Below are 45721 nucleotides of genomic sequence, written 5' to 3' on the forward strand. Positions count from 1 at the left end.
GCCCATCCTGTCGGCCATCGTGGTCGGCGACGCCGCCGGCCAGTCCCCGCCCCGGCCACCCTGTCCCCACCGGGAAGTCCCGCGCAGCGGGACCGGCTTCGCTGCGCTCGGCCCCCCCTGCCTGCCCCCTCCGCGCCAGACAAGACCGGATCAAGAACTCGATCCCATGCAATGTCCTACACATGGAGCTCTTCCAACTTGGCGCGCGTCGCATCATCCGGCTCGCCGGTCGCCTCCAATCCATACTGGCTCTGGAAGCGCTTGAGCGCATCACGCGTGGCGTCGCCGATGCTCCCGCTCTCGCCGCCGCAATCAAACCCCAGGTTCTCCAGCCTGCGCTGCACGCCGGCGTTGTCGCTGACCGGCCGCAGCGCGCCGATGGCGATGTCGTAGACCTCGGCGCCCTCGGACAGCGTCAACGTGGCGCTGCGCGTCTCGCCCGGGATGGGATGCTCCAGCTTGCCGTCGCCGTCGGTCACGCCGTGGATCACCTTGTCGCCGAAGACCAGGGTATAGGCTTCCTTGGCGCGCGGCTCGTCCAGCACCGTCAGCCGCAGCTTGAGCTTGGTGGGCTCGCCCTTGCGCGTGAACGTGTGGCGGGCGTCCACCGGCTTGCTGACCGACTTCGTCCCCTTGTCGGGAATGAAGATCTCGTCGCCCGGCACGAGCTGGTTGGGATCCTTGCGCTTGGCGCGCAGGCCGGCGTTGTTGCCGTGTTCCCAGATCGTCTTCCACAGGAATCCGTGGTCCTTGGCGATGCTGGCGATGCTGTCGTTCTCTCTCACCGTGTAGTTGGGCATGGCTTACTCCCAGGCCGAATCGTCCAGGCCGGGGAAGCTGATCTCGCAGTTCCCCGGGTCGAGGCGCGCCACCCGGGCCACGCCTTCCTGGTCGGTGGAGCGGGTGGCGGTCTTGCCGTTGGGCAGCTTGAACTTCACGCGTTCGCCCGTCACGGGCTGGCCTTCCTCGTCCAGCAGCTGGACCTCGATGTAGTGCGTCTTGTCCTGGTTCTCTTCCGACGTCGGGTCGTGCGTCGGCTCGTCGCCGTCCCCGCCGCCCTTGAAGACCTGGCCAGGGTCGGCGCGCGTGGCCAGCGCGGCCTGCATCACCTGCATGGGGGACACCAGAGAAGCCGCGCTGCCCGAGGCCGGGCCGCCGCCGCTGTTGATCATCACCATGGGCGCCTGGATGTGGATGCCGCCGGCCGAGATGTCGATGAAGCTGCCGCCGACCTTGAGCGACAGCTTGGCGCCGGCCTCCAGCACCACGTTCATGCCGGCCTTCAGGTAGTAGCTTTGCGAAACCGATTCGCTATGGCTCTTGAAGGACTCGCCCACGCCGCCGTCCACCTTCACCGACTGCGAGCCGGCGATGGCGACGGCCTGCATGCCGGTGATCTTCAGGTGATCGTCGCCGCCTATCTCGGCCACGCGGTCCTGCTTGATCTTTTCGTGGCGGTGGCGCTTGATCTCGTCCAGCCGGTCGCGTTCGACCACCAGGTGGTCGTCGTTGCCGATGGCGGTGCGGCGGTCGTTCCCCACGCGCAGGTCCATGTCTTTCTGGGCGTTCACGAACAGTTGCTCCTCGCCCTTCTTGTCCTCGAAGCGGATCTCGTTGAAACCCTCGCCGCCCTTGCTGGACATGGTCTTGATGGTGGACTTGGTCTGTTCCGCGGGCAGCGCGTAGGGCGGCATGTTGTCGGCGTTGTAGACGCTGCCCACCACGATGGGCCGGTCCGGGTCGCCGTCCAGGAAATCGACGATGACCTCCTGGCCGATGCGCGGGATGAACATCGCGCCCCACTGCCTGCCGGCCCAGACCTGGGCCACGCGCAGCCAGCACGAACTCTTCTCGTTGCGGTGGCTGCGGCGGTCCCAGAAGAAGTGGACCTTGATGCGGCCGTACTCGTCGGTGTAGATCTCTTCGCTCTTGGGGCCGGCGACCACGGCCGTCTGCGGTCCGTTCACGCGGGCGCGGGGCGTGCGCAGCGGCGCGCGGTACGTCACCCGGTGCGGAATCACCGATATCCGGTTGCCATAGGTGCTGGCCCGCTCGCCGCCCAGGTCGCCCAGGTTGTTGGTGCCGCTGTGCTCCACCGACACGATCAGGTATTCCTCGTTCATGGCGTCGATGGGATGGTCTTCCAGCTCGAACACATAGCCCGGCGTCAGCGTGCGGACGTTGCTGGCGCCTTCCAGGGTCTCGTACTCGACTTCCTCGGCCTCGATCTCCACCCGGGTCAACTGGTCGCCGTCGGCCAGTTCGGCATAGCCGCCGGGATGGCGGTAGCGTTCGAACTCGGCGTTGTTGCCCACGCGTATCAGGGAATTGATCGAGACCCGCATATCGGTGCCGGGCTTGGTGAAGTCGTAGTCGTTGGACACGTAGCGGCCGGTGCGCGAGGCGAAGCGGCGCGACAGCCACGAGATGCCGTCGCGCTCTTCCAGCAGGATCTGCTGGTGGAAGGGCAGCGTGGCCGTCTCCAGCCTGGGGTTGTTGTCCCGGTTGTCGGTTAGCACCATGATCTCGGCGTCTTCCTCGTGGCGGAAGAAGTAATGGATGCCCGCCCTCTCCAGCAGCCGCGAGATGAAGTTGAAGGTGGTTTCCCGGTACTGGGTGCAATAGACCAGGTCCGGATAGTCCTCGGTCAGGTGCAGTTCGTAGTCCGAGAAGCTGAATTCCTTGAACAGGGCCTCGACGATCCGGGGGATGCTCTGGTTCTGGAAGATGCGCGAGTCCTCGTGCAACTGCAGAAACCAGAACCACGGCACCACGTCGCAGACGTAGCGGGTGCTGTGATTGTCGTCGTCGTTCTGGCGCGGTTCGCCGGCGCGTTCGAAGCTCGACACCCAGCCGGTCCAGTGGCGTTCGCCGTCCTCGGTGTAGACGCGCAGGGTCACGCGCTGGCCCAGCAGGGCGGACGGCTTGATGTCCTCCTGTTCCGAGGCCAGCGTCAGGTGGAAGCGGAAGGGTTCGGACAGCCTTTCGTGCCCCTCGAAGGATTCGACCAGCAACGCGTCCTCGCCCAGCGGCGTGGCCAGGTCGAACAGCCGTTCGATGGTGGAGATGGCCATGGCCGTCAGCCGATGGTGTAGGCGAAGCCGCCGTCGGTCCCGATGCCGGCGCCGATGCGGGAGATCGGCTCGGCCGCGCCCATGCGGGCCAGCACGAGATCGGCCACCTCGGGCAACAGGGTGCCGGTCAGGATGTTGTCGATGTTGCGGGCGCCGGAGTCGACCTCGGTGCAGCGCTGCGCGATCGCGTCCACCAGCGCCTCGTCGTACTCGAACGCCGCCGCGTGATTGGCGCGTATGCGGCGGGCGATCTTGTCCAGCTTCAGCCGCACGATGCGCTTCATGTTCTCGTCGCGCAGCGGATAGTAGGGAACGAGCGCGCAGCGGCCCAGGAACGCGGGCTTGAAGGTTTCCTGCAGGTCGGGCCGCAGCAGCTCCAGCAGCTCGTCCACGGGCGGCCGGATGCGGCCGTTGTCGCTGGCCTGCATGATGAGGTCGGTGCCGGCGTTCGAGGTCAGGATGATCAGCGTGTTGCGGAAGTCGATCTCGCGCCCTTCGCCGTCTTCCATGTTGCCTTTGTCGAACACCTGGAAGAACAGCTCCAGCACGTCGGGGTGGGCTTTCTCGATCTCGTCCAGCAGCACGACGCTGTAGGGCCGCCGGCGGACCGCCTCGGTCAGGACGCCGCCCTCGCCGTAGCCCACGTAGCCCGGCGGCGAGCCTTTCAGGCTGGAGACGGTGTGCGCCTCCTGGTATTCGGACATGTTGATGGTGATCATGTTGCGCTCGCCGCCGTACAGGATGTCGGCCAGCGCGATGGCGGTCTCGGTCTTGCCCACGCCGCTGGTGCCCACCAGCAGGAACACGCCCTTGGGCTTGTTCGGGTCCTCCAGGTTCGCGCGCGAAGTGCGCACGCGCTGCGCGATGGCGCGCAGGGCATGGTCCTGGCCGATCACGCGTTCGGCCAGCAGCGTGTCCAGCCGGCGCACCGCGTCGATCTCGTCGGCCACCATGCGGCCCACCGGGATCCCTGTCCAGCCGGCGATCACTTCGGCCACCGCGTTGCCGTCCACCAGCGCGTGGACCATGGGCGCATCGCCTTGCGCGGCGCGCAGTTCGGCGCGCAGCCGGTCCAGTTCCTGCGCGGCGCCGGCGCGCTCGGGGGCGTCGGCCGGCAGGCCGGCCAGCGCATCCAGCCGGGTGCCGATCTCGGCCACCAGCTTGCGCTCTGCCGCCCATTTTTCCTTCAGGCGCTCCAGGGCGGACTGGACCTGTGCCGTGTCGGCCGCGATCTCCGCCAGGCGGCAGGCATGGTCCAGGCCCGTGGCGGCCTCCGACTCCAGTTGCGTGCGCTCGGTAGCCAGCGCCTCCAGCCTGCGCTGGGCGTCTTCCACCGCGGCCGGCGTGGCATGCTGGCCGACCGCGATCTTGGCGCAGGCCGTGTCCAGCACGCTGACGGCCTTGTCCGGCAACTGCCGCCCCGCCACGTAGCGCGACGACAGCTTCACGGCATCGGCCACGGCCTCGTCCAGGATGCGCACGCCGTGGTGCTTCGCCATGGCCGCCGCCACGCCGCGCAGCATGCCGACGGCCTTGGCGTCGGCGGGCTCCTCCACCTTGATCACCTGGAAGCGGCGGGTCAGCGCGGCGTCCTTCTCGAAGTATTTCTTGTATTCGCTCCACGTGGTGGCGGCGATGGTGCGCATCTCGCCCCGGGCCAGGGCCGGCTTGAGCAGGTTGGCCGCGTCGTTCTGGCCGGCCGCGCCGCCCGCGCCGATCAGCGTATGCGCCTCGTCGATGAACATGACGATGGGCTTGGGGCTGCGCTTGACCTCGTCGATCACGCCCTTGAGCCGGTTCTCGAATTCGCCCTTGACGCTGGCCCCCGCCTGCAGCAGGCCCAGGTCCAGCGACAGCAGCGTCACCCCGCGCAGCACGGGCGGCACGTCGTCGGCCACGATGCGGGCCGCCAGGCCCTCGACCACGGCGGTCTTGCCCACCCCCGGCTCGCCGGTCAGGATGGGGTTGTTCTGGCGCCGCCGCGACAGCACGTCCACCATCAGCCGTATTTCCTCGTCGCGGCCCAGCACCGGGTCCAGGTGGCCCTCGCGCGCCCGTTGCGTCAGGTCTATGCAGAAGCGGTCCAGGTTGGGCGTCGCGCTGGGCTTGCCGCCTGCGCCATCGGCCGCCGGCGCCTGGTCGGCCGGTGCGCCGGTGTCGCCCAGCGCCAGGGCGTCGCGCGCTTCCACCGACGCCGCGGCGATGGCGTGGAAGTTCTGCTGCAGCGATTCCAGGTTGATGCCCTGCAGCGACTTGATGGCGGGCGCCAGCAGGCGCCTGAGGTCGGCATCCGCCAGCAGCGCGATCAGCAGATGGCCGCTGCGTATCCTGGCCTCGCCGTATTCCACCGACGCGAACACCCAGGCGCGTTCCAGCAGCAGCGGCAGATGGGGCGACAGCGCCGGCGTGCGCGAGTTGCCGGTCTTGAAGGTATCCAGCGCGCGGTCCAGTTCCTTGCGCGCCTGGTCGGGGGGGACGTCGAACTGGCGCAGGATGCGCGTGACGTCCGTGTTCTCGGTCTCGAGCAGCTTGGACAGCAGGTGCTCGATCTCGACGTCGTAGTGGGTACGCGACAGGCACAGGCCGGCCGCTCCCTCCATGGCGCCCTTGCATACGCCGTTCAGGCGTCCCACCAAAGCCCGCAGGTTCACCGCCATGACTGGCCTCCCGTTGCGCTGAATTGAAATTCGCAGTCGTCCGCCGGCCGCGCGCTGCGCCGCCCGCCCAGCCAGGTGTTCCAGCCCAGGCGGGCGGCATCCGTGGTGGCGCCGCCCAGCCGCAGCGGCCTGACTTCGTCGGCGCGGACCGCCAGCCGGATGCGCAGGTCCAGCGCCAGCCCGGTCATGAACCGCGCCAGCTCCACCGTGCCGTCCAGCCAGCCCGCGCGCTTGTCCGGCGGTGGCAGCAACTGCTCGAAATGGCGGCGCCGCAGCGGTCCCACCCGCAGCCGCAGCGTGCTCTGCCGGTCCCAGAAGCGGCTGCCCAGCACGCATTGCCGCCCCAGCGTCGCGGCCTGCCGGCCCAGGCGCGTGCGGTCGCCGGCCGGCACCTCCTGCCAGGTGCCGACGCAGCTTTCCACCGCGACCGGCGCGCGCAGGTAGTCGCTCATGACCTGGGCCAGCGACCCGGCGCCGTGCGGCCGCTGCGACAGCAGGCCGGCGTAGTAGCCCAGCGCCGCGCCGGGCAGCGGGCGCCGCCGCGCCCGGGACCCTGCCGCGCGGCGCGGAAACAGGCTGCCGTAAAGATGGGGCGTGCCCATGCCGATCAGGTCGTAGACGTGCCGGTGCACGCCCGACTCGGCATCCGATTCCAGCGCGACCTCGGGGCGATGGCGGGCCCAGGCGCGCCAGAACAGTTCGATCAGCCGGTGGTTGAACAGGTCCAGGAAATCCTGCGCGGCCGGATCCCGCGCCTGGCGCAGGGCCATCAGCCACTCGGTGTAGTGGCGGGGCAGGACGCCCGATGGGCCGGCCAGGCCCATGAAGTTCACCCGCATCAGCTGCGGTCCGTCGGCGCCGGCCCACGCCGGCCGGTCGATGGAGGCGATCTCGTTCGGCGGGAAAAACAGGCCCAGCGTGGCGCCGAAGCGCAGGGCGTCCGGAGGGATCGCGCGCGTCCCCGCCGGCATGCCGGCGCCGCGCAGCAGCAGCCGCACGGCCTGGAAGAAGCCATATCGCTCCGGATGCGCTTGCAGCAGGGCCAGGTGGCTGTGGACGGGAGCGGCCATGGCGCTACACCAGGTGCTGGTTGCCCGAGCGCGGGGCGAAGGTGGCCATGGCGGCTTCGCGCTGCAAGGTGCGCACGGTCAGCCGGGTCCAGGAATTCGCCGTGCAGTACAGCCCGAAGAAACGGTCGAGCACGCAGGCCAGCAGGTAGACGCCCGAGCCCACGTACTGGCTTTCGTCGAAGGTCAGGGTGATGTCCGTGCCGCGCACGAAGGCCTGGCGCGGCGCCGCGCCCACGCGTGCGACCGAGGGCGCGCCGGCCACGTCCACGATGCCGGCGATCTGCTTGCGCAGGCTGGCCGAGTCGGTGAAGTTGTACAGGCTCAGTATCTCCAGCAGCGCTTCGCGTCCGCCCTCGACGATGGACAGATGGTTCAGCGCCAGGTGGGAGATCAGCCGCCACTGGTTGGCCAGGCGCATGGGCGCGCGCCAGGTGGCGGTGGGCTTCTTCAGCAGCCGCGCGCCGGAAACGGCGCCGGCGTCCTCGAGTTGCAGATTGCTGTCCTCGCCGCCGAAGGGCAGGAGCGCCGGCAGGTCGCGGTTGGTGCAGGTCAGCATGATGGACAGCGTGTCCACCGACGGCACGCTGGGATCCATGTCCTTGTCGACCAGCGCGATGCGCATGTCCGTGCCCTCGTCCGACGGCTGCGACGAAGGGACCCGGCGGGCGATCCAGTAGGTGCCGGGCTCCTGCTCCAGGCCGTGCGCCACCGAGAAGAAGGGCAGGAACTCCCGCACGTGCTCCTGCGACACGCCGCGGGTGTGCCGGCGCACGCCGTCCACCGAATAGACCTCGAGTCCCAGCGGACGCCGCACGTCGGGGATCACGGGATATTCGTGCAGCTCGTGCGTCAGCCGCACCGGTTCGGCCGGTTGCGAGAAAAGATTGACGATGGGCGTGCAATGCAGCCTGAAGGTATCGCGGCCCACCGTCTGCTCCAGCCGGCCCAGGCGCTCCTGGCGGCCGAAGGGCGCGAGCAGGAAGCGTATCTCGATGCCGCGGGCGAAGCGGCGCAGGTCCAGGCCGGCCAGGTCCACGAACAGGAATTTCTCCGGCAGGACGAAGTATTCCTGGATCAGCCGGTAGCCCAGGAACGAGCGGGGATCGTAGTCCAGCAGCCCTTCGCCCTCGCCGAAGCCCACCGGACGCAGGCAGGAGGCGGGCAGCTCCAGCGGCTCGGCCGCGGGCTGTCCCTCGGCCGCCGCGATCTGCACCCGGCTGGTACTGTTGAGCAGCAGTTCGTGCAGCGCATGCACCAGCGGGCTTTCGCCATCCAGGTAGAAGCGCAGCGTGTCGACGCCCAGCTGGGCGAAGCTGGCCTGGCCGCGGGTCTCCACGCGCACGCTGATGGTGGCGGCCGTCTCCGCGCCGCGCAGCGCGAAGGCCGAGCGTTCGATGGATTCACAGCGGGCGGCCGTGACCTCCAGCGGCCAGACCTCCACCGGCCAGGCATTGCGGTAGCGCACGGGCTCGCCCTGCACGGGGCGCGTCAACAGCGTGGTGCCGCGCTCGACGCGCTGCGCGCCGCTCAGCTCCGCGCCCGGCGCCAGCAGCAACTGGGCGATGGACATCGAAGGCACGGGCCGCAGGAAGTGCGGATACAGCACCGACAGGAAAGCCTCGGTGATCTGCGGGAAATCGTCGTCCAGCTTCTTGTGGATACGCGAGGCGATGAAGGCGAAGGACTCGATCAGGCGTTCGACGTGAGGGTCTTCGTAGACATCGCCGTCCAGCAGCAGCCGCGCCGCGATCTTGGGATAGCGCGCGGCGAACTCCTTCGAGAGCTTGCGCAGATGCGTGAGCTCGTCTTCGTAGTAGGGAAGGAGTTCCTCGAGCATGGGCGGACGATCCGGCGCGTTGGAGCATGCAGTCTAGGAGGGGACGGCGGCCCCGGCCATTCGTCGAATGGCCTATTACTCGTGGCATCCGGCGGGTGCCGAGATGTCCTACTGCTCCACGCAGTTGTCCGGATCGGGAACCACGCATTCGGCCAGCACCGCCGGGCCGCCCAGCGAGCGCGTGCGCACCGCGGCCGTCATGGCCGCGGTCTGGAGATCTCGCGGCAATAGCAGCCACATCCGGCCGGTTTCCTTCATGCGCGCGGCCCGGTCGCCGGCCGTGGGGCCGAAGCCCCAGAAGTAGTCGGCGCGCACCGTGCCGCGTATGGCGCCGCCGGTGTCCTGCGCGAACATCAGCCGGTTGACGGTGCCGGCCGCGGGAGAAGGGTCGCCGGTGGATACGAAGACCGGGTAGCCCAGGGGCGTGGTGCGCGGATCCACCGCGATGGAGCGGCCCGCCGTCAGCGGCACGCCCAGCGCGCCCAGCGGACCTTGCGGGCCATCGGGGATCAGCCGAAAGAAAACGTAGCTGGGGTCGGGGATGCCGGTTGCCTGCCCGGCCCCGCCCATGGCGGCGGGCGCGGCGGGGGACGCATCCGCGGGCGTGGCGGGCGCGGGGTTCGCGGCGGGCCGCGCCGGCGCCTTTCCGCCCAGCGCCGCGATGATGGCCGCGACGTCCGGATCGGGGGCCGCGGGCCGGCTGGCCGGCGAGGCGGCGGCAGAAGGCGTGGCCACGGGCATCGCGGCGGCAGGCGAGGGCGCGGCCGGGCGCGCCGGCGTCCCGTTGCCGCGCCCCTGCAAGGCGGCGATGATGCGCGCCACGTCGGGATCGCGCTGGATGGCCGGGGCGGCACGCGGGCTTGCCACCGGCTGCAAGGCCGACGAGGTGGCGGCGGCGCTGCCGCCTCCCAGCGCCAGGCCGCGAGTCTTGATCGCCGCGCCGACGGTGGCGGTGTCGGCGCTCGATGCCTGCGGCAGGAAAGGATGGCCGTTCTGCTCGCCATAGGCCACGCGCAGGGTTTCGCCGCTTGCCAGCCGGATCTTGCCGGAGCCCTGGATCTGCAGCGAATACAGCGCATAGGCATCGTTCACCCAGGCCAGCACCTGCGCGTCCAGCGCGCGCCGCTCGATGTCCTGGCGCGACCAGTACGGCACGATGCGGCTGCCCTCGACCCGCACGCGATAGCGTTTGTCGCGGATACCCGGCGTCAGTCCGCCCATGTCCACGTCGTACTGGCGCGCCCCGGGCGAGCCGGGGGCGGCGGGCGTCAGCCGGCGGTCGTCCAGCCGCAGCCACTGCCGCTTGCCCGCGGCCGCCACCTGCGCGTCCAGGAACAGCAGGTCGGCCGGCACGCCGTGGACGGGGTAGGGGTAGCGGGAACTGCGCGTGCGGCTGCCTTCCAGCAGCGGTTCGTAGTAGCCGGTGATGACGCCTTCGTCGCTCTGGTCCGGGTTCTGCATGGAATAGGCGTGGAAGCGCTGTTCGAAGAAGGCGCGGATGCCGCCATCGTCCGTGGCCGCGATGCGGCCGGCCGCCGCGCACAGCTCATCCCAGACCGGTTTCTTGCCCAGCGCCAGGCAGCTCTGGCGGAAGGCGCTCAGGCTCTCGCGCGCCGAGTCGGCCGACCAGCCGGGCAGGGCCGAGAACGGCACCGGCTCGAAGCGCGCGTACCGGGTGGAGAAAGGCGTGCCCAGGCCCTCTGGCTGCGGCTGCGCGGGCGCACCGCCGTCCGTGGCGGGAGGCGCGGCGGCTGCCGCGGGACGGGCGGCGGCCGCGGGCGACGGCGCCGGTGGCATCGGTGGCGTGGGCGCGGTCGCCGCGGCCGTGGGCACGGCGGGCGGCGGCTGCCGCGTGGCCGGCGCGGTGCAGGCGGCCAAGGCCAGCAGGCCGGCACCGGCGGCGGCCGTCATGGTCAGCCCCCGGGGCGGGGCCACACGAACGTGGCTGGTCTCGGGCGTCATGGCGCTTCTCCCGACAGGATCCTGGCCATGCAGTGTGACGCCGCGCCGGCGTCCGTTCCATACCACTTAGGGCGTAGGACCCATCCCCGGCCTGTGCGAGCCTCCCTTCAGCGGGAGGCGGCCCTAGGGAGAAGAGGCCGCGAGCCGCTGCTGTTGTTCCCCATATTCGGCGGCCAGCCGCGCCAGCCGGGATTGCCGCGCCTGTTCCGAGACCCACTGGCCCTGGAGGGCCTGGCGCTGCGCGAGCTGGTATTCCAATCGCAATACCTGCACCAGCACCCGGTTGTCGGCGGGCGGGAAGCCGGCCAGTCCGTGCAGCCGGCCCAGCACCACGCGCTCGGCGTCGGCGCGCGCGCCGGCGCCATGGCCGTAGCCGCTCAGGAAGGTGCGGACCCTGTCGCGCATCGCGTCGGGGAAGCCTCGTTGCATGACGATGGCGCCATGGGGAATCAGGTCCGATTCCCAGATGATCTTCAGTTTCGCCGCTTCCTGGGGGAAGTGGGAGCGGAAGCGATCCAGGTCGGCGGTGTTGTTGGTGGCCACGTCCACATCGCCGTTGGCCACCGCCAGCGCCGTGCCCTGGTGGCCGTCCACGAGTTCGCTGGGGAAATGGCGTTCGATCGCGATGCCGCGGGGCGCGAACAACTGCAGCTGGGGAATGACGTAGCCCGACATCGATTGCGTCTCGCCCATGCCCAGGCGCCACTTGCCGGGCTGGTTCAGCACGTCGTCCAGGCTCTGGATGGGGCCGTCCTTGCGCACGATCAGGACCGAGCGGTAGCCGGGCAGTCCGTCCGGCCGCACCACCTGGTTCAGCACCGTCATCCCGTATTGCAGCACGGCTTCGAGTGCGAGCTTGCCCGACACGAAGGCCAGGTCCACGCGGTTTTCCTGCATGGCCAGGCGCAGGCCTTCGTAGGAAGTAAAGGACAGGGCGACGACGGGCCGGCCCACCGAGGCGCCCATGTCGTCCAGCAGCGGCTTCCAGTCCTGGCGCGATTCCAGCGCGCCGCCCAGCGGCAGCACGCCGAAACGCAGCGCGGCCTCCTGTGCCCACGACATGCCCGGCAGGACGGCCAGCGTGATGCTGGCGAGCAGCAGCGCGAACGACATCCGGCGGACGAGGAACTGGGCGAGCGTGGACACGGTAACGGGAGCGTGAATCGGGGCATCGGATCATCGCACCAACCCGCGCGGACAGAAAGAGACGACATATTTGGCAACAGAATCTGCAAGAATCGAATTCGCTTGTCTTGGCGAACGGGGCTATCCACAATCACGAGACCTTCACTATCCGTCTCCGCATGGCCGCGCCGTCGCGTCTCGCCGATCTTTCCCGCCGCTCCGTCGGCAGCGTGCCGCTTGCCGTGCGGCTGATGCTGCTCAGCCTGGTGCCGGCCGCGGTGGCCATCCTGTTGGCCATGTCGGTGCTGGCCCGCCATCACCTGACCGAGCTGACCGAGCTGACCGAGAACAACGCGCGGGCGGTGGCCCGGCAGGTTGCCACGCTGTCGCGCACGCCGCTGATGCGCATGGACCGCCGCGCGCTGCTCAACGCCGCGCGCGTGGGCAGCCAGCAGCCGGGCGTCAGGCAGGTGCAGATACGCACCCTGGATGGCGAGATCGTGGCCCAGTCGGGGTTCTGGACCAAGCCCACCGATCCGCCGGGACTGGAGGTGCTCGAACCCATAGATAGCGAAGAATCGGCGCGCGCCGGCGAAGTCATGGTCGAATTCGACCTGGAATCCATCGCCGCGGCGCGCCGCAACCTGTGGTCCACCCTGGCAGCGTTGCTGGGCGCCTGCCTGCTGGGCGTGGGCATCGCCGGATGGTGGGCGGCGCGGCGCATCAGCGCTCCCATACGCAAGCTGGCCGAGGTCGTCGACCGGCTGGGCGAGGGCGAGGAGGTCGAGGTCGAGACCGGCGCCACCGCCGAGGTCGGCCGCCTGCAGCACGGGTTCAAGGTGGCGGCCCAGGCGCTGGCGGACAGCCGCAAGACCATGGAGAGCCAGATCGCCCAGGCCACCCAGGAACTGGCCCTGAAGAACGCCCAGCTGGAAGCCGCCAACCAGGGCAAGACGCGTCTGCTGGCCGCGGCCAGCCACGACCTGCGCCAGCCCCTGCATGCGCTCACGCTGTTCGCCGATGCCCTGCGCTCGGACGAGACCGACCCGCCGCGCCTGGCCTGCATCGCCTCCATCCAGGAGTGCGTGCATTCGCTGGACCGCCTGTTCTCCGAACTGCTCAACCTGTCCCAGATCGACGCGGGCGCGGTGCGCGTGCAGCGTGCCGTGTTCCCGCTCGATCGCCTGTTCGACGACATCAGCCGCAACTTCCGCCCCCAGGCCGAGGAACAGGGGCTGCGGCTGGTCGTGCGCAAGACCGACGCCTGGGTCGATTGCGACTACGTCATGCTGTCGCGCATCCTGAACAACCTGGTCAGCAACGCGCTGCGCCACACCACGCAGGGCGGCGTGCTGGTCGGCGCCCGCCGGGACGGCGCGGGAGGCCTGCGCATAGGCGTGTGGGACACGGGCGTGGGCATCGCGCCCGAGCACCAGCAAAAGGTATTCGAGGAGTTCTACCAGGTGGACGCGTCCAGTTCGCGCGGATCGCGCGGGCTGGGCCTGGGCCTGGCCACGGTGCGCCGCCTGTGCGACCTGCTGCACATGCCGCTGCGGCTGCAATCCCGCGTGGGCCGGGGCACGGTGGTGTCGGTGGTCGCGCCGCAGGCGGCTCCCGCCGAGGCACCGCTCCCCTGCCCGGCGCAGGGCGCCAAGGTGGATTTCACGGGCATGTTCATGCTCGTGATCGACGACGAGCCCAATATCCTCGAAGGGCTGTCGCTGGTGCTGCGCAACTGGGGCGCCGAGGTGGCCGTGGCCGAAAGCCGGTCGCAGGTGCTGGCGCTGGCGCAGCAGTGGACGCGGCCGCCCGACGTGATCATTACCGACCTGTTGCTGCGCGATGGCGAGAACGGGCTCGAGGTGCTGCGCGCGCTCGACGCGCATCCCGGCATGCGCGGCCGCCGCGCGGCGCGCCTGCTGGTCACCGGCGAGACCAAGCCGGACCGGCTGCGCGAGATCGCCGACGCCGGTGTCGCGGTGCTGCACAAACCGGTGACCAGCGAAGTGCTCAGGCAGGCGCTGGCGACCGTGCTGCGCGATGCGCGTGGCGACCGCTACTTGACGGCATAGGCCTGGGTATTGAGCTGCAGCACCGCGTCGAACTGCACTTTCTCGCGGTCGGGACCCAGCGACAGCAGGGCATCCACCTTGAAGCGCAGCACGCGCTCGTACTGGCGGGGAGCCTCCAGCCCCACCCTGACGCGGGAGAGGCGGCTCTCGTGCTGCGTAATGGCCGCCTCCAGCGCGCGCCGTATCCGGTCGCGATCGTGCGGGCTGAGCAGGCTGTAGGACGAGAAATCGGGAATGCCGTAGGTCAGCGACGACTTGCGGCATTCGGCATAGGCTTGCGGAATCAGGCGCGCGCCTTCCGAGCGCGTGTTCAGCAGCGCTTCCAGGTCGCGCGAGACGGCCTCGCGCAGCGCGTAGATATCGGCGCGGCCGCTGTCGGCCGACGCCGATTCCAGACGTTCGATCAGGCTCTTCATAAGGGGAGCCCACCCCCTACCCGCTGACGCGGGCCCCCTCAAGGGGGCGGCGCTGGCGGACCGGCAAAGCCGGATCCGCGGCGCCCTGGGTCTAGTACCGGTTTCTTGGTACGCCACACCGTTGCTGCCGCTGGCAGCCAACGAAGGACGGTGCCACAAACCAAGAAACCCGCACTAGACCCAGGATGCGGTGGATCCGGCTTTGCCGGTCCACCCGCATCGCCCCCTGGGGGGCGCGCGTAAGCGCGTAGGGGGGGACCTCTACACCTTCACGTTCTTCTTCAAGTCCCAGCCCGCGGACGCGTTGCCCGACGACTTCCCGTCGATGCCTATCTTGCTGTAGGTCATCTCGATCTTGCCGAAGCCCAGCGCGACGGCTTCCAGCGGTACGTCCTGCGTATTATCGGAGGCGCCGTCGCGGTTGACCGAGGTCACGATCACGTCGGTCAGCTTGTACTCCATGTACTTCTCTTTCTGGCCGCCGGCGCGGTTCAGCGTGATGGTCGCCTTGGGAATGGTGGCCCCGGTGCAGCAGTATTCGAACAGCTTGGGGCTGGCGATGTCCAGGTTGTGCAGGAAGGTGAAGTTCTTCACCTCGACCCGCGCCGATCCGAGGTTGCCCGACGACGATGCGGTGTTCGACTGGGGCTGGGACGCGCCGAAGCCGTAGTTCTGGATCTCGATCCAGTCCTTGTGCTTCTCGTCCGTGCTTTCCCCCTTGATCCCTTCAAGCTGGATGAATGCGTCGAATGCCATGATTCAGACTCCTCGTGGTGAATTAGCGGGCCGACTGCGGTAGTTCGGCCACCAGGCGCAGCGAGACGCTCAGTTCGTCCAGCTGGTAGTGCGGGCGCAGGAAGGCGGCGGCCTTGTAGGCGCCCGGCTTGCCGGGTATCTCGGCCACTTCGATACGGGCTTCGCGCAGCGGGAACTGGGCCTTGCGTTCCTGCGAGGCCATGTCGTCCAGCAGGACGTACTGCGCGACCCAGTTGTTCAGGTAGGTCTCGACGCTGGCCTTCGAGGCGAAGCTGCCGATCTTGTCGCGCATCATCGTCTTCAGGTAGTGCGCGATGCGGCTGACCGCGTAGATGTATTGCAGCTGCGACGACAGCCGGGCATTGGCATTGGCGGCGTCGGTGTTGTATTCCTTGGCCTTCTGCGCCGACTGGGTCGAGAAGAACGCCGCGTAGTCCGTGCCCTTGCAATGCACCAGCGGGATGAAGCCCAGGTCCGCCAGTTCCTTCTCGCGCCGGTCGGTGATGGCGATCTCGGTCGGGCATTTCAGCGCGACCTCGCCGTCGTCGGTGGCGAAGGTGTGCGTGGGCAGCCCCTCGACCAGTCCGCCGCCTTCCACCCCGCGGATCGCCGCGCACCAGCCGTAGCGGGCGAAGGCATCGGTGATGCGCGCACCCAGCGAGTACGCGGCGTTGCTCCACAGGTACTTGGAGTGATCCTTGCCGGTCACGTCTTCCTGGAAGTTGAAGGCCTCCACCGGCGCCGTGTCCGGGCCGTAGGGCAGGCGCCCCAGTACGTGCGGCATGGCCAGCCCGACATAGCGCGCGTCCTCCGACGCGCGGAAGGATTTCCACTTGGCGTACTCGACCGTGTCGAAGATCTTGGCCAGGTCCCGCGGCCCCGCCAGGTCGGTGAAGCTCTCGAACCCGAACAGCTCGGGCGAGGCGGCCGACAGGAAGGGCGCATGCGCCGAGGCGGCGATGTGCGACATCTCCTCCAGCAGGTACATGTCCTCGGGATGGCGCGTGAACTCGTAGTCGCCGATCAGCGTCGCGAAGGGCGCCCCGCCGAAGGTGCCGTACTCTTCCTCGTACACCTTCTTGAACAGCGCCGACTGGTCGAAGTCCGAGGCGCTCTTCAGGTCCTTCACCAGTTCCTTCTTGCTGGCGTTGAACAGCTTGACCTTCAGCGTGGTGCTGGTCTCCGAGCTGTCGATCAGGTACTTCAGTCCGCGCCAGCTGCCTTCCAGCTGCTGGAACTCGGGCGCGTGCATGACGGCCGACAATTGGTCGGACAGCACCGCGTCCAGCTGCGCGATGCGCGCGTCGATGGAGGCGATGGCGTCGCGCGAGATCGTCACCTCGCCGTCGGCGATCTGGCCGACCAGCTCGGCGATCAGGTCCCGCGCCCGTTCCTTTTCGGTATCGGAGCGGGCGATGCGGCTTTGCGACAGGATGGAATCGAGCAGCGAAGCGGACTCGGCTTCGGCGGATGCGGCGGGCGCCGCGCCTTGTTGCTGGGTGTCGGCCATGGGCGTTCTCCGGTGGCTACGGTGCGTCAGGCTTCGGGGGTGTCGTCTTTCGCGACTTCCCGGGACAGCTGGGCGATCTTGTCGGTGTTCTGCAGCACCTCGCTCAGCAATTCCTCGAACTTGTCGTTGCCGGCCATCTTGTTGCGCAGGTCGGCCAGCTTCTGGCGGGCTTCCAGCAACTTGCGTAGCGGCTCGATCTGCTGCACGAGCTTCTCCGGCTCGAAATCGGCCAGGCTCTTGAAATTCAGCGTCACGCCTATGCGCGATCCGTCGTTGGTCAGCTTGTTGTCCACCTGGTATTGCAGGCGCGGCTTCATGCCCTTGAGCACGTCGTCGAAGTTGTCCTTGTCGATGTTGACGAACTTGCGGTCCTTCAACCGGGGCAGGGGCTCCTCGGGCTTGCCGCTGAAATCGCCCAGCACGCCGGCGACGAAAGGCAGTTCCTTCTTCTCGATGGCGTCGCCGATCTCCACGTCGTAGGTCAGCTGGACCCGGGGCGCGCGGACACGGTCGAGCTTGTGCTGGGTGCTTTCCTTCTTGGCCATGATCGCTCTCCTTGGCGTAGCCGGCGGTCGAACGGGAATGCGGTGCAGTCTAGAAAGGCGGGGCCGGCGGTGGTAGTAGCCAGACGGCCAGACGTGGAGATAGGCCGGAAGGGGTAGGGGGTGAATGCTGCCTGCGAGGCAGGACGGAATTGTCCAGCGTGGTGTGGGCGGCGACGTTATGGATTCATATGATCGAACGGATAGCGAGATCTCGTCGAATATCTATAAATAGGTATAATTAATGAGGGTGATCGAGTTGAAGCCGCTGCGATGGATCGCGTCCGCGAGAAAAGACCTTCGCGCGATGCCGGAAGCCGTGCAGAATATGTTTGGCTATGCCCTCTACCTGGCCCAGGGCGGCCAGAAGCACCCGCAGGCGAAGCCGCTCAAGGGGTTTGGCAGCTCCGGTGTGCTCGAGGTAGTCGAAGATTTCCTGGGCGACACTTACCGTGCTGTCTATACGATCCGTTATCCGTCGGCCGTCTATGTACTACATTGTTTTCAGAAGAAGTCCGTGCGTGGTATTGCCACGCCCAGGCCGGACATCGAACTGATCAGGGCTCGGTTGAAGAGTGTGGACGAGTACGAGGCCAGAGCATGAATGACACCAAGGATTTCCCTATTGAGCAAGGCACGGAAAATGTCTACTCGGATCTGGGGTACCCGGACGCCGCCGACATGCTCGTCAAGGCCGAATTGGTCAGAGAGATCTCGCAGATCCTAATGGATCGCAAGTTGACGCAGCAGCAGGCCTCCAACATCCTGGGCATGCCGCAACCGAAGCTGTCCGAGATGCTGCGAGGGAAGTTCCGAGGCATCAGTCAGGCGAAGATGATCGAATGTCTGAACAGGCTGGGCCGCGACGTGGATATCGTCGTCCGGAAAACCAGGCGTCAGGCGGCGGGGCACACGCAAGTCGTCGTGGCCTGAAGAAGGCCCGTCACCCCCGCGGCACCCCTATCCGATCCCGTATCACCCCCAGCACCGAATCGTCGCTCACCACCTCCGCCAGCCATTGATCCAGCGGCATGTCGGCCCAGCTGACCGCGCGTTCCAGCAAGAAGGACACGGGGCTGTGCGGCTCCACGCGCTTGAAGTGGGCGGCGATCTCGCCCACGGTGCGCAGCAGCTCGGCGCGGGCCTGGAAATCCACCACCACGCGCGGCACGGCCATCGTGGCCGCGGCCGCCGGCACGGCCTGCAACGCGGGCGCCGGCGTCGCGGCAGGCACCGTGGGAACGACGACCGCGGTTTCGCCGGCCTCCTGTCCCTGTCGGGGCGCGATCCCCAGGTTCTGCGCCGCCCGCCCCAGCACCTGGCGCGCGCGCTTGAGCCCGTCGCCCAGGTCGGCCAGGCTGGGCGCCTGGCGGCCGAAACGCTGGTCGACCAGCGCCTGCAAACGGTCGAAGGCGGCCTGCGCCGCGTCCACGGCGGCCAGGGTGTCCGACACGAAGCCCGGGCCGCTGCCTTCGATGGCCTTGTCCACCGACTCCCCCGTGGGCTTGCCCGCGTCCAGGGCCTCCTGGTAGGCGGCGGCGTTCTGGCGCGCCAGGTTGTCCACCTCGCGCGAGTCCTGCCAGTCGATCAGCGTGACATAGGGCGCGGAAGCGGTCAGCGGCGCCTTTTTCAGGGCCAATCCGCCGTAGACGTTGAACCAGGCCAGCTTGCTGGCGCGTTCCTCCAGGTCGTCGCCATCGGGCCGTGGATGCAGGCCGTCCCAGTAAGCCTCGAGCAGGCCGTGCAGCACGCCCATCGCGTCGGCGGCGCCGGCCAGTCCATGGCGGGCGATCAGGGCCTCGCCCAGCCAGACGGCGGCCTGCAGGTCCTTGCTCTGGCTTTGCAGCACCTCGGCGGCCAGTTCGGCGGCGGCCCGCCAGTCGGCGGTTTTGAGCTCGGTCTGCCAGTCGCCCTGCGACAGCGACGCATCGTCCGCGCGGCGCGCTTCCCGGATGCGGTCGTAGGCGTCCGAGAACGAGGCGTCCTCGCCGCAGGGATCGTTCCCGGCGATGGGTTGCATCAGTTCGGCGATATCGATGGCCATGGGAATCTCCAGGTCGTCATTCCAGGATGGAGGTCGGCAGCGCGGCGGCCGGTTCGGTGCGGGCGTTCAGGAAGCGCAGCATGTCGTCGGACGGGCGCACGTCCATGAAGACCCGGGCCTCGGTGAAGCCTTGCTGGGCCAGCCGGGCGGACAGCTCCTTCCATTGGATGGGCCCGTACGAAGTGCGGAAATCGGGCAGCCGGAAGGCGTGCGAGCCCGAACGGAAATCGGCGATCAGGGTGGCGAAGCCCTCGGCGCCGGGATAGATCAGCGTCAGGCGGGGCCCCAGGGCAGGCGCGGGAGCGGGAACGGCCGCGGGCACCGCGCCGGGCGCGGCGGCAACGGGCGCCTCCGGCGGCGCGGGCAGCGAGATGTGCAGGCGCGCCTCGATGCAGCTGTCGGGCGACCAGAACACCTGGGCCGTGGCGTCGGCCAGCGACTCCGCGCGGGTGGACGCGAGGTAGGTGCGCTCGCGGCAGACCACTTCCAGCACGGTGCCCTGCGGCCCCTCGCTGGCGGCGCCTAGGCGCGTGGGCTGCGAGAACTGGAAGCTGCCGGCCAGAAAGGGCTTGTTGACCTGGGCCGACAGGATGCGCCGTTCGGCCGCGACCATGCCCTGGTAGGCGGGCGACAGCGGCAGGCCGATGCCGGCGATGCGCGTGGGCGTGCGTTCGCGTTCGGTGATGAAAGGCTGCAGCCAGTCCTTCACGAAGGCCGTCAGCCGGCCCTGTTCGCCGTACAGCGCATCCGCCTGTTCCTTGGGGGGCATGCCGCGCAGCGCGGCGACCACGCTTTCGTTCCACCGGGCCTGGACGAACTGGCCGGCGCGCTGCACGGTCAGGTACAGCAGCAGCCGCGACGGCCCCTGCACCACGGACCAGGCGGCCAGGTCGTCGCCCTTGAAAACGGCGGCGAACTGCTCTCCCGGCTTGTCCACGGAAGACAGCAGGGCGGCGTAGTCGGCGGCGGGCGGCTGGGGCGGCGCGCCCTTGGCGCGGAACAGCTCGGCCGCGATGTCGTAGGCTTCCTGGCCGCTGGCGTCGGCGCGCAGGCGCAGGTAGGCGCGCGCGTAGTCCGGCCGCTGGGGGCGCAGCACGCGTTCGGTGGTATCGATCTCGGCCAGCAGCCAGGCGGGGGGCTGGATGGGCTCGGCGCCCCACCACCGGCCGAACATCCCGGCCACGGCATCGGCCAGGAAGCCTCCCAGGGGGCGCCAGGCGCCCAGCCAATCATCCTTGGCGCGGGCCCACGCCCGGGTCCAGCGCGTGCCCAGGGGCAGCGCGAGGTCCAGCCCTTGCAGCTCGCGGTCGGTGGCGGCGGCCAGCAGCGCGTACGGATCCTCGGCCGTTCCCGCGCGCTCGCCCATGGCGTCGAGCTGGGGGCGCCACAGCGCGGTGCCTTCGAAGAACCTGGCCTGGAAACGCCCCCATGCGCGAAAGTACTCGCTGAAGTACTGGGCTCGGAACGTTTCCAGGACAGGCTTGCGCTCGGGAACGGCGTCGGCGGCGGTGCGCAGCAGCGGGGCCAGCACGTCCCGCCAGGTCTGGCGCGTGAACGCGGCCGACACCTGGGGCATGGCGGCCGCCTCCACGCCCACCACGCGGTCGGACGGCAGCCAGAAGGCGGTCAGGACGATCGGGTCACGCCGCTGGTCGGCCCAGGCGCGCACGTCGTCCGGACGAAGCGTATGGGCCGCCAGCAGGCGGGCCAGGAGCGCGCGCAGGCGCTGGGCTTCCGCGTCCAGCGTGGCCGATTGCTGCCAGCGCAGGTAGCCCATGTAGGTGGTGAGCAGGGCGGCGGCGTGTTCGCGATCGGCCCGCGCGTCCTGCTCACCCGAGACAAAAGGGCTGAACAGCCTCGCATTCTGGTCGAAGGCCAGGTTGTTCGCCGCCTCCTGCTGGCATGCGTCACTCTGCCGGCGGCAATGGTCCAGCATGCGCAGCCGCTGGGACACCGCCAGCAGGTGCTCCAGGCCGGCCTGGTTGCGCGCAAGGTCGGTCTCGATGATCTGGTCGTACGGCGCCAGGATCAGGTTGGAGAAATCGCGCAGCACCTGTTCCTTCATCCGCTCGATGTCGGAGTCGGCCCGCCGCAGGCCGAATCCCAGGCCGGTTTCGGCGCGCGCCACCTCCAGCTGCTCGATGGTCCGGCCGCAGCGGGCCAGCCAGCCTATGCGCGCGGCCGCCACCGCGTCGCTGGGTTCGCGGCAGGCCGTCTGCGTCTGCGCCAGCAGCTTGCCGTCGTCCTGCCGGGCGTTGGCGAAGCCGTAGCTCAGCATGGCCGACAAGCCCAGCATCGCGCCCACGCCCACCGCCGCGATCGCCATCTTGCCGGCGTTGCCGCGCAAGCTGGGCGAGGCCAGCGGCTGGTCGGCGGGCAGGAAGCGGGTGAAGAGATCGTCCAGAAACCCGCCCGCCACCCCGCTCTTGCCCGCGGCGGTATCCGGCGGCGACCCGGTCAGGAACAGGCCGCGCCAGCGGGGCGTGCGCTGGAAGGGATTGTCTTCCAGCATCAGGCCGACCAGGGTCGCCAGGCCGGGCTCCAGCGCGCGCACGTGCTCGACGAATTCATAGATGGCCCGGCGTCCGGCCGGCGTGGCCTGGCCGCGCAGCGCGGTGATCCGCAGCGCGTGCAGGCGCTGCACGATGGGCGTGTAGAGCTCTTCCAGCTTGCCGCCGGTGGCCGCGCTGATTTCCTCGGTATCCGACAGCCGGTGCCCCACCGCCTGCGCCAGCGCCTGTTCCGGCACGGCGGCGGCGAAGGCGCCGTAGCCGGGCAGCCGGTCCAGCCCGGTCACCACCAGATAGACGGGCAGCTGCACCTGCAGATGTTCCAGCGCCTCGTCCACCAGCCGCCGCAGCCGCATCGCCACCGGCCGCACGGCATCCGGCCCGCCCAGCAGCGTGCGCGCCCCCATGCACACGACGATGCCGTTCAGCGGCAGCTTGTCCCGCTCGGTGGACAGCAGCATCAGCGCCTGGTACCACAGCCCCCGCTCCACGCGGGCCGAGGCGTCGCAGACCGCCGAGGGCGGCGTCTCGATCGCGATCATGGACTTGAAGAACCACCATCGCCAATAACCGTCGGGCTGGGGATCGGGAGGCGGGAAGGGCGAGACCCGGTTGGCGGCGCGCAGCAGGCCGTCCACGCCCGCCTGCTCGTCGCCCACGAACAGCATCCAGGGGATGCGGTAGAGCGGATCGCGGCCCTTGCCGATCTCGGGCGAACGCTGGATGGCCTGGCGCGCCTGGGCGATGGCGGCGCGCATGCGCTCCAGCGCCACCTTCTCGTCCTCCGGGTTGCCCGGGCCCAGGTCGCCGATGCGCTTGCGCGCGAAGCCCCGGCGCGAGAACCGCTTGGCGCCCGAGGCGAACCACCACAGCACGGCGAAGGCGACCAGGCACAGGGCCAGTACCTGCCAGAACCGGGCGGGCAGCAGCGGCAGCACCAGCGTGGCCACGAGCACGACCAGCGCGGCGATCGCCAGCAGCAGGACGACGGCGGTGGCCACGCGGACGGGCCGCTTCTTCATGCCGGGCAGGCGTTCCAGCGGCTGGGCGATACGGTCGAGGAAGCTCATGGCGTCACCGCTTCGGTTCGGTTTGCAGGAACAGGAAATTCGCGGCCAGTTTGTCGTTGCCCCGGTGCGCGTCCAGGAACTCGCGCAGCTTGGGCAGGTAGGCCGAGGCCGGCTCGTACTCGGGCCGCTCCGCCGCGTACAGCGGCGTGGGCGAACTGACCACCGTGATCAGCTCCTGGCCGAAGGGCGGCCCCACGATCCAGCCCTCGGGGATCTTCTCGCCCACGTTGAACTGCTCGCCCGCGCGTATCAGCCGGCCGTTCTCCGGCTCGCGCTTGTTGGGGTACAGGTGGATGACCGAGCCGTCCACCGTGTAGTAGTCCACGTACAGGTAGCCGTCGTAGTCGGCCTGGCCCAGCTTGACCGTGACGCGTTCGCCTTCGGTGAAGCGGTCCGAGTGGCCGGTGGTGGGGGTGACCTGCAGGCCGTGCCGGCGATCGAGGTTGCGGGCACGGTAGGGCTTGAGCAGCGACACCACTTCGCAGTGCGGCCAGATGCGCACCTTGACGTCGAAAGTGGGCGACTTCACGCCTTTGATGGCGGCGATGTCGGCCTGCACCCGCGCGATGTCCTCGGGTCGCGAGACGAAACCGCTTACCGCGGTCGCGCCGTTGTCGGCCACCCGCGCGTCCAGCTCCGAGCAGGCGTAGGTCTGCAATTGCCCCTGCACCAGATCCGCCACCGAAGGCCCGGTCTCGCGCGGGCCCGCCACCAGCAGCCACAGCAGATAACCGACCGGGATCAGCAGCGCCACCGCCGCGCCGGCCTTCAGCAGCAGCTTGTCCCACTGCTTGGGATAGCGCGGTCCCGACGGATCCTTCATCAGGTAGGGCTGCGGCGTGATGGGTTCCTCGCGCAGCGTGTGCAGGGCCGCCGGCGGCACGGGCAACTGGCGTCCGTGCAATTCCTTGAGCTTGCCCAGCTCGCCGGTGTCGCCGGTCTCGAAGTAGTACTGGCCGACGAACCCCAGCAGCAGCGCGTGGTAGTAGACCTCGCGCACCTCGTCCTCGTCCGACTTCAGGATGGACAGATGGTGGAAGAACTCGTTGCCGGCGTTGTTGGTGTTGAACAGCGCGACCTGCAGCGGCGTCACGCTGTTCCAGTACGCGGGGTTGCGCGTGACGATCTCGTCGAACCAGGACACCACCGCGAAGCAGGCCGACTCCACGTGCTCGGGCCGCTTGCCGGCCGCCAGCGCCGCCGCCTTCGCGGCCGCGATCAGCTTGCGCGCGTGTTCCTGCACCTCGGCGGCCCCGTTGCCGGCCGTGCCGGCGGCGATCCGCTCGTCCAGCTCCAGCCCGAACGAGAAGACCGGTGAAAAGAAATCCAGCAGGCGTGCCATGGATGACTCCTGGTTGGGCGCTTGTTGCTATTCTTCTGCGCCGACGGGGAACAGCTTGATGACCGTCTCGTCCGCGGGGAGGTCGGAAAAGATCGAGATGTTCCGCCGGTCCTTGATGAACTGCCAGAACTGGTGCCGGGTATCGATCAGGAAATACGTCGTGTTCGGCGTCTTCTGCGGCAGTTCCTCGGGCGGCACCGGCAGCAGGTCGATCTTCAGGCCGAACAGGGCCGCCTGCAGCAGGCGCGGCATTTCCTCGCTCGAGGCGATCTTGCCGGTGCGCTGCAGGCGCTGGGCCAGCTCCATGCCCTGCACCGGCGATTCGAAGGCCAGGTAGAAACGGGTCTTGTCCGACGCGAACAGGCTGGCCGGCAGGTCGGCCTTGTGGAAGCGGCCGTCGTAGGCCAGCGTGATGCCCACTTCCGCGCCCACCGTCAGCGCCTTGATCAGCGTTTCCGCGCGCGCGAAGGCCAGCTTGAAGCAGCGCCGCAGGTCGTCGTGGTCGTACACCGGCAGCTCGGTTTCGGTGGGATTCGATTGCATGCCGCCGGCATAGCCGATCTCCTCCGAGAACACCGAGAACTCGGCCACCAGCCGCCGCAGGTCCTGGTACAACTGCCAGGGCGGCACCATGCCCAGCCGCACGTGCTCCTGCAACAGCGGGATGTAGCGCGCGAAGGTCTGCATCATCAGCACCCGCATCACTTCCTGCGCGCTGGTCGAGGCCGCGCGTATGCCGCGCTGGCGCTTGGCCGAGGCGAAATCCTGGCCGCGCGACACCACCAGGTCGCGCAGCGCGCGCGTCCAGCGCGCCAGGTTGGACGAGGCGTCCAGCGATACCAGCGGCGGCACGTAGTCCTGCGAAAGCTTGAAGCGGCCCGGGCCGTTGGGCAGGATCTCGGCGAACTTGCACGACTCCGCGCTGCCCAGCACCGCCTCGGCATGCTCGTCCAGGCTGCACACGATGCGCGGCTGGCAGTCCACGAAATCCACGTCCACCGCGGGCGCCTGCGGATCGAAGGGATCGGCCACGTGTTCCGTGCGCAACGCATGCCGCGCCGGCAACAGCGACTTCTGCTCCGGCGCCAGCCCCTGCACCGTGGGGTCGCGGGCCAGCACCAGGTAGAGCGAGATCGGGTCGTTGCCCGCCACCGTCATCTCCAGCAGGCTGCGCTCGGGAACCTGGGCGTTGCCCGGCTGCGGCGCGCCGGCCGAGCCGCCGCCCACCCAGCGGCCCTCGGCCGTCAGCAGCGCATAGCGCGCGATCCGCACCACCCCGCCCGCCAGCGCCTGCTCGTCCAGTTCCAGCGCCTCGAAGCCGCGCGGATAAGGCGCGTGCAGGCTGTGCAAGGCCCACCCGTAGGCCCGCGCCCATTCCTCGTGACATTGCAGATGCTGCGGGGCCAGGAACGCGCCCTGGCCCCAGAAAACCTGCTGTCGGTTCAACATTCCCGTGTCCTCCCCATGGCTTGCCGCCGTCCGTTCACAGCGGCTCCGCCACGATCAGGAAGCCGCGCTGGCGCAGGCGCTCCAGCAGGCCGGCGGCCCCCGTCAGATGAATGGCGCCCACGGCCACGAACATGCCGCCCTGTCTCAGCAGCTCGTCCAGCCTGGGCAGCCAGCGTTCGTTGCGCGCCTCGATCAGGCAGCGCCGCGCCCTCTCCTCGATGGGGCGGGCACGCGCGTCCAGCCCCACCATCGCGTCGATCTCGTCCAGCCAGGCCGCCAGGTTGCGGCTGCGGTAGTACTCCAGCACCCGGGCCGATTGTTCGCCGAACAGCCAGGGGGTCTGCAAACGCTGCTTCAGCACCAGCGCCTGCTCGGCCGACGGCACGCAGTCCAGCGCCGCCAACTGCTCGTCCAGCGTTTCCAGGTGCTCGGTGCGCAACTGCATGTCGGTCGCCCAGCGCTCCAGCCGCCGGTCCAGCGTCTGCTCGCCCGCCACCTCGCCGCGCGCCTCCAGCAGCGCCAGCGCGGCCCACGGCTTCAAGCGGTGCAACAGGGCCGGCGGCACCCCCGGCAGCAGGCGCTGCAGCTCGGCATACGCCTGCGGCCCGATCAGGCCGGGCAGGCCGGCCTGGTCGGCCAGCAGCCGGTAGCGCTCCTTCGAGGCATCCCAGTGGGCGTCGTTGTCCACCTCGTTGACCAGCATCCGCGTATGGCGCATGGCCTCCCGCATCACGCCGGTATCCAACGCCAGCTCCTCGGGGTCGCCGAAATGAATGGTGCCGAAAATGAAATTGACCGGCTCCGCCGCCGCGCCATCCGGCACGGCCGAGGGAAGGGAGGGCGCCTGCACCCGGAACAGGACGCTGCGCCACTGGCGCCAGGCCTCCACCGGCGGTTCGTCCTCGCGCGGCGCCGCGCCCGGCTGCGCCGACGCGAACGCCGGCACCCCCGCCGCGCAGGCCAGCGCCAGCAACAACGATCGCAGCGCCGACCATAAACCTGGCATGGACCGGCACGGGGGGCGGGAGTGCAGTCCCATGGTCCGCGTCCTCGTAGAAAGTGAAGGCGATTCTTTCAGACGGGATATGTCCGGGCCATATTCCGAGCGGCCTATATCGTTGGTGCAAGCCGCCAGTCCTTGCCTAGCGCGGACGGGCCGACTATCTTTACGGTGTCAGGGATATGGGGGGAATATGAAGATCCTGATTGCTGATGACCACAGGCTGGTCATCGAGGCCGTCAAGGTAAAGCTGGCCGAACTGGGGCCCGACGTCGAATTCAGGATGGCGCTCAAGGTCGAGGAGCTGCGGCACGAGGCCACCGACGATCTCGACCTGGCCCTGATCGACCTCACCATGCCCGGCGCCGACGGCTACAGCCATATCGCCGAGCTGCGCGAACGCCTGCCCGCGCTGCCCATCATCGTGCTGTCCGGCGTCGAGGACCCCGACGTCATGCGCGCCGCCATCGACCTGGGCGCCCTGGGTTTCATCCCCAAGGCCTACTCGCCCGACGTCATGCTCTCGGCCGTGCGGCTGGTGCTGGCCGGCGGCGTGTTCGTGCCGCAGATGATGCTGTCCGGCATGTCCCACCAACCCGCCGGCGCGCCCCCGGCCGCGGCGGACGCCGCCGGCGGCGCCCGCTCCACCTCGCTGGACCAGTTGCGGGGCCTGCTGACCGAGCGGCAGATCGACGTGCTGCGCCTGCTATCCCAGGGCAAGCCCAACAAGCTCATCGCCCGCGACCTGGGCATCAGCGAAGGCACCGTCAAGATCCACCTGGCCGCCATCTTCCGCGCGCTGGACGTGCGCAACCGCACCGAGGCGGTGGTCGCGGCGCGCGGGCTGGCGGGGCTGTAGCGTTCAAGCCAAGCGCTCAGCCATTTCCTTGATCACGTTGTAAACGATGGCGCGCAGGCAGCGAGCCTCGCCGGCGATTGTTGTTTGAAGCGCTGGCTGAGCGCGCGTTCGATCATTCGCATCGGCCAGGAATGCCTCATACAGCAAGACGGCCGAGTTCACCACGCTGCGCTGTTGAACATCCAGCAGTCTTGTCGACGTGTTTCGGCGAATGCCCAGCGCCGTGCCTGCCTCAATCATCAACGGCCGGTCGATTTCCGCGAATCTTCGAGCATTCAGCAGCGGCCAGGCCAACGGCGTCGCATCGGGCCAGTCTCGCCGGTCAAAGGCTGGCGTATCGTAGACCGAGGTACTGACGAGGTCATAGTGCGGAGCCAACTGTACGCCGGAGGCCGACACGAAGAAGCTCAGGTTCTTCAGGTGTGCGTCGCCGTTCCCGGTCAGCATGTTGAAGACCAGCCATGAATAGAGCCGCGTACGCGTGATGGCGGAACTTCGACACGCGTCGGCCAGGCGCGCGAGATTCTCGAGACTGCCCTGCGCGTACTTGAACGTGCGGTCCAGTCCCAGAAGCTGGCAGGCATCGATGACGTGACGTCGTTCCCAGGCTCCGCTGGTCGAGACGCGGTCGAACCGGTCGATGACATAGACCGGTTCAGGAACGTAGCGTCGCCGTACGGTCGGTACGTCCAACCCCATCCTGGATGCCAACTGCATGACGAACCATTCGTTGGCGACGGAATGCGGATAGGCCGGATCCACGTGTTCGGGTTTCAGGATCTGGAGCGAAGGCAGTGAACCCGATGGCTCATAAAGTTCGTCGTTGCGCAGTACGACGGCAAGCTTGTGCTGCGCTCCGGCCAGGGACATCCGTTTGCTCGACCCATGGGTCAGTGCAACGCGAGGCAACTGACGGATCCGGCGTGACAGCTCGCTGTCGGGCAGCGGCTTCAGCCCCTCGGGAATACCGGTGTCCGGTGCGACACCTGTTTCCAGCGTGACAGAGCCCGCGGATTCCGCACCGTAATAGCCTAGCAACCCGAACGCATCCGCTGCATCGATGTGGGCGTCGGCGGCCAACAAGACGCGCTGGCCTTCTTCCGGCAATAGATTGTCGAAATACCATTGCACCGGACGCTTGCTCGCGCCGTCGATCAACGGGGCACGCTGCAATGGAAGGTGGGGGCTCAATGGATAGCCATTGCTGTCGGCGTACCAGGCCGCGTCGTACTGGAAAGCCCACAGGCCATCCTGCTCCCAAAGTTCACCGATACGGCGACTGTTGATGCTGGCAATGAGCGTGCGTCTGCTCATGGTTTTTGGGCATCACTTCCGAACGAAGCCGAAAGGCGATCTGCGGTATCTTCTGGTAGATCGAGGATGATTCGGATCCCCAGTCCGTCGAGGACCTGAAAGAGCTTTCCCCACTGCGCGGTTTCGCCGCCGCGCTCGATCTTGCTCAGAAAATTCTCGCTTACACCCACACTTCCAGCGGCATCGTCCTGGCGGATGCCCTGAGCTTTGCGGACGGCACGTACTATCGGGCCAAGGCTAGTTGCGTCGGCGAGCGTAATTTTCATGAAATCCTCACGGTCAAAAGGATTCTTGATCAGTATGCCCAATTTGACAAGAAAATCCTCATGAACTTAAGGATTTTCTATGATGAACTCGGAATTACGGAAGAATCCTTAGGACCGTGAGGATTTTCTACTCCTCCACCCACCTGACGACGTCATCCACCGCCGCCCGCGACGTGCGGAAGCCGTTGGCGGGGTGGCCCGGATCCGCGAAGCCGAACGAAATCCCGCAGACCACCTGGCGATCCTGCCCGATGCCGAAGTGCTCGCGGATGAAGCCCGAATACTCCGCCAGCGCGGCCTGCGCGATCGTCGCCACGCCCAGGCTGCGCGCCGCCAGCATGAAATTGCCCACATAGGCGCCGCAATCCACGGCCCCGTACACGCCCAGCGCCCCGGGCGTGGTGATGATGGCCACATGCGGCGCGCCGAAGAAGCGGAAATTCTCCGCCCCCTGCCGGGCCGAGGCCTCGCGGTCGCCGCGCTGCACGCCCACGCTGTCATACAGCTGGAAGCCGCACTCCCGCCGCCGTTCCCGGTAGACGCCGGGGTACTCGCGCGGGAAGGGGAAATCGGAATGCGCCTGCGGCCGCGACATCACGTGGTCGAACAAGGCCCGCCGGAACCGTTCCGTGCCCGCGCCCGCCGTCACGATCACTTCCCAGGGCTGGGTGTTGCACCAGGACGCCGTGCGCTGCGTCAGCGCCAGGATGCGCTGGATGGTGTCGCGGGGCAGTTGCTCGGGCAGGAAGCCGCGGCAGCTCCAGCGGTCGTTCAGCAGGCGGGAGAGAGAGGCGTAGTCGTCGGCGTCGTGGGTCATGAAGCGTTTTCCGAACTGGTGTTACCCGTGTCCCGCGGCATGCGGGCGAGGCTGTTCATCATACGACGGGCCCGGCGAGGGAGTTGTCATGACGTTCGAGGAGCCATCGTTCCATCAATGCCTCGATCTCCGTGTCCTGCGCGGGCCGGGGCGCGGACGACGTGCGCGAGAACCGTGGCGCGGGCGCCGGTTGCCGTATCCCGCCCACGTCGACGAAGGCCCGCCGCGCGAGGTGATGAGGGTGCGCCGCCGCTTCCGTCAGGCTGAGCACCGGCGTGACGCAGGCATCGCTGCCTGCGAAGAGCCGGGCCCACTCGTCGCGGGTCTTGCGGGCGAAGCAGGCGGCCAGTTCGGCCCGCAACGCCGGCCACCGCGAGGGATCGTCCCGGGCATCGCGCAGCGCCGGGTCGACGCCCAGCCGCTCGCACAGTTGTGCGAAGAACGGCGCCTCGAGCGGCCCCACGCCCATGTAGCCGCCGTCGGCCGTGGCATAGACGCCGTAATGGGGGGCGCTACCGTCCAGCAGGTTGACGCCGCGCCGTTCGATATATGTACCCTTGAGCGCGCCGGACAGGCACTGGCTCATCAGCGACAGTACGCCGTCGGTGATGGCGGCGTCGACCACCTGGCCGCGGCCAGAGCGGCGTACCTCGTGCAGCGCGGCCAGTATGCCCGTCACGAGGTACAGGCTTCCACCGCCATAGTCGCCCACCAGATTCAGCGGCACGACCGGCGGCCCGCCCGCCGGTCCGATGGCGTGCAGGGCGCCGCTGAGGGCGATGTAGTTAATATCGTGTCCCGCCGCCTGTGCCAGCGGACCGTGCTGGCCCCACCCGGTCATCCGTCCGTAGACCAGGCGCGGATTGCGCGCGGCGACGGCATCGGGGCCGAGTCCCAGGCGTTCCATGACACCAGGCCGGAAGCCCTCGACCAGCACGTCGGCCGTGTCGAGCAAGGCCAGGACCCGGTCGCGCGCGTCGGGCAATTTCAGGTCGGCACGTACCACGAGGCGGCCGCGGCCGGCGATCTGACGCGGGTCGGTCGCGGGCGTATCGGGCCGGGTGATGGTGGCGACCTCGGCGCCCATGTCCGCCAACAACATGCAGGCGAATGGCGCCGGGCCCAGGCCGGCAAACTCGACTACACGCAGGCCGGCCAGAGGGCCGCCGGGGGCAGCGTCGGGTGGATCAGGCAGGCGCATGGCGTTCCTCGTGTGCGGGCGAGACGGTCCGGGCGGCATGCCTGCCCACCCGGTAGGCGAAGACGATGACGGGCCCCAGCGTCGTGCCGGGACCAGGATACGCGCCGCGCATGACCGAAGCCATGTCGTTGCCGCAGGCATATAGGCCGGCGATGCCCCGTCCGGCTTCGTCCAGGACGACGCCGTCCGCGTCGGTGGCCAGTCCCGCGCTCGACGCGGCATCGGCGGGCCACACCGGCAAGGCATGGAATGGCGGCCGGGCAATGATGCCCAGGCAGGGGTTCGGCTGGTGCGACGGATCGCCGTTGAAGCGGTTCAAGATCGTGCTCCCCTTGCCGAAATCCGGGTCGACGCCTTCGCGGGCGTGGCGGTTATTGGCCGCGACAGTCTCGCTCAGCGCCTCGGCCTCGATGCCCAGGCGGCCGGCCAGCTCCGTCAGCGTGGCGGCGCGCAGGCCGTAGCCGCGCCGTTCCCAAGGCCCGGTGCGCCGGGTGCCGGGCGGGATCACGCCCAGACCGTAGCGGCGCACGAAGTCCGCATCGCAGATCAGATAGCACGGCATGGCCGTGTCCGGATGCGCCAGCATCGCCTCGGAAAAATGGTGATACGACGACGCTTCATTGACGAAGCGCCGGCCGTGCGCATCGACGGCAATTAGCCCTGGCTTGGGGCGGTCCAGGTACAAGTGGGGAAACAGCCGATAGCCGCCGGCTCCATCGGGTACGCGCGATACGGGTTGCCAGAACAGCGCGGGCAGATGGCATGTCAGTGCCGCACCGCCGGCCAGGGCTGCGTCTATGCCGTCGCCTCGCACGCCCGCAAACGCCAAGGATTCGATCCGGGGGTCGATGCCCAGTCGCCGCCGCAGCGCGCTGCCATGTCCGATACCGCCCGTTGCCAGCACGACCCCGCGCCGGGCTTGCAGGCGGTCTATCCGGCCGCCGGAGACCACCGTGGCGCCAACGACGCGGCCTTCCTGTCGCACCAGCGATGCCAGGGCGCACCCGAACCGCACGGGCACGCCCGTGCGCAGCAGGCTGTCGTACAGGCGCGCCACCAGCGCGTTGCCCAGCACCAGCCGTGTGCCGCGTGGATAGCGCAGGCGGTCGACCGCATGACGCGCCAGCAGGCGCGCCGAACGGACGAAGGCACGCGGCGACCGATACCGCCGTATCAGCGCCTGTACGTCGGCTTTGCCCAGCATCATGCCGCCCAGCACCATGAAGTCGGGCATGGGCGGCCGCACCCGGGCGAAGTGGCTGCCCAGAAGGCGCCCGTCGAACTCCACCGGTGACAACGCCCGCCCGCTTTCCGCCGCGCCGGGCAGCGGCATGTAGTCCGGATGCCTGCCGGCGCTCTGGAAGTGCACGCTGGAATGCCGCTCCAGGAAGTCGATGGCCTCGGCTGCGGTGTCCAGGAAGGCCCGTCGCAGCCCGTGCGCGTCGTCGGGGCCTTGCAGGGCCTCCAGGTAGCGCGCGGCGGCTTCGCGCGTGTCGTCATGGCCTGCTTCGATGCCGTGGCCATTGCCGGGCACCCACAAGGTGCCGGCCGACGTGGCGGTCGTGCCGCCCAATTGATCCGATGCCTCGCACAGCACCACGCGCAATCCGTGCAGGGCGGCCGTGAGCGCCGCGGTCATGCCCGCGGCGCCGGCGCCGATCACGACCAGGTCGTACGTTTCGTCGTCGGGGGGCGCGTCGTCATGCATGGCACGCCACGCGCCAGTGGAGAAGGGAATAGGACGGACGGGCTTCGCGATGGTGCTCGAATACACCCGCGACCGGCGCGCCAATCTCGACCTCCTGCATGGCGTCGCCCAGCAGGTTGCCCACCATGCGTACCCCGCCCGCCTGCGGCAGCTCTACCAGCACGGCCAGGTAGGGGCCATGCTGCCTGAGCGCCGGATGGGCTGGATGCCAGACCCGTTCCCAACTGTAGATGTGGCCGAGAGGCTCGACCTCGCGCCAGTCCGGATCGAAGCGCTGGCAGCGGTGGCACAGCCATTCCGGGCCGAATTGCCACGTGCCGCAGTGAGCGCAATGCTGGACCAGCAGCCGGCCTTCGCGTAGGCCCTGCCAATACCGCGCGGAGAGTCCGTCCGGCTCTGCCGTGGGGATGGGCAGGCCGCCAGGCAGGTAATGCGGTCCGGGCGTGAAAACGGTCATAGCGTAGCCTCCGATCCCAGCAGCAGGTTGCTGGCGGGGGTGACCATGGGGCCGCCGGTCACCAGTGCGACGTCATTGCGCTGGACCGTGAGCGTCGCCGTGCCGCGCACCTGCCGCACCGCTTCGATGACCAGCTCGAAACCGTGCATATAGCATTCGGCCAGATTGCCGCCGCTGGTGTTGAGGGGCAGGCGCCCCGAGGGCGCGGACAGATTGTCCAGCGTCAGGAACGTATTGGCTTCTTCCGCGCGGAAGAAGCCATGCTCGACCAGTGCCATGACGACGCCGCCGGTGAAGTTCTCGTAGCTTTGCACCACGCCGACGTCGTTCGGCCCCAGGCCTGCCATCCGGTAAAGGTCCGGCGCCAGCGTGCCGAAGTTGGCGCTGGCGTAGTTGGGCGAGTTGTGTGGATCGGCACCGGCCCGGTAGCCGGACCCGGCCGCCGCGCCCAACAGATAGACGGGCTTGTGGGGGAAGTCACGGGCGCGTGCGCCATCCACGAGGACGATGGCGGCGGCGCCATCGTTCTCCATGCAGCAGTCGTACAGACGAAAGGGTTCGACGATCCAGCGCGAAGCGTCGTAGCGGGCTTCGTCCAGCGGCTTGCCGTGCATGACGGCGCGGGGGTTGGACTGCGCATGCCGGTAGGAAGCCAGCGCGATGGCGCGCATGGCTTCCTGGCGCACGCCGTGGTCGTGCATGAAGCGCCGCACGCGCATCGCGAAGCGCTGCGGCGGTGCCAGGACGCCGTAGGGCATGAGGTAGGCGCGTTCGCCGGACACCGTGGCCAGGTCGGCGGCCTGGCCATAGCGGCCCTGTTCCCCCTGCGCCAGCGATCGGAACACCACCACGCACTCCGCCATGCCCGCGCGGATCGCCGCGGCACCATTGGCCACGGCCGCGCAGCATCCGCCGCCGCCTCCGCCCCATTGCAGGGTGGCCGACCGCAGTTGCCGTATGCCGAGCGCGGCGGCCAGGCGTGAGGCGTCGCTGCGTTCATTGCCGTACGAGGCGAAGCCGTCGATGTCGGCGGGAGCGATGCCGGCATCGCGGCAGGCGGCCAGGATCGCTTGCAGGGCCAGCTTGAACTCGGCGTCGGGAGACTGCCCGTGCTTGTAATACCGGGACTCGCCTATGCCAGCCACCGCGACCCGGCCTTTCAGGCTGCGGTCGCTCATGACGGCGCCTCCGCCGTCTCGGCCCGTCGGGGCCGCGATCCGAAGGCGCCGGCCGCTTCGCAGGCGGCCAGCCGGGCGGCGTCGTAGCCCAGCACGTCACGCAGGACCTCGTGGGTATGTTGCCCCACCGTCGGCGCCGGTACCGGATCTGCCAGCGGCGTAGCCGAATAACGTATGGGCAGCGCCAGGTTCGGGACCCAGCCCAGTCGTTCGTGGGGAACGCGCGTCAGCAGCTTGCGCTCGCGCGCCTCGGGCGAACGCACGGCCTCACCTACGGTCCGCACCAGCCCACAAGGAACGCCGGCATCGCGCATGCGCGCCTGCCAGTGCGTCCAAGGCTGCCGCGAAAACGCCTCGTCCAGGATGGCGAACAGCTCGGTTCGCCGCTGGCTGCGAGCCGCGCCGCTGGCATAGTCAGGATGTTCAGCCAGGTCGGGGCGCTCCAGCACCTGGGCCATCAGGCGCTGGAAGATCTTGTTGCTGCCGCAGTTGATGTAGAAGGTGCGGTCCTGCGCCTGAAACGCGCCCGACGGGCAAGTGTCGGGGCTGGTATTGCCATGGCGGCGCGGCTCCTCGCCGCTGAACACATGTTGCAGCGTGGCGTAGCCGGTCATCAGCACCGCGCTGTCGAACAGCGCGACCTCCACGGCTTGCCCCTGGCCGGTCTTCCCGCGGGCGACCAGCGCACCCAGGATGGCATTGGCGGCCATCATCGCGGTGCTGATGTCCATGACCGGAGATAGCGCACGCACGCCCTCGCGGTCGGGATAGCCGTTCATCGAGATGAAGCCGCTCTCGGCCTGGGCAATGGGGTCGAAGCCCAGGCGGTCGGCGAACGCGCCTTCGCGTCCGTAGGCCGATACCGAGCAATACACCAGGCCGGGATTTCCCGCGCGGCATGTTGCATAGTCCAGGCCCAGCCGCGCCATGACGCCGGTGGAAAAATTCTCCACCACCACGTCGGCGCCTGCGATCAGTTCGCGGGCGATCCGCAGTCCGTCGGCGGACTTCAGGTCCAGGGCCACGCTGCGCTTGTTGCGGTTGCTCCACAGGAAGGGCGCGCCTTGGCCAATGTCGGGGTGGACCGGCGGATACTGCCGGAAATCGTCGCCGCGTACCGGGGCTTCGATCTTGATGACTTCCGCGCCCATGTCGGCCAGGATCATCGTGGCGAACGGCCCCGCGATGAAATGAGAAAAATCGACCACCCGTACATCCGCGAGCGCAAGGGGCGCCTGCGCCGGGCGGGCTTCGTATTCGGGAAAATCGCTTACCAGGTCGTGCAGCATGCTTGGGTTCCTAATGCATGGAAAGCGTCAGTTCTGGATATTCGCCTTCTGGACCACAGGCTTCCATTGCGCAACTTCGCTCTTGATGATGTCGGTCAGTTCCTGCGGAGTGCTGCTGTGAGGTTCGATCCAACGCTCGCGGAACAGCTTGTTCACCTCGGGATTGGCAACCGCGGTGGCCACGGCTCGATTGAGCTTGGCGACGATGGCGTCGGGCGTGCCCTTGGGGGCCAGCACGCCGAACCAGGCTACGCTGCGAAAACCCGGTACGTCGGCGGCGATGGCGGGCAAGCCGGGCGCCACGTCAGTCGGACGCTCGGTACCCACCGCCAGGTAGCGCACCTTGCCCGAGGCCAGCATGGTCGCGCCGTCCAGGCCGGTCACGAACGCGGCCTGGATCTCGCCGCCGATGAAGGCCGGCAGCATGGGTGCGCCTCCGGTATAAGGCACGTGCTGCATATGCAAGCCGGCCATGTCGTTGAAATATTCGCCCGTCAAATGCGATAGCGAACCCGCGCCCACCGAGCCGAAGTTCATCTTGCCGTCATGTTTCTTCGCATAGGCGATGAAATCCTTCACCGTCTTGGCGGGACTGTCGGTCGGGACGGCCAGGATCATCGGCGTCAAGGCCACGGTCGATACGGGCTTGAGATCCTTGAACAGGTCGTACGGAATCTTCCGTGTCAGCGCGACAATGGCATTGGGTCCGCTATTGCCGAAGACCAGCGTATAGCCGTCGGGTTCGGCACGCACGACCTGGTCGGTGCCTATGGTGCCGCCCGCGCCAGGTTTGTTGATCACCACCACCTGCTGACCGAGCGCGTCGCTCATCGGCTTTTGCAGCGCGCGCGCCAACTGGTCGGTCGAACCGCCTGGCGCGTACGGCACGATGATCTGGATGGGTTTGCTGGGATAGTCCGAAGCGCCCGCGGCGGCGGACAGCGAGACACAGGCCGCGCCCAATGCCAGGCGCCACTCGATGCGATGCAAGATCATGATGTCGTCTCCTTGGCGCGGATTCGATGAAAGGGTGCGCGCCTGTTGTGTTTCCCCCTATGCGCTTGCACGCGTCCCCTGGGGGGCTCTACCTGGGGACCGGCAAAGCCGGATCCGTCGCGGGTCAAGGGGTATAGCCGAAGTCCTCGCCCAGCCGGGCCCGCATCAGGTCCCGGCCGGCCGCCATCCAGTCGCTTCCCTCAGGGATCGTGACGGAGATGGCGCGCAGCATGAACAGCTCCGGCTGGCGGACCGAAACCGGCTCGGCTTGTTCCGTCGCCAGCCGCTTCAAGGCTTCCAGCAGGAAGCGCCGCGTGCGCGCGATGCCGGTGTCGGTGGTGCCCAGGTGCTCGCGCGTGCGGTCGTAGATCGGCGCCACGCCCGACTGGCATGCGGCATCCTGCACCCACAACCCCGGTAAGCCTGCCTTGTACTTCTCCACCTGCGAGCGGTAGTCGAACTGATAGGCATTGCCGCGATTGAATTTGCTCCAGTACGTGTGATAAGGGTCCGTGGGCGGGCGCTGTTCGAACGAGTGGTCCGAGGCGTGGCCCGTTTCGCGGCCGTTGTAGCCCTCCTTGAATACCTTGCGGCTCTTCTCGTAGAAAGTCTTCGAAGGGTGGTACGAGAACATCATGCACAGCGTGTGCTCGTCGTCGATCGGCACCCAGGCGTGGCCGCTCAGTTCAGGAAATTGCGACTGCGGCGGCACCAGCGTCCAGAAGGGCATCAGGAACTGATTGACCCGGACGTAGTTCTGCTCGTCGCCCACCTTGCGCCGCGCCGCGATGCTGATGCCGGCGTCGTGCTGCTGGCACTCGAAGCTGGGCATCAGGTCCTGGGCCTGGCGCCACTGATTCACGGTGCCGCCGTCCACCCGGCCATGCAGGATCGCCGCGTGGGCGGAATCGATCTCGCCCTCCAGCGCCTGCAGCCAATTGCACTCCTGCACCCGCAGCGTCACCACGACCTGGTCTTCCGGCACCAGGTTCCATTCCATATCGGGCAGCGGTGGAGGATTTCCCGCCTCCGGTCCCATGTAAGTCCAGAGCACGCCATGACGCTCGCGCACCGGATAGGACTTAATGCGCATGCGCCCCGGCATCGCCGATCCGGCGGGTTCCGCCGGCATGTCCAGGCAGCGGCCATCCACGCCGAATTTCCAGCCGTGGTAGATGCAGCGTAGCCCGTCTTCTTCATTGCGCCCGAACGCCATCTGCGCGCCCCGATGGGGACAGGCATGGTCTACCAGTCCCACGCGGCCGCTGCTGTCCCGGAACGCCACCAGGTCCTCGCCCAGCAGGCGCACCCGGTACGGCTGCCCGTCGGCTTCCACGTCCCTGGCGGCCAGGAAGGGCAGCCAGTACAGCCGCATCAGCCTGCCCATCTCCGTATCGGGTCCGACCCTGACCAAGCGCTCGTTATCTTCGTACGACAACATCTTCTGTCTCCGTGCCCATATTGGTTGAACCATTCAAGCAATCTACCAGTTCGGCAAAAGAGTTGTCCAGGGTTTTTTGCAATAGTCATCCCCCAAACGAAAACGCCGCCCGGAAGGGCGGCGTTTTCGCATTGCGAGAGCGGGGATCAGTGTTCCGGCGGCCGGCGCTCGGCCCACTGGTCCAGGTAGCGCGTCTGCAGGCGCTTGAGGTATGAGGTCATCTCTTTGACCGCCGCCTCCGCGTCGCGCTTGCGCAAATGCTTCATCAGCCGGTCGCGGGCCGGCTCCGTAAAGGCGTTCTCGCTCGGGCCGATGCGTTCGATGAACAGGCCCATCACCTCCATCACGCCGGCCATCGTGGCCTCGATAATGGGATTGCGGGTCATACGCGCCAGGATCAGGTGGAATTCCCGATGTAGCCGCTGGCGGATGTCGAAACGATCATCCGCAATCGCCTGCCGGCCCGCCTGAATGTTTTCGTCCAGGGCCCGAAGGTCTTCCTCCGTCGCTCGTTCGCACGCCACCCGGACCACGATCTCGCTCAGCCAGATGCGGGCTTCGGTCAGTTGCTCGGGCGAGATCGCTCCCAGGTGATAGAGATTACTGAGACCGTCGATGATGGAGTCGGAGCTGCCGTGCAGGATGTAGGCCCCGCCGTGCGTTCCCTTGCGCATCTCCAGGATGCCGGCCCGTTCCAGCGTGCGCATCGCCTCGCGCAGCGTATTGCGGCTCACGTTCAGCTTGGCCGCCAGGTCCCGCTCGGACGGCAGCCGGTCACCGGGCTTGAGCAACCCTTGCGCCACCATGGCGCGGATCTGGGATTCGATTTCATCCACGGCGCGAGGCGCAGCAATGGCGGAGAATTCGACCGTGGCGGGAGGGAGCTTCATGGCAGCCGATAAGGACTTTGGTCCAATCATTCTACCTGTTGCGGGAGGCCAGATACCAATCCACGGTCTTCTTTATCGCGGCATCAAAGTTTTCTTTCGGCACCCATCCCAGCTCCTCCCGCATCTTCCCCGCGTCGATCGCATACCGCCAATCATGCCCCGGCCGGTCCGCCACGAAGCTGATCAGCCGGCGATGCGGCGCGCCCTCGGGATGATGTTCATCCATCAGCGCGCACAGCTTCTCGGCCACCTGGATATTGTTCAGTTCGCAGCCGCCGCCGATGTTGTAGGTCTCGCCCGTGCGCCCGTCCCGCAGCACCCGGTCTATGCCCCGGCAATGATCATCCACGTACAGCCAGTCGCGCGAATTGCCGCCGGTGCCGAACACCGGTATCGGCTCGCCCGCCAGGCAGCAGCGGATGATGGTGGGAATGAACTTCTCGTCGTGCTGGTAGGGGCCGTAGTTGTTCGAGCAATGCGTCGTCACCACCGGTAGTCCATAGGTGCGGTGATAGGCGCGCACCAGGTGATCCGAGGCCGCCTTGCTGGCGGAGTAGGGCGAGTTCGGCGCGTAGGGCGAGGACTCGGTGAAAGGCGCGTCGTCCGGCCCCAGCGAACCGTAGACCTCGTCCGTGGAAATGTGGTGGAAGCGCCGCCCCTGGGCGGAGCGGCCCTCGGCCAGCCAGGCCTGCCGTGCCGCCTCCAGCAGTACGAAGGTCCCGTCCACGTTGGTGCGCACGAAATCGCCCGGCCCGGTAATGGACCGGTCCACGTGCGTTTCGGCGGCGAAGTGGACGATGGTGTCGACGTCGTGCTCGCGCAGCAGACGGGCGACCAGTTCCGCGTCGCAGATGTCGCCATGGACGAAGACATGGCGGCCGCTGGCGTCGAAACGGGGAAGGATGTCCGGATCCGCCGCGTAGGTCATCAGGTCGAGATTGACGACCCGCACGCCTGGATCGCTGGCCAGTAGAGCGGCCACGAAGTTCGATCCGATGAAGCCGGCGCCGCCCGTGACCAGGACCTGCCGGGGAACATGATTCATGCCGCGTCCTTCCATGCGGACAATACCTCTTGCAATCCCGCTCGCCAGTCGGCCGGTTCCAGTCCCAGGACCTCGCGGCCCCGCGTGCCGTCCAGCACCGAATAGCGCGGCCGCCGGGCTGCCGCGGGGTAGTCGCCGCTGCCGATGGCCGCCACCGGGGGCGCCGTGTCCAGCAGGCCCGTATCGCGAGCCTGGGCCATGATGGCCTGGGCGAAGCCATGCCAGGTCGTCACCGGTCCGCCCGGATAGTGATAAGTACCCCACGGCAATTCTTCGCCACCCTGGATGCGGCGGGCCAAGTGCAACAAGGCCCGGGCAATGTCGCCCGCGTGCGTGGGCGTGCCCGTCTGGTCGGCCACCACGCGCAGCGGCCGGCCTTCGCCGGCCAGCCGCAGCATCGTGCGGACGAAGTTCCCGCCATGCGCGCCGAACACCCACGACACCCGCAGCGTCAGATGGCGGGGCAGCAGGGCCGGCAGCAGCCGTTCCCCCTCCCACTTGCTGCGGCCGTAGACATTCAGCGGATGCGGGGTGTCATCCTCGGTATAAGGTGTGCCCTTGGCGCCGTCGAATACATAGCAGGTCGACAGATGCAGCAGCGCCGCGCCCTGGGCCGCGCAGGCCAGGGCCAGATGACGGACGCCATCCCGGTTCACCGCCAGGGCCCGCTCGGGCTCGCCTTCCGCCTTGTCCACCGCCGTATGGGCGGCGGCGTTGATCACCACCCGGGGACGATACTCGGCCACGATGCGGGCGGTCGCCACGGGATCGCTCACGTCCCACTGCCCGTGATCCAGCCCCACGACTCCCAGCGCCGCGCCGCGCAAAACCAGCTCGCGCCCCAGCTGCCCGCCGGCGCCCGCGACCAGGATGGTCATGGCGTACCCCGATAGGGCGGCAAACGGTCGCGCGGCAGGTCGGCCAGCAGCGGCTGCGCCTCGTCCTTGGCCGACAGGACATACGGACCCGCGCCGGGCCAGGCGATGTCCAGCGCGGGGTCGTCCCAGCGCACACCGGCCTCGGTGGCCGCATCGTAATAGGCCGTGCACTTGTAGACGACCTCGGCCTCGTCCGACAGCACACAGAAGCCATGGGCGAATCCGGCGGGAATCCACACCTGCCGGTGGGCCTCGCCATCCAGTTCCGTGCCCACCCAGGCGCCGAAACGCGGCGATCCCAAGCGCACGTCCACCGCCACGTCGAAAATCCGGCCCCGCGCCACCCGCACCAGCTTGCCCTGCGCGCCCGGCCACTGGAAATGCAGCCCGCGCAGCACACCGCGCCGCGACAGCGATTGATTCTCCTGCACGAACTCCGCCTGGATACCGGCCTGCTCCAGCCAGCTTGCCCGGAACGTTTCCACGAAATACCCGCGCGCATCGCGCCGCACCTCGGGCGCGAACACCAGCACTTCCGGCAGGCGGGTCTCCAGCACGTCCACGATTACCCCTTTTGCCGGCGGGCGATCAGCCCGGCACCTGATACTGCTGGCAGGCCACCTGCACCAGCTTGTGGTCTTCCAGCCGCGCCGCGGTCAGTTGCCCGCCCCAGACACAACCCGTGTCCAGCGACAGCAGGCCCGGACGCTCCAGCAGACCCAGCGTCGACCAATGCCCGAACACCACCGTGACCGACTCCGTCGCCCGGCCCGGCACGTCGAACCAAGGCATGAACCCATCCGGCGCATGCCTGGCGTTCGCCTTGGCCGCGAACTCCATCGTGCCGTCCGCCGTGCAGAAACGCATCCGCGTCAACGCATTCACGATCACCCGCAGCCGATCCGCGCCTTGCAGCCCGTCATCCCAGGCCGCCGGCTGATTGCCGTACATCTGCCCCAGGAAATCCTGCCAGTCGGGTCCGCGCAGCGTCGTCTCCACCTCGCCGGCCAGCGCCAGCGTCTGCGCCGCCGTCCAGCCGGGCAGCACGCCCGCGTGCACCATCAGATGCCCCAGCTGGAAATGCGCCAACGGCCGATGCCGCAGCCAGGTCAATATGTCGGCGGCATCCGGCGCATCCAGGATCTCCTGGATCGTGTCCGACTTTCCCACCTTGTGCAGCCCGGCCGCCACCGCCAGCAGGTGCAGGTCATGATTGCCCAGCACCGCCACCGCCCGCTCGCCCAGCGACATCACCTTGCGCACCGTCGCCAGCGAGGCAGGCCCGCGGTTCACCAGATCGCCCGCGAACCAGAACCGCGCATCGGCATCGCCCGCGATCTCCGGCCGCGCAAGCAGCGACTCCAGCGGCGCGCAGCACCCCTGCAAGTCGCCGATCATCCAGATACTCATGTCGCCGCGCCCGCCGCCTGCCGCCACCGGGCGCGCAGCAGATTGCCGTACTCCATCCCCAGCATCGCCAGCAGCGCGGCACCCAATGCCAGCGCATTGGGCGCGACCGCCGTCACCCAGGCCGGCCAGCGATTCAACATGCCCACATTCAGCGCCAGCTGATTCAACATGAAAAAGCCCACGCCCAGCAGAATGCCCAGGAAAATCTTCACCCCGACCCCGCCGCGCCGCGTCTGCATGAACCCCACGGGCGCCGCGATCGTGATCATCGCCAGGAGCGTGAACGGATAGATCAACTTCCGCCAGATGGCCACGATCTGCCGGTCCGACGTCAGATGGTTCTTGTTCAGATAGCCCACATAATCCAGCAGATCCGTGAACGACATCCGCTCCGGCGTCAGCACCCGGGCAAGCAGCAATTCCGGCGTCAGCGTCGTCGACACCGTACGCTCGGCCTCCCGGGTCACCACCACCGGCGCCTGCGTCGCCCGCGTCCCCGCGTGCAACGAAGACTCCAGCGTGGGGGAAACCGTCGTGATCGCCACGTCATGCAGACGCAGCTCATTCGTACCGAAACTGGCCGTCTTCGCCTGCGTGATCGACGCCAGCTGCCGCGACGGCGTGAAATCGTACAGCGTCACATCCGAGGCGCCGCCGCCGGCCTGCATCGCTCCCACATTGATGATGCGCTCGCCGGTCGCGGCGTCCTCCTTGAACCAGTAGCCGCTGCGCAGCACCCCCGAAGACCGACCACCCGCGCTGCCCGTGATCGTCAGGCGCGTCTCGTTCAGCTTGATCTCGGCCGCCGGCGTCAACCACTCCGCCAGCACGATCGCCAGCATCATCACCGGCACCGACACCAGCCACAACATCCCCAGCAGCCGCATCCCGCTTACCCCCGACACCCGCAGGATCACCAGCTCGTGCCGCTGCGCCAGCCCCGCCAGCGCCAGGATCGCCCCGATCAGCAGACCGATGGGCAGGATGTCGTAGATCCGCGTCGGCAGCGCCAGCAACTCCAGGAACAACAGGTGATACAGCTTGAAGCCGCCGCGGCCCACCTGGTCCAGATCATCCACCAGGGCGAAGAACGAAAACAACCCCACCAGCGCCATGAGGACGACGGACGAGGAACGATAGATTTCGGTGGCCAGGTAGCGGCGGGCAGTGTGCACGGCGGAGGAGAGCGGAAAACAAGCCGCTAGTGTAAATGAGTGGGTCGTCTGAGACAGCACGGGGGTGGGATGCGGCACAGGCCATCAGGAGCACCACCAGCAGCGTTGTGCTGCCCTACTAATTTTGTGAGAAGGGAGAATTTTATCTCTCTGTCCGGTATGCTGTGTCGCTATTGATTGTGGTACACGCGACTCTTTTTAGGGATCGCGATCGTGAACGGCTCAGCCTGCGGGTTCGAGTGTGATAATTGGTGTTGAAAATGTCTATCTTAGTAACTGGTGGTACTGGCTACATAGGTAGCCACACGGTGGTGGCGCTGATTGAGGCGGGATATGACCTTGTCATCCTCGACAACCTTAGCAACTCCAGCCGCAAGGTCCTGACGCGGCTCGAGAAAATTGTTGGAAAACCGTTGGAGTTCGTGCAGGGGGATGTTCGGGACGAAGCGCTTCTGGGCCGAATTTTCCAGGACGCAGCGCATCGGGGGAAACCTCTCAGTACTGTCCTGCATTTCGCAGCTCTGAAGGCAGTGGGGGAGTCGGTTCGAGAGCCACTGCGGTACTACGACAACAATGTTGGTGGCACCTTGAGCCTATTGAGGGCGATGCAAACGGCCAATGTCAAAAAATTCGTCTTCAGCTCTTCCGCGACCGTATACGATGCAAACCTGACGTGCCCGTTCCAGGAAGGAAATCCAATAGGGCCCATCAATCCCTACGGATGGACGAAAGCAATGGTCGAGCGGGTGCTGTGCGATATGTGTACAGCGAATGACCAGTTTAGTGCAATCGTCCTCAGGTACTTCAACCCTATTGGCGCTCACTCCAGCGGTTTGATAGGTGAGGATCCAAGTGGAATTCCCAACAATCTGTTTCCCTTCCTGACTCAGGTTGCTGTCGGCCGCCGTACGCATTTGAGCGTCTATGGTGGCGACTACCCAACTGTCGACGGAACGGGTGTGCGGGACTACGTGCACGTCATGGACTTGGCGGAGGGGCATGCCAAAGCTGTGGCGCATGTCGCTGACACCAAGGGGTTCGTGCCTATCAATCTCGGCACAGGGCACGGCACGAGCGTTTTGCAGTTGGTCCGGGCGTTCGAACGGGCTATTGGGCGCACTGTTCCATTTCGGATAGAAGGCCGCAGGCCCGGAGATCTTGCCGAGTCATGGGCGGACGTCGCACACGCTTCGAAACTACTTGGTTGGGCCGCCAAGCGGGATGTTGACCAAATGTGTCAGGATGGCTGGCGCTGGCAGTCGGCTAATCCCGAAGGGTATGGACAAGCAGGCTGAGTTGTTACCGCTACTACGGCCCGAGCGGCCTGTAGCATCGGATGGGTCCACGGGGTTCCCTCGACACAGAAGAGGGCGATGGGCAGCGCCGCGCAGGCAGATGACACTGCTGGCGCTGATTAGTGATCGTGTATTGTTCGTGCCGACCTACGGATGCGCAAAAGCGGCCGGAAATTTGTCCCGTGCGTACTTTGCATCTATGGTGCGAGCGCGCGGCTGCTCTCTTTCCCAAAGAGTTTCGCAGGCACTGCATCGGTATAGCGATGAATGCACGTGTCGAATGGCCACCACTTCAGGTGGGTTGAGAGAGCCTAACCAAGCGGTACGGCAGATAGGGCATCCCACTGATTTCCTGAGTTTGAGCATCTTGTACCCAATGAGATCTGCGATTGTGCAACAGCACGAGTGTAAGCCGTGAGCATGTCAGTTCGAAGGCTCTGCCAGGGGAACGGCGTAGCCTGCTCTCATTAGACCACCAGCATCTATGAACTGGTGTGCTAAACGTAACCGAATCCGAAGTTAGCCCGCCCGCAGGATGTGCGCGAGCTATTATTCCGCCGATGAGCGAGTAGCTTGAGGTGCAGCGCTTGAGCGTGTGGTGGCCGCGGGGTGGTGGCTTGCCTGGGCGAAGCAATGGCGACACATCAGCGCTGCTGGCGGCACGTAGTGGCCGCATTCAGGGCACAGGCTGCCGCCTCTCAGTGAAATTTCTCTTAGCCGGCGTTGGCGGCGCTGGCGGCGCTTGTATAGGTACCAAGGGAGGCCGATTATGATTCCGGCCATGGGGATAGCCAGGGCGACGAGCATGTGCTGCCTCGCTCGAAGTGAGAAGCTGCGATGCAACATTATATGTTGCGTCAATTACAAATAGCAATCACTCTTTTTTATGACGCCAGACACGCCGCGGGGTTTCAGCCTATTTGGTAACAATAAGAGCAACGGCAAATATTGTGCGATGCATTAATTCTTTAGTCCGCCCTGAACAATGCGCAATCCCTTGATCTGAAACGTGGTTCTGCTGATTGATGGGCCCGGGATTTGCAAGGTATGGTTTTGCCAGTGCCTG

At 67.6% G+C, this 45721-nt stretch carries 37 protein-coding genes; 5 read left to right on the forward strand and 32 right to left on the reverse strand.

The window, feature by feature from the left end; all coding sequences use genetic code 11:
- Nucleotides 1-176: 176 nt before the first annotated feature.
- The 7 genes from ABD104_RS27400 to phnD form a co-directional block, all read right to left on the reverse strand.
- Nucleotides 177-800 (reverse strand): PGRP and LysM peptidoglycan-binding domain-containing protein, encoded by a 624-nt coding sequence (locus ABD104_RS27400; protein WP_343928569.1) that lies wholly within the window; start codon nucleotides 798-800, stop codon nucleotides 177-179.
- Between the two features lie 3 nt (nucleotides 801-803).
- Nucleotides 804-3074, reverse strand: a complete 2271-nt coding sequence (gene tssI / locus ABD104_RS27405; RefSeq protein ID WP_343928570.1) for a type VI secretion system tip protein TssI/VgrG — start codon at nucleotides 3072-3074, stop codon at nucleotides 804-806.
- Nucleotides 3075-3079: 5 nt separating this feature from the next.
- On the reverse strand, nucleotides 3080-5731 hold the full coding sequence (gene tssH / locus ABD104_RS27410; RefSeq protein ID WP_165963018.1) for a type VI secretion system ATPase TssH: 2652 nt from the start codon (nucleotides 5729-5731) through the stop codon (nucleotides 3080-3082).
- On the reverse strand, nucleotides 5722-6801 hold the full coding sequence (gene tssG, locus ABD104_RS27415) for a type VI secretion system baseplate subunit TssG (RefSeq protein ID WP_343928571.1): 1080 nt from the start codon (nucleotides 6799-6801) through the stop codon (nucleotides 5722-5724). The genes tssH and tssG overlap by 10 nt, the downstream gene beginning before the upstream one ends.
- Before the next feature lie 4 nt (nucleotides 6802-6805).
- On the reverse strand, nucleotides 6806-8638 hold the full coding sequence (gene tssF, locus ABD104_RS27420) for a type VI secretion system baseplate subunit TssF (RefSeq protein ID WP_343928572.1): 1833 nt from the start codon (nucleotides 8636-8638) through the stop codon (nucleotides 6806-6808).
- Between the two features lie 108 nt (nucleotides 8639-8746).
- A complete protein-coding gene (gene mltA, locus ABD104_RS27425; RefSeq protein WP_343928573.1) occupies nucleotides 8747-10600 on the reverse strand; it encodes a murein transglycosylase A in 1854 nt (617 codons plus the stop codon).
- Nucleotides 10601-10723: 123 nt separating this feature from the next.
- The gene (gene phnD, locus ABD104_RS27430; RefSeq protein ID WP_343928574.1) at nucleotides 10724-11746 is read right to left on the reverse strand and encodes a phosphate/phosphite/phosphonate ABC transporter substrate-binding protein; all 1023 of its coding nucleotides are present in this window, start codon (nucleotides 11744-11746) and stop codon (nucleotides 10724-10726) included.
- 158 nt (nucleotides 11747-11904) lie between these two features.
- Between phnD and ABD104_RS27435 the strand changes: the two genes are divergently transcribed.
- On the forward strand, nucleotides 11905-13797 hold the full coding sequence (locus ABD104_RS27435; protein ID WP_343928575.1) for an ATP-binding response regulator: 1893 nt from the start codon (nucleotides 11905-11907) through the stop codon (nucleotides 13795-13797).
- On the opposite strand, the gene tssE is transcribed toward ABD104_RS27435, so the two are convergent.
- The 4 genes from tssE to tssB form a co-directional block, all read right to left on the reverse strand.
- The gene (gene tssE, locus ABD104_RS27440) at nucleotides 13782-14213 is read right to left on the reverse strand and encodes a type VI secretion system baseplate subunit TssE (protein WP_132979013.1); all 432 of its coding nucleotides are present in this window, start codon (nucleotides 14211-14213) and stop codon (nucleotides 13782-13784) included. The genes ABD104_RS27435 and tssE overlap by 16 nt on opposite strands.
- A gap of 261 nt (nucleotides 14214-14474) precedes the next feature.
- Nucleotides 14475-14969, reverse strand: a complete 495-nt coding sequence (locus ABD104_RS27445; protein WP_087840933.1) for an Hcp family type VI secretion system effector — start codon at nucleotides 14967-14969, stop codon at nucleotides 14475-14477.
- 22 nt (nucleotides 14970-14991) lie between these two features.
- Nucleotides 14992-16479, reverse strand: coding sequence for a type VI secretion system contractile sheath large subunit (gene tssC / locus ABD104_RS27450; protein WP_338617661.1), 1488 nt, complete (start codon nucleotides 16477-16479; stop codon nucleotides 14992-14994).
- Between the two features lie 26 nt (nucleotides 16480-16505).
- Nucleotides 16506-17024: a type VI secretion system contractile sheath small subunit gene (gene tssB / locus ABD104_RS27455; RefSeq protein WP_087840931.1), complete on the reverse strand. Its 519-nt coding sequence runs from the start codon at nucleotides 17022-17024 to the stop codon at nucleotides 16506-16508.
- 241 nt (nucleotides 17025-17265) lie between these two features.
- Between tssB and ABD104_RS27460 the strand changes: the two genes are divergently transcribed.
- Nucleotides 17266-17625, forward strand: a complete 360-nt coding sequence (locus tag ABD104_RS27460) for a type II toxin-antitoxin system RelE/ParE family toxin (protein ID WP_087840930.1) — start codon at nucleotides 17266-17268, stop codon at nucleotides 17623-17625.
- Nucleotides 17622-17954: a helix-turn-helix domain-containing protein gene (locus tag ABD104_RS27465; protein WP_087840929.1), complete on the forward strand. Its 333-nt coding sequence runs from the start codon at nucleotides 17622-17624 to the stop codon at nucleotides 17952-17954. The genes ABD104_RS27460 and ABD104_RS27465 overlap by 4 nt, the downstream gene beginning before the upstream one ends.
- 10 nt (nucleotides 17955-17964) lie before the next feature.
- Here ABD104_RS27465 and tssA read toward each other — a convergent pair whose 3' ends face one another.
- From tssA to ABD104_RS27490, 5 genes are read right to left on the reverse strand one after another with little or no spacing between them, the layout of a single operon-like run.
- Nucleotides 17965-19065: a type VI secretion system protein TssA gene (tssA, locus tag ABD104_RS27470; protein ID WP_343928576.1), complete on the reverse strand. Its 1101-nt coding sequence runs from the start codon at nucleotides 19063-19065 to the stop codon at nucleotides 17965-17967.
- Nucleotides 19066-19081: 16 nt separating this feature from the next.
- Nucleotides 19082-22645, reverse strand: coding sequence for a type VI secretion protein IcmF/TssM N-terminal domain-containing protein (locus ABD104_RS27475; protein ID WP_343928577.1), 3564 nt, complete (start codon nucleotides 22643-22645; stop codon nucleotides 19082-19084).
- 4 nt (nucleotides 22646-22649) lie between these two features.
- Nucleotides 22650-23987, reverse strand: coding sequence for a DotU family type IV/VI secretion system protein (locus ABD104_RS27480; protein ID WP_343928578.1), 1338 nt, complete (start codon nucleotides 23985-23987; stop codon nucleotides 22650-22652).
- Nucleotides 23988-24014: 27 nt separating this feature from the next.
- Nucleotides 24015-25436 (reverse strand): type VI secretion system baseplate subunit TssK, encoded by a 1422-nt coding sequence (tssK, locus tag ABD104_RS27485; protein ID WP_343928579.1) that lies wholly within the window; start codon nucleotides 25434-25436, stop codon nucleotides 24015-24017.
- 34 nt (nucleotides 25437-25470) lie between these two features.
- Entirely contained in the window at nucleotides 25471-26442 is a 972-nt protein-coding gene (locus tag ABD104_RS27490) for a TraB/GumN family protein (protein WP_343928580.1), read from the reverse strand.
- A 187-nt stretch (nucleotides 26443-26629) separates the two neighbouring features.
- Between ABD104_RS27490 and ABD104_RS27495 the strand changes: the two genes are divergently transcribed.
- Nucleotides 26630-27295: a response regulator gene (locus ABD104_RS27495; RefSeq protein ID WP_343928581.1), complete on the forward strand. Its 666-nt coding sequence runs from the start codon at nucleotides 26630-26632 to the stop codon at nucleotides 27293-27295.
- 3 nt (nucleotides 27296-27298) lie between these two features.
- On the opposite strand, the gene ABD104_RS27500 is transcribed toward ABD104_RS27495, so the two are convergent.
- From ABD104_RS27500 to lptG, 16 genes are all read right to left on the reverse strand, one after another.
- Complete coding sequence (locus tag ABD104_RS27500) at nucleotides 27299-28609, reverse strand: HipA domain-containing protein (protein ID WP_343928582.1); 1311 nt, start codon at nucleotides 28607-28609, stop codon at nucleotides 27299-27301.
- The gene (locus tag ABD104_RS27505) at nucleotides 28606-28917 is read right to left on the reverse strand and encodes a helix-turn-helix domain-containing protein (RefSeq protein WP_243724370.1); all 312 of its coding nucleotides are present in this window, start codon (nucleotides 28915-28917) and stop codon (nucleotides 28606-28608) included. Before ABD104_RS27505 ends, ABD104_RS27500 begins: the two co-directional genes overlap by 4 nt.
- Nucleotides 28918-29002: 85 nt before the next feature.
- Nucleotides 29003-29692 carry a nitroreductase gene (locus ABD104_RS27510; protein WP_343928583.1) on the reverse strand — a complete coding sequence of 230 codons (690 nt, stop codon included), beginning with the start codon at nucleotides 29690-29692 and terminating at the stop codon, nucleotides 29003-29005.
- Nucleotides 29693-29750: 58 nt separating this feature from the next.
- Nucleotides 29751-30893 (reverse strand): CaiB/BaiF CoA transferase family protein, encoded by a 1143-nt coding sequence (locus tag ABD104_RS27515; RefSeq protein ID WP_343928584.1) that lies wholly within the window; start codon nucleotides 30891-30893, stop codon nucleotides 29751-29753.
- The gene (locus ABD104_RS27520; protein ID WP_343928585.1) at nucleotides 30880-32601 is read right to left on the reverse strand and encodes an FAD-dependent oxidoreductase; all 1722 of its coding nucleotides are present in this window, start codon (nucleotides 32599-32601) and stop codon (nucleotides 30880-30882) included. The genes ABD104_RS27515 and ABD104_RS27520 overlap by 14 nt, the downstream gene beginning before the upstream one ends.
- Nucleotides 32594-33058, reverse strand: a complete 465-nt coding sequence (locus ABD104_RS27525; RefSeq protein ID WP_343928586.1) for a Zn-ribbon domain-containing OB-fold protein — start codon at nucleotides 33056-33058, stop codon at nucleotides 32594-32596. Before ABD104_RS27525 ends, ABD104_RS27520 begins: the two co-directional genes overlap by 8 nt.
- Nucleotides 33055-34236: a thiolase C-terminal domain-containing protein gene (locus tag ABD104_RS27530; protein WP_343928587.1), complete on the reverse strand. Its 1182-nt coding sequence runs from the start codon at nucleotides 34234-34236 to the stop codon at nucleotides 33055-33057. Before ABD104_RS27530 ends, ABD104_RS27525 begins: the two co-directional genes overlap by 4 nt.
- Nucleotides 34233-35525: a CaiB/BaiF CoA transferase family protein gene (locus tag ABD104_RS27535; protein ID WP_343928588.1), complete on the reverse strand. Its 1293-nt coding sequence runs from the start codon at nucleotides 35523-35525 to the stop codon at nucleotides 34233-34235. The genes ABD104_RS27530 and ABD104_RS27535 overlap by 4 nt, the downstream gene beginning before the upstream one ends.
- 27 nt (nucleotides 35526-35552) lie before the next feature.
- The gene (locus ABD104_RS27540; protein ID WP_343928589.1) at nucleotides 35553-36521 is read right to left on the reverse strand and encodes a Bug family tripartite tricarboxylate transporter substrate binding protein; all 969 of its coding nucleotides are present in this window, start codon (nucleotides 36519-36521) and stop codon (nucleotides 35553-35555) included.
- A 124-nt stretch (nucleotides 36522-36645) separates the two neighbouring features.
- Nucleotides 36646-37962, reverse strand: coding sequence for a Rieske 2Fe-2S domain-containing protein (locus ABD104_RS27545; RefSeq protein WP_087840915.1), 1317 nt, complete (start codon nucleotides 37960-37962; stop codon nucleotides 36646-36648).
- A 146-nt stretch (nucleotides 37963-38108) separates the two neighbouring features.
- Nucleotides 38109-38852 carry a FadR/GntR family transcriptional regulator gene (locus tag ABD104_RS27550; protein WP_165963016.1) on the reverse strand — a complete coding sequence of 248 codons (744 nt, stop codon included), beginning with the start codon at nucleotides 38850-38852 and terminating at the stop codon, nucleotides 38109-38111.
- A gap of 31 nt (nucleotides 38853-38883) precedes the next feature.
- A complete protein-coding gene (rfbB, locus tag ABD104_RS27555; protein ID WP_343928590.1) occupies nucleotides 38884-39897 on the reverse strand; it encodes a dTDP-glucose 4,6-dehydratase in 1014 nt (337 codons plus the stop codon).
- Nucleotides 39894-40775 carry a dTDP-4-dehydrorhamnose reductase gene (rfbD, locus tag ABD104_RS27560; protein ID WP_343928591.1) on the reverse strand — a complete coding sequence of 294 codons (882 nt, stop codon included), beginning with the start codon at nucleotides 40773-40775 and terminating at the stop codon, nucleotides 39894-39896. Before rfbD ends, rfbB begins: the two co-directional genes overlap by 4 nt.
- Complete coding sequence (gene rfbC / locus ABD104_RS27565; RefSeq protein WP_425543361.1) at nucleotides 40772-41338, reverse strand: dTDP-4-dehydrorhamnose 3,5-epimerase; 567 nt, start codon at nucleotides 41336-41338, stop codon at nucleotides 40772-40774. Before rfbC ends, rfbD begins: the two co-directional genes overlap by 4 nt.
- 25 nt (nucleotides 41339-41363) lie before the next feature.
- Nucleotides 41364-42185 carry a symmetrical bis(5'-nucleosyl)-tetraphosphatase gene (locus ABD104_RS27570; RefSeq protein WP_343928592.1) on the reverse strand — a complete coding sequence of 274 codons (822 nt, stop codon included), beginning with the start codon at nucleotides 42183-42185 and terminating at the stop codon, nucleotides 41364-41366.
- Nucleotides 42182-43360 carry an LPS export ABC transporter permease LptG gene (gene lptG / locus ABD104_RS27575; protein WP_343928593.1) on the reverse strand — a complete coding sequence of 393 codons (1179 nt, stop codon included), beginning with the start codon at nucleotides 43358-43360 and terminating at the stop codon, nucleotides 42182-42184. The genes ABD104_RS27570 and lptG overlap by 4 nt, the downstream gene beginning before the upstream one ends.
- Nucleotides 43361-43620: 260 nt before the next feature.
- Here lptG and galE point away from each other — a divergent pair, with 260 nt between their 5' ends.
- Nucleotides 43621-44655 (forward strand): UDP-glucose 4-epimerase GalE, encoded by a 1035-nt coding sequence (galE, locus tag ABD104_RS27580; protein ID WP_343928594.1) that lies wholly within the window; start codon nucleotides 43621-43623, stop codon nucleotides 44653-44655.
- Nucleotides 44656-45721 lie beyond the last annotated feature (1066 nt).

Source organism: Pigmentiphaga daeguensis (assembly GCF_039523035.1).
GTDB lineage: Bacteria > Pseudomonadota > Gammaproteobacteria > Burkholderiales > Burkholderiaceae_B > Pigmentiphaga > Pigmentiphaga daeguensis.

Bases quoted from the DNA above. Each gene is read 5' to 3' on its own strand.
- tssF (WP_343928572.1), bottom strand. From the start codon at position 8,638: ATGCTCGAGGAACTCCTTCCCTACTACGAAGACGAGCTCACGCATCTG.
- ABD104_RS27475 (WP_343928577.1), bottom strand. From the start codon at position 22,645: ATGAGCTTCCTCGACCGTATCGCCCAGCCGCTGGAACGCCTGCCCGGC.
- ABD104_RS27510 (WP_343928583.1), bottom strand. From the start codon at position 29,692: ATGACCCACGACGCCGACGACTACGCCTCTCTCTCCCGCCTGCTGAAC.
- ABD104_RS27500 (WP_343928582.1), bottom strand. From the start codon at position 28,609: ATGAGCAGACGCACGCTCATTGCCAGCATCAACAGTCGCCGTATCGGT.
- ABD104_RS27530 (WP_343928587.1), bottom strand. From the start codon at position 34,236: ATGAGCGACCGCAGCCTGAAAGGCCGGGTCGCGGTGGCTGGCATAGGC.
- ABD104_RS27400 (WP_343928569.1), bottom strand. From the start codon at position 800: ATGCCCAACTACACGGTGAGAGAGAACGACAGCATCGCCAGCATCGCC.
- ABD104_RS27545 (WP_087840915.1), bottom strand. From the start codon at position 37,962: ATGTTGTCGTACGAAGATAACGAGCGCTTGGTCAGGGTCGGACCCGAT.
- galE (WP_343928594.1), top strand. From the start codon at position 43,621: ATGTCTATCTTAGTAACTGGTGGTACTGGCTACATAGGTAGCCACACG.
- ABD104_RS27550 (WP_165963016.1), bottom strand. From the start codon at position 38,852: ATGAAGCTCCCTCCCGCCACGGTCGAATTCTCCGCCATTGCTGCGCCT.
- ABD104_RS27535 (WP_343928588.1), bottom strand. From the start codon at position 35,525: ATGCTGCACGACCTGGTAAGCGATTTTCCCGAATACGAAGCCCGCCCG.
- ABD104_RS27520 (WP_343928585.1), bottom strand. From the start codon at position 32,601: ATGCATGACGACGCGCCCCCCGACGACGAAACGTACGACCTGGTCGTG.
- mltA (WP_343928573.1), bottom strand. From the start codon at position 10,600: ATGACGCCCGAGACCAGCCACGTTCGTGTGGCCCCGCCCCGGGGGCTG.
- ABD104_RS27525 (WP_343928586.1), bottom strand. From the start codon at position 33,058: ATGACCGTTTTCACGCCCGGACCGCATTACCTGCCTGGCGGCCTGCCC.
- tssI (WP_343928570.1), bottom strand. From the start codon at position 3,074: ATGGCCATCTCCACCATCGAACGGCTGTTCGACCTGGCCACGCCGCTG.
- tssG (WP_343928571.1), bottom strand. From the start codon at position 6,801: ATGGCCGCTCCCGTCCACAGCCACCTGGCCCTGCTGCAAGCGCATCCG.
- tssA (WP_343928576.1), bottom strand. From the start codon at position 19,065: ATGGCCATCGATATCGCCGAACTGATGCAACCCATCGCCGGGAACGAT.
- tssK (WP_343928579.1), bottom strand. From the start codon at position 25,436: ATGTTGAACCGACAGCAGGTTTTCTGGGGCCAGGGCGCGTTCCTGGCC.
- rfbD (WP_343928591.1), bottom strand. From the start codon at position 40,775: ATGACCATCCTGGTCGCGGGCGCCGGCGGGCAGCTGGGGCGCGAGCTG.
- ABD104_RS27445 (WP_087840933.1), bottom strand. From the start codon at position 14,969: ATGGCATTCGACGCATTCATCCAGCTTGAAGGGATCAAGGGGGAAAGC.
- ABD104_RS27515 (WP_343928584.1), bottom strand. From the start codon at position 30,893: ATGCGCCTGCCTGATCCACCCGACGCTGCCCCCGGCGGCCCTCTGGCC.
- ABD104_RS27465 (WP_087840929.1), top strand. From the start codon at position 17,622: ATGAATGACACCAAGGATTTCCCTATTGAGCAAGGCACGGAAAATGTC.
- tssB (WP_087840931.1), bottom strand. From the start codon at position 17,024: ATGGCCAAGAAGGAAAGCACCCAGCACAAGCTCGACCGTGTCCGCGCG.
- rfbB (WP_343928590.1), bottom strand. From the start codon at position 39,897: ATGAATCATGTTCCCCGGCAGGTCCTGGTCACGGGCGGCGCCGGCTTC.
- ABD104_RS27540 (WP_343928589.1), bottom strand. From the start codon at position 36,521: ATGATCTTGCATCGCATCGAGTGGCGCCTGGCATTGGGCGCGGCCTGT.
- ABD104_RS27435 (WP_343928575.1), top strand. From the start codon at position 11,905: ATGGCCGCGCCGTCGCGTCTCGCCGATCTTTCCCGCCGCTCCGTCGGC.
- tssH (WP_165963018.1), bottom strand. From the start codon at position 5,731: ATGGCGGTGAACCTGCGGGCTTTGGTGGGACGCCTGAACGGCGTATGC.
- tssC (WP_338617661.1), bottom strand. From the start codon at position 16,479: ATGGCCGACACCCAGCAACAAGGCGCGGCGCCCGCCGCATCCGCCGAA.
- ABD104_RS27480 (WP_343928578.1), bottom strand. From the start codon at position 23,987: ATGGCACGCCTGCTGGATTTCTTTTCACCGGTCTTCTCGTTCGGGCTG.
- ABD104_RS27460 (WP_087840930.1), top strand. From the start codon at position 17,266: ATGAGGGTGATCGAGTTGAAGCCGCTGCGATGGATCGCGTCCGCGAGA.
- ABD104_RS27570 (WP_343928592.1), bottom strand. From the start codon at position 42,185: ATGAGTATCTGGATGATCGGCGACTTGCAGGGGTGCTGCGCGCCGCTG.
- ABD104_RS27495 (WP_343928581.1), top strand. From the start codon at position 26,630: ATGAAGATCCTGATTGCTGATGACCACAGGCTGGTCATCGAGGCCGTC.
- tssE (WP_132979013.1), bottom strand. From the start codon at position 14,213: ATGAAGAGCCTGATCGAACGTCTGGAATCGGCGTCGGCCGACAGCGGC.
- ABD104_RS27490 (WP_343928580.1), bottom strand. From the start codon at position 26,442: ATGCCAGGTTTATGGTCGGCGCTGCGATCGTTGTTGCTGGCGCTGGCC.